General features: G+C 43.5%; 56 protein-coding genes, 1 tRNA gene and 1 riboswitch (2 of these 58 cut by a window edge). Of the genes, 21 read left to right on the forward strand and 36 right to left on the reverse strand.

The window, feature by feature from the left end:
- Positions 1 to 276, reverse strand: the 5' portion of a protein-coding gene (gene gbsB / locus NST22_RS16245) for a choline dehydrogenase (RefSeq protein WP_003243227.1). 933 nt of this gene lie to the left of the window's left edge; the window shows 276 of its 1,209 coding nt (coding positions 1–276); it begins with the start codon at positions 274 to 276; the stop codon falls past the left edge of the window.
- A 16-nt stretch (positions 277 to 292) separates the two neighbouring features.
- Positions 293 to 1,765 (reverse strand): betaine-aldehyde dehydrogenase, encoded by a 1,473-nt coding sequence (betB, locus tag NST22_RS16250; RefSeq protein ID WP_003243430.1) that lies wholly within the window; start codon positions 1,763 to 1,765, stop codon positions 293 to 295.
- A gap of 198 nt (positions 1,766 to 1,963) precedes the next feature.
- On the opposite strand from betB, the gene gbsR reads away from it, so the two are divergent.
- The 4 genes from gbsR to ktrB all read left to right on the forward strand — a co-directional run bounded on the left by gbsR (position 1,964) and on the right by ktrB (position 5,627).
- Positions 1,964 to 2,506: a transcriptional regulator GbsR gene (gene gbsR, locus NST22_RS16255; protein ID WP_003244320.1), complete on the forward strand. Its 543-nt coding sequence runs from the start codon at positions 1,964 to 1,966 to the stop codon at positions 2,504 to 2,506.
- Positions 2,507 to 2,703: 197 nt separating this feature from the next.
- Positions 2,704 to 3,249 carry a biofilm surface layer hydrophobin BslA gene (bslA, locus tag NST22_RS16260; RefSeq protein ID WP_003243556.1) on the forward strand — a complete coding sequence of 182 codons (546 nt, stop codon included), beginning with the start codon at positions 2,704 to 2,706 and terminating at the stop codon, positions 3,247 to 3,249.
- A gap of 144 nt (positions 3,250 to 3,393) precedes the next feature.
- Positions 3,394 to 3,542: riboswitch (cyclic di-AMP (ydaO/yuaA leader) on the forward strand.
- A 72-nt stretch (positions 3,543 to 3,614) separates the two neighbouring features.
- Complete coding sequence (gene ktrA, locus NST22_RS16265; RefSeq protein ID WP_003243377.1) at positions 3,615 to 4,283, forward strand: potassium uptake protein KtrA; 669 nt, start codon at positions 3,615 to 3,617, stop codon at positions 4,281 to 4,283.
- 6 nt (positions 4,284 to 4,289) lie between these two features.
- Positions 4,290 to 5,627, forward strand: coding sequence for a Ktr system potassium transporter KtrB (ktrB, locus tag NST22_RS16270; protein ID WP_003243582.1), 1,338 nt, complete (start codon positions 4,290 to 4,292; stop codon positions 5,625 to 5,627).
- 35 nt (positions 5,628 to 5,662) lie between these two features.
- Here ktrB and NST22_RS16275 read toward each other — a convergent pair whose 3' ends face one another.
- The 3 genes from NST22_RS16275 to NST22_RS16285 all read right to left on the reverse strand — a co-directional run bounded on the left by NST22_RS16275 (position 5,663) and on the right by NST22_RS16285 (position 8,579).
- Entirely contained in the window at positions 5,663 to 5,926 is a 264-nt protein-coding gene (locus tag NST22_RS16275) for a YiaA/YiaB family protein (RefSeq protein WP_003222348.1), read from the reverse strand.
- A gap of 108 nt (positions 5,927 to 6,034) precedes the next feature.
- Positions 6,035 to 6,883, reverse strand: coding sequence for an exo-glucosaminidase LytG (lytG, locus tag NST22_RS16280; protein WP_003228938.1), 849 nt, complete (start codon positions 6,881 to 6,883; stop codon positions 6,035 to 6,037).
- A 160-nt stretch (positions 6,884 to 7,043) separates the two neighbouring features.
- The gene (locus NST22_RS16285) at positions 7,044 to 8,579 is read right to left on the reverse strand and encodes an MFS transporter (RefSeq protein ID WP_003243120.1); all 1,536 of its coding nucleotides are present in this window, start codon (positions 8,577 to 8,579) and stop codon (positions 7,044 to 7,046) included.
- Positions 8,580 to 9,063: 484 nt separating this feature from the next.
- Here NST22_RS16285 and cdoA point away from each other — a divergent pair, with 484 nt between their 5' ends.
- Positions 9,064 to 9,549, forward strand: coding sequence for a cysteine dioxygenase (gene cdoA / locus NST22_RS16290; protein WP_003243534.1), 486 nt, complete (start codon positions 9,064 to 9,066; stop codon positions 9,547 to 9,549).
- A gap of 106 nt (positions 9,550 to 9,655) precedes the next feature.
- Here the strand turns inward: cdoA and NST22_RS16295 are convergent.
- From NST22_RS16295 to NST22_RS16305, 3 genes are all read right to left on the reverse strand, one after another.
- A tRNA-Ala gene (locus NST22_RS16295) sits at positions 9,656 to 9,728 on the reverse strand.
- 107 nt (positions 9,729 to 9,835) lie between these two features.
- The gene (locus NST22_RS16300) at positions 9,836 to 10,666 is read right to left on the reverse strand and encodes an undecaprenyl-diphosphate phosphatase (protein ID WP_003243397.1); all 831 of its coding nucleotides are present in this window, start codon (positions 10,664 to 10,666) and stop codon (positions 9,836 to 9,838) included.
- A gap of 92 nt (positions 10,667 to 10,758) precedes the next feature.
- Positions 10,759 to 11,925 (reverse strand): AI-2E family transporter, encoded by a 1,167-nt coding sequence (locus NST22_RS16305; RefSeq protein WP_003244365.1) that lies wholly within the window; start codon positions 11,923 to 11,925, stop codon positions 10,759 to 10,761.
- A 181-nt stretch (positions 11,926 to 12,106) separates the two neighbouring features.
- On the opposite strand from NST22_RS16305, the gene iolU reads away from it, so the two are divergent.
- A complete protein-coding gene (gene iolU, locus NST22_RS16310) occupies positions 12,107 to 13,093 on the forward strand; it encodes a scyllo-inositol 2-dehydrogenase (RefSeq protein ID WP_003228926.1) in 987 nt (328 codons plus the stop codon).
- A 40-nt stretch (positions 13,094 to 13,133) separates the two neighbouring features.
- Here the strand turns inward: iolU and rhaA are convergent, their stop codons facing one another.
- The 9 genes from rhaA to mcpB form a co-directional block, all read right to left on the reverse strand.
- Positions 13,134 to 14,408 (reverse strand): L-rhamnose isomerase, encoded by a 1,275-nt coding sequence (gene rhaA, locus NST22_RS16315; RefSeq protein ID WP_003244294.1) that lies wholly within the window; start codon positions 14,406 to 14,408, stop codon positions 13,134 to 13,136.
- A 25-nt stretch (positions 14,409 to 14,433) separates the two neighbouring features.
- Positions 14,434 to 14,748 carry an L-rhamnose mutarotase gene (gene rhaM, locus NST22_RS16320; RefSeq protein ID WP_003243762.1) on the reverse strand — a complete coding sequence of 105 codons (315 nt, stop codon included), beginning with the start codon at positions 14,746 to 14,748 and terminating at the stop codon, positions 14,434 to 14,436.
- A 17-nt stretch (positions 14,749 to 14,765) separates the two neighbouring features.
- Positions 14,766 to 16,223, reverse strand: coding sequence for a rhamnulokinase (gene rhaB, locus NST22_RS16325; RefSeq protein WP_003243094.1), 1,458 nt, complete (start codon positions 16,221 to 16,223; stop codon positions 14,766 to 14,768).
- Positions 16,224 to 16,227: 4 nt separating this feature from the next.
- Positions 16,228 to 17,004, reverse strand: a complete 777-nt coding sequence (gene rhaR / locus NST22_RS16330) for a rhamnose catabolism operon transcriptional regulator RhaR (RefSeq protein WP_009968057.1) — start codon at positions 17,002 to 17,004, stop codon at positions 16,228 to 16,230.
- A 56-nt stretch (positions 17,005 to 17,060) separates the two neighbouring features.
- Positions 17,061 to 19,130, reverse strand: a complete 2,070-nt coding sequence (locus tag NST22_RS16335; RefSeq protein ID WP_003244479.1) for a bifunctional aldolase/short-chain dehydrogenase — start codon at positions 19,128 to 19,130, stop codon at positions 17,061 to 17,063.
- A 137-nt stretch (positions 19,131 to 19,267) separates the two neighbouring features.
- Positions 19,268 to 21,256 carry a methyl-accepting chemotaxis protein TlpB gene (gene tlpB, locus NST22_RS16340; RefSeq protein WP_003243983.1) on the reverse strand — a complete coding sequence of 663 codons (1,989 nt, stop codon included), beginning with the start codon at positions 21,254 to 21,256 and terminating at the stop codon, positions 19,268 to 19,270.
- 113 nt (positions 21,257 to 21,369) lie between these two features.
- Positions 21,370 to 23,355 carry a methyl-accepting chemotaxis protein gene (gene mcpA / locus NST22_RS16345; RefSeq protein ID WP_003244077.1) on the reverse strand — a complete coding sequence of 662 codons (1,986 nt, stop codon included), beginning with the start codon at positions 23,353 to 23,355 and terminating at the stop codon, positions 21,370 to 21,372.
- Positions 23,356 to 23,480: 125 nt separating this feature from the next.
- Complete coding sequence (gene tlpA / locus NST22_RS16350; RefSeq protein WP_003243846.1) at positions 23,481 to 25,469, reverse strand: methyl-accepting chemotaxis protein TlpA; 1,989 nt, start codon at positions 25,467 to 25,469, stop codon at positions 23,481 to 23,483.
- A gap of 176 nt (positions 25,470 to 25,645) precedes the next feature.
- Complete coding sequence (mcpB, locus tag NST22_RS16355) at positions 25,646 to 27,634, reverse strand: methyl-accepting chemotaxis protein McpB (RefSeq protein WP_003243461.1); 1,989 nt, start codon at positions 27,632 to 27,634, stop codon at positions 25,646 to 25,648.
- Positions 27,635 to 27,791: 157 nt separating this feature from the next.
- Here mcpB and NST22_RS16360 point away from each other — a divergent pair, with 157 nt between their 5' ends.
- Positions 27,792 to 28,529, forward strand: coding sequence for a protein-glutamine gamma-glutamyltransferase (locus tag NST22_RS16360; RefSeq protein ID WP_003243977.1), 738 nt, complete (start codon positions 27,792 to 27,794; stop codon positions 28,527 to 28,529).
- 13 nt (positions 28,530 to 28,542) lie between these two features.
- On the opposite strand, the gene NST22_RS16365 is transcribed toward NST22_RS16360, so the two are convergent.
- The 7 genes from NST22_RS16365 to NST22_RS16395 all read right to left on the reverse strand — a co-directional run bounded on the left by NST22_RS16365 (position 28,543) and on the right by NST22_RS16395 (position 33,679).
- On the reverse strand, positions 28,543 to 28,797 hold the full coding sequence (locus NST22_RS16365) for a hypothetical protein (protein ID WP_003244393.1): 255 nt from the start codon (positions 28,795 to 28,797) through the stop codon (positions 28,543 to 28,545).
- A 257-nt stretch (positions 28,798 to 29,054) separates the two neighbouring features.
- Positions 29,055 to 29,453 carry a secondary thiamine-phosphate synthase enzyme YjbQ gene (locus NST22_RS16370; protein ID WP_003243483.1) on the reverse strand — a complete coding sequence of 133 codons (399 nt, stop codon included), beginning with the start codon at positions 29,451 to 29,453 and terminating at the stop codon, positions 29,055 to 29,057.
- Entirely contained in the window at positions 29,413 to 29,547 is a 135-nt protein-coding gene (locus NST22_RS16375; RefSeq protein WP_003243642.1) for a hypothetical protein, read from the reverse strand. Before NST22_RS16375 ends, NST22_RS16370 begins: the two co-directional genes overlap by 41 nt.
- A gap of 25 nt (positions 29,548 to 29,572) precedes the next feature.
- A complete protein-coding gene (locus NST22_RS16380) occupies positions 29,573 to 31,237 on the reverse strand; it encodes an alpha-glucosidase (RefSeq protein WP_003243842.1) in 1,665 nt (554 codons plus the stop codon).
- A gap of 126 nt (positions 31,238 to 31,363) precedes the next feature.
- Positions 31,364 to 32,653 (reverse strand): hemolysin family protein, encoded by a 1,290-nt coding sequence (locus NST22_RS16385; protein ID WP_009968059.1) that lies wholly within the window; start codon positions 32,651 to 32,653, stop codon positions 31,364 to 31,366.
- Between the two features lie 43 nt (positions 32,654 to 32,696).
- Positions 32,697 to 33,374, reverse strand: coding sequence for a zinc metallopeptidase (locus NST22_RS16390; protein ID WP_003228889.1), 678 nt, complete (start codon positions 33,372 to 33,374; stop codon positions 32,697 to 32,699).
- A gap of 41 nt (positions 33,375 to 33,415) precedes the next feature.
- Entirely contained in the window at positions 33,416 to 33,679 is a 264-nt protein-coding gene (locus tag NST22_RS16395; RefSeq protein ID WP_003243434.1) for a hypothetical protein, read from the reverse strand.
- 46 nt (positions 33,680 to 33,725) lie between these two features.
- Between NST22_RS16395 and mstX the strand changes: the two genes are divergently transcribed.
- Both mstX and kbfO read left to right on the forward strand, forming a co-directional pair.
- Positions 33,726 to 34,058, forward strand: a complete 333-nt coding sequence (gene mstX, locus NST22_RS16400) for a biofilm formation protein MstX (RefSeq protein ID WP_003228886.1) — start codon at positions 33,726 to 33,728, stop codon at positions 34,056 to 34,058.
- Positions 34,055 to 35,041 carry a potassium channel protein KbfO gene (gene kbfO / locus NST22_RS16405; protein ID WP_003242502.1) on the forward strand — a complete coding sequence of 329 codons (987 nt, stop codon included), beginning with the start codon at positions 34,055 to 34,057 and terminating at the stop codon, positions 35,039 to 35,041. Before mstX ends, kbfO begins: the two co-directional genes overlap by 4 nt.
- On the opposite strand, the gene NST22_RS16410 is transcribed toward kbfO, so the two are convergent.
- From NST22_RS16410 to NST22_RS16430, 5 genes are all read right to left on the reverse strand, one after another.
- On the reverse strand, positions 35,038 to 35,442 hold the full coding sequence (locus tag NST22_RS16410; protein ID WP_003228878.1) for a YugN-like family protein: 405 nt from the start codon (positions 35,440 to 35,442) through the stop codon (positions 35,038 to 35,040). The two genes, kbfO and NST22_RS16410, sit on opposite strands and share 4 nt — an antisense overlap.
- 59 nt (positions 35,443 to 35,501) lie before the next feature.
- Positions 35,502 to 35,873, reverse strand: a complete 372-nt coding sequence (locus NST22_RS16415; protein ID WP_010886601.1) for a hypothetical protein — start codon at positions 35,871 to 35,873, stop codon at positions 35,502 to 35,504.
- 58 nt (positions 35,874 to 35,931) lie between these two features.
- On the reverse strand, positions 35,932 to 37,284 hold the full coding sequence (locus NST22_RS16420) for a glucose-6-phosphate isomerase (RefSeq protein WP_003243401.1): 1,353 nt from the start codon (positions 37,282 to 37,284) through the stop codon (positions 35,932 to 35,934).
- Positions 37,285 to 37,395: 111 nt separating this feature from the next.
- The gene (locus tag NST22_RS16425) at positions 37,396 to 38,568 is read right to left on the reverse strand and encodes an iron-containing alcohol dehydrogenase (RefSeq protein WP_003228872.1); all 1,173 of its coding nucleotides are present in this window, start codon (positions 38,566 to 38,568) and stop codon (positions 37,396 to 37,398) included.
- 103 nt (positions 38,569 to 38,671) lie between these two features.
- A complete protein-coding gene (locus NST22_RS16430) occupies positions 38,672 to 39,835 on the reverse strand; it encodes an iron-containing alcohol dehydrogenase (protein ID WP_003228869.1) in 1,164 nt (387 codons plus the stop codon).
- A gap of 229 nt (positions 39,836 to 40,064) precedes the next feature.
- Between NST22_RS16430 and NST22_RS16435 the strand changes: the two genes are divergently transcribed.
- Positions 40,065 to 40,301 carry a DUF378 domain-containing protein gene (locus NST22_RS16435; RefSeq protein WP_003220771.1) on the forward strand — a complete coding sequence of 79 codons (237 nt, stop codon included), beginning with the start codon at positions 40,065 to 40,067 and terminating at the stop codon, positions 40,299 to 40,301.
- A gap of 77 nt (positions 40,302 to 40,378) precedes the next feature.
- On the opposite strand, the gene yugI is transcribed toward NST22_RS16435, so the two are convergent.
- From yugI to NST22_RS16450, 3 genes are all read right to left on the reverse strand, one after another.
- The gene (gene yugI / locus NST22_RS16440) at positions 40,379 to 40,771 is read right to left on the reverse strand and encodes a S1 domain-containing post-transcriptional regulator GSP13 (protein ID WP_003228864.1); all 393 of its coding nucleotides are present in this window, start codon (positions 40,769 to 40,771) and stop codon (positions 40,379 to 40,381) included.
- 201 nt (positions 40,772 to 40,972) lie between these two features.
- Positions 40,973 to 42,133: an aminotransferase gene (locus NST22_RS16445; protein ID WP_009968069.1), complete on the reverse strand. Its 1,161-nt coding sequence runs from the start codon at positions 42,131 to 42,133 to the stop codon at positions 40,973 to 40,975.
- The gene (locus NST22_RS16450; RefSeq protein WP_009968070.1) at positions 42,134 to 42,634 is read right to left on the reverse strand and encodes an Lrp/AsnC family transcriptional regulator; all 501 of its coding nucleotides are present in this window, start codon (positions 42,632 to 42,634) and stop codon (positions 42,134 to 42,136) included.
- 147 nt (positions 42,635 to 42,781) lie between these two features.
- Here NST22_RS16450 and NST22_RS16455 point away from each other — a divergent pair, with 147 nt between their 5' ends.
- The gene (locus NST22_RS16455; protein WP_003228858.1) at positions 42,782 to 43,603 is read left to right on the forward strand and encodes an alpha/beta hydrolase; all 822 of its coding nucleotides are present in this window, start codon (positions 42,782 to 42,784) and stop codon (positions 43,601 to 43,603) included.
- 28 nt (positions 43,604 to 43,631) lie between these two features.
- Here NST22_RS16455 and NST22_RS16460 read toward each other — a convergent pair whose 3' ends face one another.
- Positions 43,632 to 43,892, reverse strand: a complete 261-nt coding sequence (locus NST22_RS16460) for a YugE family protein (protein ID WP_003242594.1) — start codon at positions 43,890 to 43,892, stop codon at positions 43,632 to 43,634.
- Between the two features lie 86 nt (positions 43,893 to 43,978).
- Between NST22_RS16460 and patB the strand changes: the two genes are divergently transcribed.
- The 3 genes from patB to kapB all read left to right on the forward strand — a co-directional run bounded on the left by patB (position 43,979) and on the right by kapB (position 46,986).
- Positions 43,979 to 45,142 (forward strand): cystathionine beta-lyase PatB, encoded by a 1,164-nt coding sequence (gene patB / locus NST22_RS16465; protein WP_003228854.1) that lies wholly within the window; start codon positions 43,979 to 43,981, stop codon positions 45,140 to 45,142.
- 125 nt (positions 45,143 to 45,267) lie between these two features.
- Positions 45,268 to 46,554 (forward strand): sporulation sensor histidine kinase KinB, encoded by a 1,287-nt coding sequence (gene kinB / locus NST22_RS16470; RefSeq protein WP_003228853.1) that lies wholly within the window; start codon positions 45,268 to 45,270, stop codon positions 46,552 to 46,554.
- Between the two features lie 45 nt (positions 46,555 to 46,599).
- Positions 46,600 to 46,986 carry a kinase-associated lipoprotein KapB gene (kapB, locus tag NST22_RS16475; RefSeq protein ID WP_003228851.1) on the forward strand — a complete coding sequence of 129 codons (387 nt, stop codon included), beginning with the start codon at positions 46,600 to 46,602 and terminating at the stop codon, positions 46,984 to 46,986.
- Between the two features lie 26 nt (positions 46,987 to 47,012).
- Here the strand turns inward: kapB and kapD are convergent, their stop codons facing one another.
- Both kapD and NST22_RS16485 read right to left on the reverse strand, forming a co-directional pair.
- Positions 47,013 to 47,630 carry a 3'-5' exonuclease KapD gene (gene kapD / locus NST22_RS16480; protein WP_003228846.1) on the reverse strand — a complete coding sequence of 206 codons (618 nt, stop codon included), beginning with the start codon at positions 47,628 to 47,630 and terminating at the stop codon, positions 47,013 to 47,015.
- Positions 47,631 to 47,704: 74 nt separating this feature from the next.
- Positions 47,705 to 47,908, reverse strand: coding sequence for a hypothetical protein (locus NST22_RS16485; RefSeq protein ID WP_003243502.1), 204 nt, complete (start codon positions 47,906 to 47,908; stop codon positions 47,705 to 47,707).
- On the opposite strand from NST22_RS16485, the gene NST22_RS16490 reads away from it, so the two are divergent.
- The 3 genes from NST22_RS16490 (at position 47,841) to NST22_RS16500 (ending at position 51,420) form a co-directional block, all read left to right on the forward strand.
- On the forward strand, positions 47,841 to 49,019 hold the full coding sequence (locus tag NST22_RS16490; RefSeq protein ID WP_003228842.1) for a multidrug efflux MFS transporter: 1,179 nt from the start codon (positions 47,841 to 47,843) through the stop codon (positions 49,017 to 49,019). The two genes, NST22_RS16485 and NST22_RS16490, sit on opposite strands and share 68 nt — an antisense overlap.
- Before the next feature lie 92 nt (positions 49,020 to 49,111).
- Positions 49,112 to 50,986 carry a transglycosylase domain-containing protein gene (locus NST22_RS16495; RefSeq protein ID WP_010886602.1) on the forward strand — a complete coding sequence of 625 codons (1,875 nt, stop codon included), beginning with the start codon at positions 49,112 to 49,114 and terminating at the stop codon, positions 50,984 to 50,986.
- A 20-nt stretch (positions 50,987 to 51,006) separates the two neighbouring features.
- Complete coding sequence (locus NST22_RS16500; RefSeq protein WP_003228839.1) at positions 51,007 to 51,420, forward strand: thiol-disulfide oxidoreductase DCC family protein; 414 nt, start codon at positions 51,007 to 51,009, stop codon at positions 51,418 to 51,420.
- A gap of 202 nt (positions 51,421 to 51,622) precedes the next feature.
- Here NST22_RS16500 and NST22_RS16505 read toward each other — a convergent pair whose 3' ends face one another.
- Positions 51,623 to 52,180, reverse strand: coding sequence for a YufK family protein (locus tag NST22_RS16505; RefSeq protein ID WP_003228837.1), 558 nt, complete (start codon positions 52,178 to 52,180; stop codon positions 51,623 to 51,625).
- A gap of 177 nt (positions 52,181 to 52,357) precedes the next feature.
- On the opposite strand from NST22_RS16505, the gene maeL reads away from it, so the two are divergent.
- The 4 genes from maeL to nupO all read left to right on the forward strand — a co-directional run.
- Positions 52,358 to 53,959, forward strand: coding sequence for a two-component system sensor histidine kinase MaeL (gene maeL / locus NST22_RS16510; RefSeq protein WP_003228835.1), 1,602 nt, complete (start codon positions 52,358 to 52,360; stop codon positions 53,957 to 53,959).
- Positions 53,952 to 54,659 (forward strand): two-component system response regulator MaeM, encoded by a 708-nt coding sequence (gene maeM, locus NST22_RS16515; RefSeq protein ID WP_009968074.1) that lies wholly within the window; start codon positions 53,952 to 53,954, stop codon positions 54,657 to 54,659. The genes maeL and maeM overlap by 8 nt, the downstream gene beginning before the upstream one ends.
- Before the next feature lie 471 nt (positions 54,660 to 55,130).
- Entirely contained in the window at positions 55,131 to 56,210 is a 1,080-nt protein-coding gene (gene nupN / locus NST22_RS16520) for a guanosine ABC transporter substrate-binding protein NupN (protein ID WP_003228831.1), read from the forward strand.
- A gap of 75 nt (positions 56,211 to 56,285) precedes the next feature.
- On the forward strand, positions 56,286 to 57,671 hold the 5' portion of the coding sequence (gene nupO, locus NST22_RS16525; protein WP_003228830.1) for a guanosine ABC transporter ATP-binding protein NupO. The gene runs 147 nt beyond the window's last position; 1,386 of the gene's 1,533 nt are visible here — the first part of the coding sequence; it begins with the start codon at positions 56,286 to 56,288; its stop codon lies beyond the right edge, outside the window.

The raw sequence follows: 57,671 nt of genomic DNA on the forward strand, positions 1-57,671 counted from the left end.
CTCAGATCCTTCATTCACCAGACGGACAGGCGGGTTTGGCTCAACTTTATTAAAGAGTACCACTTCAATGCCTGCTTCTTTAAGTGATTCGATTACGGGATCAGCAACACCGGCTTTATAAATCCCAGGGTCTGTGACAAGGAGCGCTTTTGAAACGCCCAGTGCAGCTACTTCCTCACCCGTATGCTTGATGGCTCCGATTCCATGCTTAATCACAGTCGGAATTTCAAATGTGTGGAATTTCTGCATGCTTTCTACCTTCATATTTAATGTCATCATCAATCTCCCCCTCTTATGAATTAAACCAGTTAACCGCTGCCGGTTTTGTATTGCGGTATACATGTTTGACTTCTGTGTATTCTTCAAGGCCTATTTTTCCAAGCTCGCGTCCGAACCCGGATTGCTTATATCCGCCCCATGGCGCTTGTGCAAAGTACGGATGAAAATCGTTGATCCAAACGGTTCCCATTCTCAAGCGGGCTGCTACCCGTTCGCACTTTTCAATGTCTTTTGACCATACCGCTCCAGCCAAGCCATAGATGGTATCATTCGCAAGCTCGATTACCTCTTCTTCAGAGCTGAAGGTTTCGACTGTCAATACAGGACCGAAAACCTCTTCCTGAACGATTCTCATGTCAGAATTACAGTTTGAGAAAATAGTAGGTTCATAGAAAAAGCCGTTTTGAAGCTCAGGATCTTCCGGGCGTTTGCCTCCTGTCTCCAGCTTCGCGCCTTCCTCTATTCCGATCTCTACATATTTTTCTACCTTTGCCCTGTGCTCCGCCGAAATAAGCGGACCGCTTTCTGTCTCAGCATGAAAACCGTTTCCGAGTTTTATGCGTTTTGCCCGTTTGACCAGCTCCGCCAAAAATTGATCATGAATGGCATCCTCAACAAGCAAGCGGGAACCTGCAGAGCATACTTGGCCGGCGTGGAAAAATACAGCGTTTAAGGCCTGATCAACCGCAACTTCTAAATCCGCGTCCTTGAAAACAATATTTGGGTTTTTCCCGCCAAGTTCAAGGGCGATTTTTTTGACGTTTCCGCTTGCCGCCCGCATGATTTTTTTGCCTGTTTCAATTCCGCCCGTAAATGAAATCAAATCGACGTCTTTGTTTACGGCAAGCTCGTCGCCCACTGTGGCTCCCGGTCCAAGAACAAGATTTGCGACACCTTTTGGAACACCGGCTTCTTCCATCAGCTTAAAGACTTTGATTGTCGTCAGCGGCGTAATCTCACTCGGCTTCATGACGATTGTGTTTCCTGCGGCCAGTGCAGGGGCGATTTTCCAGCTCGCTTGAAGGAGCGGATAATTCCATGGAGTGATCTGGCCGCAAACCCCGATTGGCTCCCTAATAATTTTGCTTTCTGAATCAGGAATCGGAGATGAAATGATCTCTCCGCCATCTTTGTCTGCCAAGCCGGCGTAATATTGAAAAACATTGGCGATATCGTCCATATCGGCCTTGCTTTCTTCGAGTGTTTTTCCTGTATCAAGAGATTCAAGCTCAGCCAGCTCCTCAAGATCGCGTCTGATTAATTCCGCAATTTTCAGAACAATTTTTCCGCGTTCAAGCCCGGATAGCGATGACCATTCTCCTTTGTCAAATGCTCTACGTGCGGCTGCGATTGCTTTGATGGCGTCCTCTCGCCCTCCCTCGCTTACAGTTGCAATTTCTTCTTGATTAAATGGGTTGATAATACTGCGGATCTGTTCTTTTTCGGCACTGATCCATTCTCCGTCAATGAATAATGTTTGACTCATATAAGCCTCCTTGACGTAAATAAAGTTTGTTAAATAAAAATTTAATGTTTTTAACAACCTTAATCTAACATATGGTTTTTAAACTGTCAAAGTCCCATTTTGATTTTTCTTTTTGACTTTTCCTCATGTTTCGTTAAGATAAAGAACATAAAGAAATAACTTAACGAATTTAATTTTCTAAAGGAAAAGAGGGTCAGTATGGATGAAAATCCAGAATTTGCAGCTATAGAACAGGCTCGGGATCTTGTTATTGACTCCATTGCTGAAACGATGGATCTTTACGGAATTACCCGCAGTGTCGGGATTTTATATGGGACGATGTATATGAGGGATGAGATGACGCTTGACGAAATGCGTGAGGAGTTGCAAATGAGCAAACCAAGCATGAGCACTGGCGTCAAAAAGCTTCAAGACTTAAATGTAGTGAAAAAAACATTTCACCGGGGCATCCGCAAGCATACATTTGTGGCTGAGAAGGATTTCTTTAAATTTTTCACAAATTTCTTTCCACCTAAATGGGAGCGGGAGGTTCAAGTGAATGTAACAGCGATCGAGGAAGCTCAAGCTGATTTACAAAAGGTTTTATGCAAGGAAGATCTCGATGAGGATATCAAAAATGAAGCACTGCAGTTATATGATCAGCTGGAAAGCTCTAAAGCTTACTATGACTGGCTGAAACGGCTTGCTGAATCGGTGCAGACCGGAGAAATTTTTAAATTTATACCGGTCGAAACAAAGTAAAGCAGAAAACGCCTGGGAAACTAGGCGTTTTTTTGATGTAACTACTACAAATTTGAAAAATACGGGAAAAACACCCCATTTACTTCCAAAATATTTGATGGTAATTTTATGTAGGTAAAATTTGTATTTGGCCTTTCAGAGGAGGTGAAAAGCGGGCAGGCCTGTTTAATTTATCATTTTTTAGGGGGAATTTTGTTATGAAACGCAAATTATTATCTTCTTTGGCAATTAGTGCATTAAGTCTCGGGTTACTCGTTTCTGCACCTACAGCTTCTTTCGCGGCTGAATCTACATCAACTAAAGCTCATACTGAATCCACTATGAGAACACAGTCTACAGCTTCATTGTTCGCAACAATCACTGGCGCCAGCAAAACGGAATGGTCTTTCTCAGATATCGAATTGACTTACCGTCCAAACACGCTTCTCAGCCTTGGCGTTATGGAGTTTACATTGCCAAGCGGATTTACTGCAAACACGAAAGACACATTGAACGGAAATGCCTTGCGTACAACACAGATCCTCAATAACGGGAAAACAGTAAGAGTTCCTTTGGCACTTGATTTGTTAGGAGCTGGCGAATTCAAATTAAAACTGAATAACAAAACACTTCCTGCCGCTGGTACATATACTTTCCGTGCGGAGAATAAATCATTAAGCATCGGAAATAAATTTTACGCAGAAGCCAGCATTGACGTGGCTAAGCGCAGCACTCCTCCGACTCAGCCTTGCGGTTGCAACTAATGTAAAAGACCGGTTAACGCCGGTCTTTTTTGCGTTTTACCCTCCCCTTTTTCTCTAATCCCCGTTATCTTTTTTCTGGTTTAAAATTTAAATTGACAAACACTAGAAACAGGAGTAAATTCTTGAGTGTTCAATTTCATACAGTCTCTTTTACCGCTTAATCAAACACGAACGGGGGAACCAACGATTGGCTGTTTTATTAACAGCCTTGGGGTGAATCTTACTAAGTAAGAGGGGGTACTCTGAATCCCTAATCCGACAGCTAACCTCGTAGGCGTATACAGAGAGGAGGTCTATTATCGGCCATTCTTTGCAATGGTCTTTTTTGTTTCAAAAACGTTAATTCACTAAGGGAGATATGAACATTGGGAAGAATTAAAAATAAGCAATTTGCCGTGATCGGGCTGGGCCGGTTTGGCGGCAGCATTTGTAAAGAACTTCATAGAATGGGGCATGAGGTCCTTGCGGTTGATATCAACGAAGAAAAGGTCAATGCATATGCTTCTTACGCCACTCATGCGGTAATTGCCAACGCCACCGAAGAAAACGAATTGCTTTCATTAGGAATACGCAATTTTGAATATGTGATTGTTGCCATCGGAGCAAATATTCAAGCGAGTACGCTGACCACCCTATTATTAAAGGAGCTTGATATTCCAAATATTTGGGTGAAGGCTCAAAACTATTATCATCACAAGGTGCTTGAAAAAATAGGCGCTGACCGCATTATTCATCCTGAAAAAGATATGGGGGTTAAAATCGCACAAAGCCTTTCAGACGAAAATGTTTTGAATTACATTGATCTATCTGATGAATACAGTATTGTCGAGCTGCTGGCTACGCGCAAGCTTGATTCAAAATCGATTATTGACCTGAATGTAAGAGCAAAGTACGGCTGCACGATCCTGGCCATTAAACATCATGGAGATATCTGTCTTTCCCCCGCGCCTGAAGACATCATTCGCGAGCAAGATTGCCTGGTGATCATGGGCCACAAAAAGGATATTAAACGTTTTGAAAACGAAGGGATGTAGACAAAGGTGACACTTCAAAAGGATAAAGTGATCAAATGGGTTCGGTTTACACCGCCTCAAGTGCTTGCCATTGGTTTTTTCCTTACCATTATCATCGGGGCTGTCCTATTAATGCTTCCGATTTCCACTACGAAGCCATTGTCATGGATAGATGCCCTTTTTACTGCGGCTTCCGCTACAACTGTTACAGGGCTTGCTGTTGTCGATACCGGCACTCAATTTACGGTATTCGGGCAAACAGTAATTATGGGGCTGATTCAGATTGGCGGGCTTGGATTTATGACATTTGCGGTCTTGATCGTCATGATATTAGGAAAAAAAATCGGCTTAAAAGAACGAATGCTCGTCCAGGAAGCCTTAAACCAGCCGACAATCGGCGGTGTCATTGGCCTTGTCAAAGTCCTGTTTCTGTTTTCGATCAGTATTGAATTGATAGCAGCACTCATTTTATCCATCCGGCTTGTACCTCAATACGGCTGGTCATCCGGCTTGTTTGCAAGTTTGTTTCACGCAATATCTGCTTTTAACAATGCCGGGTTTTCGTTGTGGCCTGATAATTTGATGAGCTACGTTGGCGATCCTACAGTGAACCTCGTGATTACTTTCTTATTTATTACAGGAGGGATCGGATTTACGGTTCTGTTTGATGTGATGAAAAATCGGCGTTTTAAAACTTTTTCTTTACATACAAAGCTCATGCTTACAGGAACGCTGATGTTGAATGCGATCGCTATGCTTACGGTCTTTATTTTAGAATACAGCAACCCCGGCACGCTCGGCCACCTGCATATAGTGGATAAACTGTGGGCCTCCTATTTTCAGGCAGTGACGCCGAGAACCGCAGGGTTCAATTCTCTAGATTTTGGAAGCATGAGAGAAGGAACAATTGTATTTACTTTATTATTGATGTTTATCGGAGCAGGAAGCGCATCAACGGCGAGCGGCATTAAGCTGACTACGTTCATCGTGATTTTAACATCTGTTATTGCTTACTTGAGAGGTAAAAAAGAAACGGTTATTTTCCGCCGTTCCATCAAATATCCGATTATCATTAAAGCTTTAGCTGTGAGCGTCACCAGTTTGTTCATCGTGTTTTTAGGGATTTTCGCCCTGACGATCACAGAACAAGCGCCATTTCTTCAAATTGTGTTTGAAACCTTTTCCGCATTCGGAACTGTCGGCCTTACGATGGGGCTTACTCCTGAACTGACAACAGCTGGCAAGTGTATCATCATTGTCATCATGTTTATCGGAAGAATTGGTCCTTTAACGTTCGTGTTTTCATTCGCAAAAACAGAGCAATCAAATATCCGTTATCCTGATGGCGAAGTGTTTACAGGGTGATATCAAAAAAATCCGGCGTGCAGTCGCCGGATTTTTTATGATTCGATATGAGATTGATTTTGTCTTTTTTCCTGTTCCGCGATGATTTCGTTATCCTCCGCGTTATCACGGGTCACTTTTTGCGTAAGAATCGCACCAACTGCTACAAGTATCATAACAGCGATGTAATAACCTTTTTCATTGAGTTCCAGATTATCAGCATTATAGAGTCCGATACTAAACAAAAATACTCCCGCAAAAAAAGTAAAATAAGCTAGTACTGTAAAGGCAACCGTGTTTCTGCGTCTATATTTCTGCACCTTTGTTCCCTCCCGAAAGCATAGTTAAAAAGTGATAACTTCCGTGGAATATTATACCTCAAATTCCCCGGAATGGAACAAAGAATTAAAAATACCAGTAAAAAGGGCTTAGGTTGCCTCCTTTATTTCAACAGCTGAATCATCAATCCAGCCGATAAGTTTATCATTGATTTGGAATTGGTACCATACAGACTGGCCTTTCTGTTTTTTAGACACAACCTTTATGTCTTTGCCGACGTAAGATTGGGCAGAGGTAAGCCTTATGGACCGATCATCAGTAGAAGGCTTGGACCATACGTCTTGAACGGCACTGTCTTTAATAGAGGCGTTTAAATCCACAGATTTGAGGGATGGATTTACCTCATCGTACTCATCTAAATCGTATTTTTCCACAATAGCGCTGATTTTGTCAGCGTAGTCAGGGTCTGTAGCATATCCTGATGTTTGCAGGGCGGTTGCCGCTTCCTTATAATTCCCTGCCTCAAGCACCGGTTTATACTTCTTTTTATTCCACGATGTGCCACGGACGAACAATTGGGCGTGATCATCCATAGATTCAAAAAACGTGCTGTATTTTCGAAACTTCGCGCGAATGGTTTTTCTTTTCCCTTTTTCAACTTCGTCCGTTTCCATCGTGACATGATGGCCTTTATAATTCCCTTTTACGCCAAAAAGGTTGTTGGCCTTAGCAGCCAGTTCACTGTTCCCCCAGTCCGATTCGAGAATGGCCTGAGCAATTGTGATGCTGGGGAGAACATGGTATTTTTCATACAAAATTTGGGCATGTCCGGACAGACTGTCTATAAATACTTGCTGTTCATCGATTTCTTCAGTTTCTTTGGATATTTCAATCGGTTTTGATAAAGTTGTCGCTAAAACAAACAGAGCTAGCGGAATCGATACAAGGAAAAATAGTGAAATCAAGAGTTTACGTTTTTTAAGTTTTTTACGGGCCATGAAAACCTTCCTTCGAATTAAAAGATTACGAATGTAAAAGAATCTACCTTTTAGAATTTTACTTGCACTTCTAATATTTTTCAATTCTTTAGGGATAAAGTTGGGAAAAGATTGCAAAATAAAAACCTTTTCGCTCAATGAAAAGGTTTTTACCATGTTTCTATTTTTGTAAATTTCTGAGTGCATTCCGATATTCCGTATCATTTATTACTTTATATGATTTGACAGTTGCCTTCGACAAACCTTGTGCTGAGACGGCCGGTTTTTCCGGAGCTGTTTTCGCTTTATCATGTGGTTTATGTGCCAGCTTGTGCCCCATTCCAGTGGCATTCATACAAAATGACAGGCAGACGAGCAGCACGCTAAGGATAAAAGAAATGAAGAAGAGATCATGATAAGCAGTCATCATAGAATCCTGTACCGAACCGCTTTGTCTGGCAGCATCTTTTTTCGTGAAAAAGCCGATGAGAATGGGAACTCCCATATAGACAAACAATCTTAAAAACTGAACAGCTGTCATTCTCTTGACCAAATCAGGCAGCGGGCCTCCCATGGCAGCTCCCATCAGCCCTGCGGCGACTGTCAGGCCTGTTCCCGCTGCAAGCATGATAAACAGTGCCGCGAACATATAAAGAGATGATCGATCCTGTATATGCAGCCATTGAAAATTCACAAAAACGAGAATGAGTCCGCCGATAATACCGAGCATCCCTGGTCCGACTTTATCGTATAACAGAGCGCTCAAAATGGCCGCGATCGCCACTCCGATTAAAAGAGTCAAGCTTAAAAGAATGAGATGCTCCTGAGAAATATCATACATTTGACGGAGCAAGCCTTGAAAAGCAGAAAGGCTGACAGCTACCGTTATCGTCCCTGCAGCTATGATCAATAAGCCGAGCACCGGTTTTGGCAGCAGCATCAGTTTAATAGATATGAAGGGGTTTTTCACTTTATATTCCACAATCAATAGACCAATGAGCAAACATAACGTCACCCCGAAACCAATCCATACATAACCCGATGACAGCCCCCATTTTTGCAGAAAAATGAATGAAACCGCTGAGGCTGCGGCAAGGAAGACAGATAAAAGAATTCCCGCACGATCAAGCGGCTGTTCTTGATCCGCCGCTCCGTGATGCTCATCATGAAGAAAGAAATAGCTCACCGCGACACCGATCAGGGACAAGGTGCCAAAGATGAAAAACAGCCATCTCCAATGCCCGCAGCTTGTTGCAATGGTTCCCAGGATTGTACCGATGATAACAGAACCATAGAATCCCCCGATCAGCACAAGCAGTGCATAGTTCCTGCGTTCAATCGGGAATGACAGTACAAGCATTGGAATCATAATCATCAGCATGACGCCTGTTGCCGCCCCTTGTAAAAAGCGCCCTGCCGCCATCAATGCAATATCGCCTGAACATGCGATGAGCAGTGAGCCTAGTATAAAGACAGGTAATGAAGCCAGATAGACGGGACGAGCACCGAATTTTTTCCTCAGCAGCGGTCCTGCCGGAACTAACAAGGCAAAGGCCATATTGCCGATCAATATCGGATTTACTGATGTAAAGACACTTGTTCCAACCGTTTTCTGAACAAGGCCTTGAACTGACGACAATGCCGTGTTAGACATCAATCCCGGCCCGACCGCTAAGACGGCGAGCAAAGAAATCACCCAATAGTGTTTTGTCTTCATGTTGTCATCCCTTCCTATATGAATACATGCGAAACACATCATTTTTTGAAAACAAAAGAAGCTAATAGATTTTGCATACCATTAGCTTTCATTCTAATATTCTCCCTTTCAGGGGAAATGATATTATTTTATTATAATTATGTGAATGAATGAGCATATAATCAAATATTATTTCAAATCGATTGTGTTTTGTCAATGGAGTAAATTTCAAGCACAACATAGAAAGCTTGAAAGCTTTTCCCCGATATTGTGTCTAGAACTGCACTTATGAATCCCTGCTCGTTCCCTCAAGCGAATTAAAGCAGGCCGTTTTAATCCTTTCAATCCACTATTCCAACTAATAAACTCAAATAAGTTGGTGATAAGACAACATTTTACCCCCACATTTTTTTGTGTTCACTGGGCGTTTGCCGCCTCTAAATTGTATATGGGTAAATACCATGAATTAACCTATGAAATACCAATGTAAGGGAGGCAAAAACGAATGGAACTGTATGAGTGTATCCAAGACATTTTTGGCGGCTTGAAAAATCCATCGGTTAAAGATTTAGCAACGTCTTTAAAACAAATTCCAAACGCAGCAAAATTGAGTCAACCGTATATTAAGGAACCAGACCAGTACGCTTACGGCCGAAATGCCATCTATCGAAATAATGAATTGGAAATTATCGTGATTAACATTCCGCCAAACAAGGAGACAACAGTACACGATCATGGTCAATCCATTGGTTGTGCAATGGTGTTAGAAGGAAAGCTTCTTAATTCTATTTATCGTTCAACCGGCGAACACGCAGAACTCTCCAATTCATACTTTGTCCACGAAGGAGAATGCCTTATTTCAACCAAAGGTTTAATTCACAAAATGTCCAATCCAACATCTGAACGAATGGTGTCTCTTCATGTCTACTCCCCTCCTTTGGAAGACATGACGGTCTTTGAGGAACAAAAGGAGGTATTGGAAAATTCATGATTGACAGATAAACTGCTCACTTTGACTTCACTCAACTGGAGGATTCAGAGAATGAAACCTTTTCCTCAAAACAAAAAAACCCTTATCGAATAAGGGTTTAAAGGTATGGAGCCAAGGGGGCTCGAACCCCTGACCTCTACGCTGCCAGCGTAGCGCTCTCCCAGCTGAGCTATGGCCCCGTATGTAACGTCATGTTTATTATAGATGATTTTATTTTGAAAAACAAGCTGTTTCCTCTTGAATTGACAGAAAAAATAAGGCTCGGAAAAGAGCCTTATTTTTCGACTTACATCATGATCAAAAGTAAAATCACACCGAGAATAATTCGATAGATTGCAAATGGGACAAGTTTGATTTTGTTAATCAGCCTTAAGAAGAAACGGACGACAAACAGTGCGACCACAAAGGCACAGATAAAGCCGACGATGAAAAACGGCATCAGATCCGAACTTAAGCTGTCCCAATGCTTCACGAGGCTTAGAAAGCTGGCTCCCATCATGATCGGCATCGCCATAATAAACGTAAAGTCGGCTGCAGCTCGGTGGTTTAATCCGAGAATAACACCGCCGGAAATGGTTGAACCCGAACGCGAGAAACCAGGCCAAAGGGAAAGACATTGGAATAAGCCGACGGCTATCGCCTGTTTATAGGAAATGCGGTCGAGTGTGTCTGTCGCTGTTTTCCGTTTATTGACCCAGTCAGCAAAAAGCATGAGGATTGCCCCGGCAATTAAACCGATGGCCACAGTTTTAACGGAAAATAAATATTCATCAATGTAATCTTCAAACAAAAAGCCGAGAACAGCTGCAGGCACGAGTCCGACGGCAATTTGGGCAATGCTTAATTTATGTCCCTGCTCCTGGTCGCTTGTAATATTTTTTTTCAAGCCCAGTAAATTTAAAATTCGGTCTTTAAACACGATAGCTACTGCTAAAATGGAGCCTAGCTGAATAACCACCTTGAATGAGTTAGCAGCTTCTTCTGACATCAGATTACTTGATTTTAGCCAGATGTCGTCTACTATGATCATATGTCCTGTCGAAGAAACCGGCGCGTACTCTGTTAATCCTTCTACGATTCCTAAAATGGCGGCTACAAACAATTCCCATAGAGTCATGATTTTGATTCTCCCCATTAGACATTTATTTTTTTACATAACGGGAGCTTCCCATAAATGGAAAGCCCGTCTTATATAACTATAAACGAAAATCACACTTTATGCCCCGGCGTATTTTCATTTTTTTCTTCATCGTATAAATGTGACTGCATTTTAAACCAGTCAAATAAATGTGTCGTAATGACTTTGGCAACCGCATAGCCGGGAATCGCAAGAATGATTCCAACAACGCCAAACAGCTTGCCGGCTGTTAACAGCAGAAAAATAATCGTAATCGGATGGATGTGAAGGTTTTTTCCCATAATTTGCGGAGAGATCAGCTTCCCTTCAATCAGCTGAACAATCGTCCAAACGATCACCAGCTTAAGCAGCATGAGCGGCGATGTCACTATGGCAATGATAATCGCAGGCGTAATGGCAATCGTTGGCCCTAAATATGGAACGATGCTTGTGCAAGCCGCAATGACTGCAAGCAATGAAGCATAATCCAGCCCGATAATCAAATAACCGATAAACAGCAAAAACCCGATACAGAAGCTGACAATGATCTGGCCTCTGATATAAGAGCTTAACCGATGATTCATTTCGCTTAAGACTGTATATGTCTGTTCTTTCAATCGAGTCGGCACAAACTTCAGTATGTAGACCGGTAATTTTCTTCCGTCTTTTAGCAAATAAAATAGAATAAACGGAACCGTGACGATCGAAATGATAATCTCAGTCAGTGCGCCGATAAAATTCCCAACACCGGTAAAGGTGCTGTTCACGATCGTCGCTGCCTGATCCGAAACCTTTGTAGCAAGATCAGATATATTAATGTTCATCGTTTGCTGGGCCTGATTGACGAAGTTGCTGCCAATCAGCTGTTTCGTCTGATTTTCTACGACGTCCACATATCTCGGGATATTGTCAATCAAACTCATAATTTGTTCTTTTAAGAAGGGAATGATCGACACGATCGTGATCGTGATCAGCCCGATAACCAATAGGTATAGCAGCAATATAGAATAGATTCTTCTTATTCTTCTTCTCTCCAGAAAATCGACGACTGGGTTTAACAGATAAAAAACAATGCCTGTCAAAATAATCGGAAGTGATATCGTTTTGAGCAGAACAATAATCGGGGTGAAAATAAATGATGTTTTTGTAAATACTAGAATATTTAAACCAATCAGCAGCAGCACAAGCAAAAATAAAACAAACTTATTATCCAAGAAGAATCGCTTGAATCTGCCGCTCCATGTTTGCAACGTCTCCACTATCGTTCCTCCGTCATACATAGTTTAATTAAATTGTACACTATCGTCCCTATAATGAAAAATAAAAACCGTTAATTGCTGGAAAAGCTTTCTCGGTTTTAACATTCTATTTATATCTATCATGTGATTTTGTTCTTTTTAAGCTATAATTTAGCTATATCATGCAAAAGGAGCGATACGAGTGATACGTTTTGCAATAATAGGAACCAACTGGATTACAGACCGCTTTCTTGAGTCAGCAGCGGATATCGAAGATTTTCAGCTGACTGCTGTTTATTCAAGATCGGCTGAACGCGCTGGCGAGTTTGCTGCTAAACACAACGCTGCGCATGCCTTCTCAGACCTTCAGGAAATGGCGGCGAGCGATTGCTTTGATGCCGTATACATAGCGAGCCCGAACGCTCTTCACAAGGAACAAGCCGTTCTCTTTATGAACCATGGCAAGCATGTGCTTTGTGAGAAGCCGTTTGCTTCGAATACAAAAGAAACAGAAGAGATGATCTCAGCGGCTAAGGCAAACGGCGTTGTTCTCATGGAAGCAATGAAGACCACTTTCCTGCCGAATTTCAAAGAACTGAAAAAACACCTGCATAAAATCGGCACTGTCCGCAGATTTACCGCAAGCTACTGCCAGTATTCCTCACGATATGACGCGTTCAGAAGCGGAACTGTTTTGAATGCGTTTCAGCCTGAGCTTTCCAATGGGTCATTAATGGATATTGGCGTCTATTGTATTTATCCGGCTGTTGTGTTGTTTGGCGCGCCGAAGGATGTAAAAGCAAACGGATATGCTTTATCCTCCGGAGTGGACGGAGAAGGAACTGTCATTCTGTCTTACGACGGGTTCGAAGCTGTTCTGATGCATTCCAAAATCTCTACTTCCTATGCCCCGGCTGAAATCCAGGGTGAAGACGGGACGATTGTAATCGATACGATTCACCGGCCTGAACGTGTTGAAATCCGCTACCGGGACGGCCGCCTTGAAAACATCGCGATCCCTGATCCTAAACCGGCGATGTTCTATGAAGCAGAAGAATTTGTCACGCTTATAAAAGAGAATAAGCTGGAATCTGAAGAAAATACATTTGAACGGTCTTTGACCACCGCAAAAATTATGGAAGAAGCAAGAAAGCAAATGGGGATTGTATACCCTGCTGATCAAGCTTAAAAAAATCCGCCCGCGTGCAAATGCCGCGGCGGATTTTTTATTAGACAATCGGAGAAGATGCCTTCCTTTTTAAAAGCACCTGTTGCTCATATTCTTTGATGTCATAAAGCCATGCCTCTTTTACCGGAACGCCCATTTGCTCACAGTAGGAATCCCAGATGGCTCCGAAAGGATATGTTTTGAATTCCTCCATCAGGGCCAGCCTTTCTGTATAGCGGCCCTCTTCCTGCAATTGTTTTAAATATCCGTTCGGGAGAAGCAGGGCATACAATAAAGCTTTGATCATATTTCTCGTTCCGATGGTCCAGGCGGCTACACGGTTAATGCTGGCATCGAAAAAATCCAGACCGATGGCTACCTTCTCAAGAGCATGATTTCGTACAATTTCAAGAGCGATTTCTCTCAATTCATCATCCAAAACCACTACATGGTCGCTATCCCAACGAACAGGCCGCGATACGTGCAAGGCAAGCTTGTCTGTGTAAAGCAGCATGGACGAGATCTTGTTTGATACCGTCTCAGTCGGATGGAAATGGCCTGTATCAAGTAAACAAAGCTTATGATTCGTCAAAGCATAAGCTAAATAAAATTCATGAGATCCGACAACATATGATTCGGAGCCAAGCCCGAACAGCTTGCTCTCGATTGAATCAAGATTATGTTGTTCACTGATCTCCTCTGAGAAGATCCGATCCAGTGATTCTTTTAGTCTTTTACGCGGTGTCAGCCTATCACTCGGGATATCCTTATAGCCGTCGGGAATCCAAATATTCGTCAAGCAAGGTGTTCCTAATTCTTTCCCGAAGTATTCCCCGATACGGCGGCAAGCGATGCAATGCCTGATCCAAAATTCTCTGATGTCCGGATCAGGGTGTGAAAGGGTGAGTCCGTCAGCCGCTTTCTCATGCGAAAACAAGGTTGGATTAAAATCTAAACCGAGACCAAGGTTTTTTGCCCATTTCACCCAGTTTTCAAAATGCTGCGGCTTCAATTCGTCACGTTCTACCGCTTCCCTGTTTGTTTCTGCGTATATCGCATGCAGGTTTACGCGGTGCTTTCCAGGAATGAGAGAAAGAGCCTTCTCCAAATCTCTTCTTAATTCTTCAGGAGTTTGCGCTTTTCCGGGATAATTGCCGGTCACGTCAATTCCGCCTGAAAGCTCGCCCTTATTTACTTCAAAGCCTTCAATGTCGTCACCCTGCCAGCAGTGGATCGAAATGGGCACTTGCTCTAATTGCCGAAGCGCCTCTTCAACATCAATTCCCCATTTTTCATATGCCTGTTTTGCACTGTCATAATTGGCTTTTATGGTCATACGGCTCTCTCCCTTTATCAGTTTTTCAATCCAAATAAAAAACTTCCTTTAGATCTATCGCAACAGGACTGAAATCCGAATTTGTTTTCATTAATGGCGCCATCGATTTCCACCATCTTTGGCAAACTTCCGTGTCCGCCATCTTTCTCCATTTCTCTTCATCCTCTATTTCTAAATATGCAAAAAGCCTGCCTGTTTCCTCGTCTAGAAAAATGGAATAATGGTGTGCTCCATGAGCTTTGAGTGCTTCTGCCATCTCAGGCCAAATGTCATCATGCCGCTGTTTGTATTCTTCGTACTTGTCTTGATGGACAAACATGATACTGGCTTTTCTTTTCAAACCTTTTCACCTCTTCATCATTTAGATAGCGCTTTCAAAACAGTTTGCTGAAATGACTGAATGATCGTGCTTCTATCAATGTCTTTAGGTGTAAACACTTTGATCGGAAAGGAATTTCTGACGACTTGCCGGGCTTCTTTTATGTCTTTGACTTCTTTGGCAGCAATCATTTGCATCAAAAGATTTCCGGTGGCAGTTGCCTCTATCGGCCCTGCATATACCGCTTTTCCACTCATGTCTGCCGTTAATTGATTTAAGAAATCATTCCGGGCTCCGCCGCCGATGATATGAAATTGCTCGATCGGTTTTTCTGTGATTGTTTCGAGCTCTTTGATGGCTATCGCATAGATGATGGCTAAATTGCTGTAGATGCAGCAGGCAAGTTCGCCTGCAGTACGGGGAATCTTTTGGCGGGTTTGTCTGCAATAATGTTGTATTTCCTTTATCATGTTTTCTGGATTCAGGAAACGTTTATCATTTAAGTTTATAAATTGCTGGAATGGTTCTGTTTTTTTGGCTTCTTCTGCAAGCTGCTGAAAAGAATAATCTGCTTGTAGCTGCTGTTTGACTTCTTGTATCACCCACATGCCGATAATGTTTTTGAGAAAGCGAATGGTGTTGTTTGCGCCGCGTTCATTTGTATAGTTGTTTTCTAAAGCAAGATCAGTTATTATCGGTGTTTTGTTTTCAACCCCGATTAACGACCATGTTCCGCTGCTGATATACGCCCAGCCATCATTTACGCCTGGCGCCGCAATGACGGCCGAGGCCGTATCATGTGTTGCGACTGTCATCACCTTGCACGCCGGGAGATCATAATCCGGGAACCACTCATTTCTTAGCTTCCCGAGTTCACACCCCGGTTCAGTGAGCGGCGCAAATTGCTGTTCCAGAACAGACACGGCTTCAAGCAATTCAGGATCAAGATTTCCCGTTGAGACGTTTAAAAGCTGTGTTGTGGACACGTTTGTGATTTCCGTTACAGCTTTTCCGGTTAAACAATAGCCTAAATAATCAGGAATCATCATAATTTTGTCTGTCTTTTTCAGCAGCTCACGGTCTTCTTCAAACAATTGATAGATCGTGTTGAAAGGCTGAAATTGTATTCCTGTTTTTTGATAAATTGCGGCTTTTGAGAGGGTATGTTCCAGTTTGTCTATTGTGTGATCTGTTCTTCTATCACGGTAGGAGATTGCTTCCCGCAACCGATCGCCTTTTTCGTCCAGTAAGACATAATCGACTGCCCATGTATCAATGCCTACGGTGCAGTGTTCATACCCAAGCGTCTTTACTTTTTGCAGTCCTTGCAGGATTTGTTTTAGCAAATGATCAATATCCCATAAGCAATGCCCGTCTCTTTGACTGAAACCGTTAGCGAACCTGTGAATCTCTTGTATGTCAAGCTTCCCTTCATTCAGTTCACCTACCATGATTCTCCCGCTTGATGCGCCTACATCAATGGCAGTATAAATCATCCTTTCACCCTCTCTTCGAAAGAGGAACAGCTGTCACCTTCACCTTTTTGTCCTCAAGAGCTTTTACCGATGCCGGATCAAGTCCAGAATCCGTAATAAGGCGGCTGACATCTTGCAGCGAGGCGATATGTGAAAACTCGCGGTTCCCCCATTTGCTTGAATCGGCCATCAAAATGGTCTGGTCCGACCTTTCGATCATCCGTTTTTTGAGCAGCGCCTGCCACTCATTTGAATCACTCATCCCGTTGTGTACGTCAAATCCCTTACATGACAGAAAGGTTTTATTGACATGATAGGTCTCAAGTGAACGCTCTGCTAACGGGCCGGCAAATGATAATGATTTTTCCAGCAAAATGCCGCCTGTTGAAATGACTGATATGTTTTCTTTATTGCTGAGTTCAATAGCTGCTTTCATTGAGTTTGTAATCACGGTGAGCTCAATGTCAGGGAGTATTTTTGCCATGTACCAAGCGGTTGTGCTTGCATCGAGAATGATTCGGTCTCCGCTTTTTACATATTTGGCCGCTTCGTGAGCGATGGCTTTTTTTTCGATGACATTCGTGATTTCCCGTTCAGAAAAATGAATTTCTGATTCCTTCTGCTGAATACTGACCGCTCCTCCGTGGCTCCGGCTCAGTTTATGTTCTTTTTCAAGCTTTTCAAGATCACGCCGAATGGTTTCCTCTGTGACTGAAAAAATGTCACTTAATTCGGAAACGCGGATGCTTGAACGCATATTTACTATTTCCACTATTTTTTGCTGCCGTTCTGCTACTAGCATCGGTAACGCCCTTCCTCATATCGTAGTCCGTCTTATATTTTTATCATAGCATATATCTAACGCGTAAAAGCAGCAGGGACGCCGCCGTCTACCGTGATCATGCAGCCCGTTGTTTTTTCGGCTTTGGAAGAAGCGAAGAATGCAATGGCTTCGGCAATATCCTCCGGGTAAATATTGACGAGCAATGCTGTCCGTTTCCGGTAATGTTCCTCCAGCTGATCCGGTTCAATCCCGTACGCCGCGGCTCGTTCCTCACGCCAGCTTGAACCCCAGATTGCCGATCCTTGAAGAACTGCATCAGGCAAAACGGAGTTGACCCTAATGCCGAATTCTCCGCCTTCTGCTGCGATGCATCTTGCTAAATGGGTTTCAAGCGCCTTAACAGAGCTGTAGGCAGAGGCGTTTTTTCCCGCATAAACTGAATTTTTCGATCCGACAAATACCATGCTTCCGCCTCTATTTTGATGTTTCATCTGTTTAAACGCTTCACGGGCTACAAGGAAATAGCCTGTTCCTAAAACATTCATATTAAGATTCCATTCTTTTAGACTTGTTTCGTCAAATGGGCTTGATGTGGCCAGCCCGGCATTATTGACGACGATATCAATGCCGCCGTAAGCAAGCGCCGCTCGTTCAAAAGCTGACTGTACGTCTTCCTCCTTTGTCACATCCATTTTGACAGCCATTGCCCGTCCTTTTCCGTATGCATCGTTTATTTCCCCGGCAATTTTCTGTGCGCCTTCTATATTCAGATCAGCTACGATCACGTGCCCTCCCTCAGCTGCAAATCGGCGGCATGCCGCACTGCCGATTCCGCCGGCTCCTCCAGTTATCAGCGCTACTTTTCGGGAAAATTCTGCTTCCGGCGGGGCCAGCGTGAGTTTATATAGTTCGAGCGGCCAATATTCGACATGGTAGGACTCATTTTCATGTAAAGAAACAAATTGCCCCAGAGCGGTTGCTCCTTTCATTACGGCGATGGCCCTCCGATATAAAGCCCCGCTTACTTTAGACATCGCATAACTTTTTCCTGTATTCACCATTCCGATTCCAGGAATCAATATCACCCGCGGGGCGGATTCAAAGATTTGATCCCCATCCTGCTGATTGCGTGTAAAGTAAGCCTGATACTCTGATGTAAAGGTCTCGACTCCTGACTTGATCAGATCTGCAAGCTTGTGCACATCTTGAGTTTCCGGATTCCAATCAATGTACAGCGGAACCCGTTTTGTGTGAACAAGGTGATCCGGGCATGCCGCACCGATTTGCGAAAGTGCTGGCGCTTGGACACTGTTTACAAATTCCAAGACATCGTCATGATCATCATAGGAAAGGATCATTTTCTTTTCTTCACTTACTGCTCCTCTGATCACAGGCATGATGCCTGCCAAGATTTGTTTTCTTTTATCCTCCGGCAGCGGCTGATACCTTTTGCCTCCGAATACCTCATGCTGATTGATACGATCGTTAATATACTGCTCGGCTTCTTGAATGATGGATATCGTTTTTTGATAACATGTTTCAGACGTCTCTCCCCAAGTGACTAAGCCGTGTTTCTCCATTAATACAAGCTCGGCGTGGGGGTTGTTTGCTACGCCTTCAGCGATCATTTTAGACAAAGTAAATCCAGGACGGACGTATGGCACCCATACAAACCGATTTCCGTAAATGTCTTCAGCGATTTGTTTTCCATTATCCGCACAGCATATGCTGATAATCGCATCTGGATGGGTATGGTCAACATGTTTGTATGGCAGAAAAGCGTGTAATAGCGTTTCAATTGAAGGGCGGGGATGTTTGCTGTCTATCATACAATGAGACAGGTAGTCTACCATTTCTTCATCGGGCATTTGGTCCCTTTTAATCAGCGGGCGGATATCATCTAATTTCAAACCGGAAAAGTTATGCGCTTTCATTGTTGCCAAATCCGATCCGCTTCCTTTTACCCACATGACTTCTATTTCACGGCCTCTAAAATCCTTTTCCGTTGTTTTCATAGATGTATTCCCCCCGCCCCAGTTGCAGACAGTGCGGTCTGACCCGATCAGATTGGACCTGTACACCAATTCCTCTACACCTTTAGGTAGCTGTGCAGCTCGCTCTGAATCCCATATATGTTTCACCATATTTGATATTCCTCCATACCCTTTTATTTGTATCCGTTTTCATTATATATGATTTCTGTTTGTTTTTGAATCGTTTTTGTTTATTTTTGCTTTTTAACAAAAAAAGAAAGCAGCAGATATGCCGCTTTCTCGTTTCATTATGATTCTATTTTAAATTTCTTCGTAATGTCCTGAAGTTCTTCCGCCATGTTTGCCAACGTTTCCGCTGAAGAGCTGATTTCTTCCATGGACGCAAGCTGTTCTTCCGCCGAAGCTGCGATATCCTGAATGCCTGCTGAGCTTTCTTTCGCCACTGCAGAAATATCTTCAACAGCACTTGACACTTCCTGTGATCCGGCTGACAGTTGTTCAACCGTCGCGTTCAAGTTTTGCAATTCGCCGGAAATTTGGGTTGTCATCTCATAGATTTGTTTAAAGCTTTCCGCTGTTTGATCCGTAATCTGCAAGCCTTCTTTCACTTCATGATTCACGGATTGGAACATTGAAAGTGAGGTGCTGATTTCCCTGACAATCTCTTGAATTAATCCTTCAATTTCCTTGGCGGAGTCTGCTGATTGTACAGCAAGTTTTCTAACCTCTTCCGCAACTACTGAGAAACCTCTTCCGTATTCTCCCGCTCTTGCCGCCTCAATCGCAGCATTTAATGCAAGCAGGTTGGTTTGATCAGCAATGCCGTTAATCACATTCAAGATGCTTGTGATGTCTTGCGATTTTGTTTCAAGGCCCTTCACAACCGCTTCCGCTTTTTGAACGGATTGGTCAATTGTTTTCATCTGGCCGACTGTATGCTCCACCAGCTTTTCTCCGCTGCCCGCTGCCTCAGAGGACTGAATCGATGATTTCGTAATGGTTGAAGAGGCTTGAGCCACTTTTGAAATCCCCTCGTTCATTTGAGAAAGATGATTTGAGCTTGTTTCCAGTTTCTCGCTTTGTGCCTCGTTGCCATCTGAGAACTGTTCGATGGCAAGTGTAATATGTTCAGTTGCCTTGCTTGTTTGGGCTGCGCTTGCTGTCAGCTCCTCAGAAGATGAAGCGACGTTTTCTACAGACGTTTGAATAACGCCTATTACAGAACGCAATGATGCAGACATTTCATTAAAGCTTTCGCCAAGCTGGCCAAACTCGTTTTTCGAGTGAATGTCAATGACTTCTGTGAGATCTCCGCTGCTGATTTTTGCAGACGTTGAGACAAGTTTTCTTAACGGCTTGGTGATGGCACGGATAATATAGAGTATGAGTATGCCGCCGATTACTATTGACACGCATAGAATGATAACCGCAGTGTTCAGCACCGGGCTTGAAGCATCTTGCAATTCACTGACAAAATATGTGCCCGCGATTTTCCAGCCAGTCAGTTTATTTGTCGTAAAGGCCATTTTCTTTTCTTTGCCTTCGAATGTATATTCAAATGAGCCTTCTTTTTTGGAATATACTTGGTTTGTCCAATCGCCGGAACCGGTTGTCCCCGGCTTAATGGTCGGATGGGCGATATATTTTTTGTTGCCTGTCGTAATAAATGCAAAGCCTTCTTTTCCGATTTTGATTCTTTTTGATGCAGTAAGCACTTCATCCAGGTTTAAATCTAGCGCTATAACCCCTGAACCGTCTTTTAATTGTTTTGAAATTGTGACAACGATATCTCCTGTCGCTTCATCGGTATACGGTTCTGAGAAAACAGCTTGTCCTTTTTCCGCAACCGCCTGTTTGTACCAGTCACGTCCTGTCGGATCGAAACCTTTCGGAACACCGCTATCCGGATATTTATAAAGCTTCTTATCTTCTGAGGCAGCATAGATTGCGCCTACATCGTCGTTAAGTGTCGTGTACTGCTTAAATTTCTCTTTCAGTAATGTTTTGTTTTTGCCTAACAATATGTCTTTATCGACTGTCTCACTATAATAATCTATTGCTTTTACTTTATCTTCTAATTTATTTTGCAGCGTACTGTTTAGTTCTTCAACATTTCCCTTCGCACTGCTTATGAGCTCTCTGTCTAACGCGTTCCAAGCTGATTGATAACTGAAATATGCTAAAACCCCAACCGGCAAAATAAGCACTGCCAGAAACGCAGCGATTAGCGGTTTGCTGATCGATGGCTGTTTGATCCATTGTATGAATTTTCCCATTCTCGTTGACTCCTCCTTTAAGATAAATCTAATATCGTCAAACTAGGATAAAAGGTTTAATAAAAAAACTAAAAAAAACACCCAAGCGCAACAAGCTTGGGTGTTAAGGCTTATTATTCAATTTTAAATCGTTTGGTCATATCCCGAAGCTCTTCCGCCATAGAGGAAAGGGTCTCTGCAGACGAGCTGATTTCTTCCATGGAAGCTAGCTGCTCTTCAGCTGACGCCGCGATATCTTGTATATGCGCTGAGCTTTCTTTTGAAATCGATGCAATGTGCTCAGACGCTCCCGAAACTTCTTCGGAGCTGGCAGAAAGCTGCTGAACCGTCGCACTCATATTTTGCAGTTCGCCGGCGATTTGGTTCGTCATTTCAGAAATGCGTTTGAAGCTCATTTCTGTTTTATCTGTGATGTCAAGTCCTGTCTGCACCTCTTGATTGACAGATTGGAACATGCCGAGTGATGTATTGATTTCCTTCACAATTTCGATGATTAATCCTTCAATCTCTTTTGCTGAATCTGCTGACTGTACTGCCAGTTTTCTTACTTCTTCCGCTACAACGGAGAAGCCGCGGCCGTACTCGCCTGCGCGCGCTGCTTCAATTGCTGCGTTTAAGGCAAGCAGGTTCGTCTGGTCTGCGATGCCGTTGATCACACGCAAAATGTTTGTAATATCTTTCGATTTCGTTTCCAATCCGCGTACGACTTGCTCCGCTTCTTTAACGGACTTGTCAATGACATTCATTTGGCCGACGGTTTGATGAACAAGCTTGCCGCCTTCACTTGCAATTTCTGTCGATTGAACAGATGAATCAGTGATCACTTCAGAAGCTTGAGCCATATTCGTCAACCCGTCATTCATTTGATAAATGTGCTCTGCTGCCGTTTCAATGTTTTCGTTTTGTTTTTCATTGCCGTTAGAAAATTGTTCAATCGCCAATGTAATGTGCTCTGTTGCCTTGCTCGTTTGCGCAGCTGATGCAGTCAGCTCCTCAGAGGAAGCGGCAACATTGTCTACCGAATCCTGGATGGCGTGTATGAGAGAACGAAGTGACGACGCCATATTGTTAAAGCTTTTGCCGAGCTCGCCCAATTCATCTTTTGAACGGATATCAATGGTTTCCGTCAAATCTCCCTCGCTGATCCGCTTAGAGGAACCGACAAGCTGTTTCAGCGGTGTTGTAATCGACCGAATGATCAATGTCATGACGATAATCCCTATGATAATAGCTGCGGCCAAGACAATTAAAGCAAGGTGAAGGACAGGCTGGGCTGCCTCATGGATTTCATCCAAATACATGGTGCCGCCGATCTTCCATCCCGTCAACTTGTTTGTGTCAAAGGCCATTTTTTTCTTATCGCCATCCATGGTGTATTGAAAATCGCCTTTATCAGCACTCAACATCTTATCGAGCCAGTCGCCTTTTAATTCAGTTCCTGATTGTTCATTAGGGTGTGCGACAACTTTTTTGTCCTTCGTCATGATAAATGCGTAGCCTTGTGTGCCGATGTTGACTTTTTTGGTTGTTTTCAGCAGATTTTCAATCGTCATGTTGATTGCGATAACGCCTGAACCATCTTTTGTCTGCTGGGCGATTGTCACAACCATCGTATTTGTCGACGCGGTTTTATAAGGGTCTGTGATCACGACTTTCCCTTTATTTGCAACCGCTTTTTTGTACCAGTCGCGTTCAACCGGATTATAGCCGCTTGGCATCGGAAGATCCGGATAGCGGGTAAAGTGCCCTTTTGTGTCACTTGTATAAATGGATTCTACATCCTTGTTAATGCTGATATATTGTGAGAATTTCTCTGCAATGCTTGCATTGCTTTTTGCATTGTATTTCTCTTTTGTCAGCCATTCGCTGAAATAATCAGCACTGTTTTCTTTTTCGCCGATGCTGGTGTTAATGATTTCGTTTAATTGCTGTACATTTTCCAATGCGCTCCCCATCATCTGTCTGTCGAGTGAGCTGCTAGCCGATTGATACGCAAAGATCGCCAATATGACAACCGGTATGATGAGGATCGACAGAAAGGAAACGAGAAGCTTCCGTGTAATTGATCTTTGTTTTATGAGTTGGAGTATTTTTTTCATCATTCATTTCTCCTTTTTTATGCTACCCTTCATATCGGCTGGAAATGGGTAAATATATACAGCAAAAAAGAAGAAATTTAACAAAAGTAACTAATTTCCCATAAATAAATAGTATTTTAGACCTATTATTTGTCTACTTTAAATTGTTTTGTCAGATCACGGAGTTCTTCAGACATTCTTTCAAGCGTCAGTGCAGATGAACTAATCTCCTCCATGGATGCCAGCTGTTCCTCAGCTGAAGCGGCGATATCTTGGATGCCATCCGAGCTTTCCTTAGAAATGGCAGTGATATCATTTGAAGCTGCGGAAATTTCTTGAGCTCCCGCTGACAGCTCCTCAACCGTCGCATTCATGTTTTGCAGCTCGGAAGCAATTTGATTGGTCATTTGCGATATATGTTTGAAGCTCTGTTTAGTTTCATCCGTCATGACAAGCCCTGTTTCAACTTCTTTGTTTACGGACTGAAGCACGTTCAGTGATGTGTGAATTTCTTTTACTATTTCACTGATCAGCGATTCAATTTCTTTTGCTGAGTCAGCCGACTGTACCGCGAGCTTTCTCACTTCCTCAGCGACGACTGAGAAGCCCCGGCCGTATTCACCCGCTCTGGCAGCTTCAATGGCGGCATTTAAAGCCAAAAGATTGGTTTGATCCGCAATGCCGTTGATGACACGCAAAATATTCGTGATATCCTTTGATTTGATCTCCAGCCCTTTCACCACTTGTTCCGCTGCTTTTACGGAATGGTCAATTGTGTTCATTTGGCCGGCTGTTTTCTGGACGAGTGTCTCCCCTTTGCTTGACACTTCGGTTGAATCTGCGGATGTTTCTGTAATCACTGCTGCAGCCCGCGCCAGCTCTGCCAATCCGTCATTCATTTCATTAATTTGTTCGGTTGTCGTTTCTATTTTCTCGCTTTGGCTTTCACTGCCGTTTGAAAATTGCTCGATAGCCATCGTAATGTGCTCAGTGGCTCTGCTTGTCTGGTCTGCCGATGCAGTCAGCTCTTCAGACGAGGAGGCAACGTGTTCTACTGAGTCTTTGATCCCGTGAATGAGCGAGCGAAGCGAGTGTGCCATATGATTGAAGCTCTCACTCAGAACGCCGAGTTCATCTTTTGAATTGATTTCAATCGTTTCGGTTAGATCGCCTTCACTAATTTTTTCAGCGGATGCGACAATGCGTCTCAATGGCTTTGTGATGGATCGAATCACAAAATAAATCGCCGTCATTCCAGCTCCGATGGCAATCGCCAGAACGATTGAAGCCATGATCAGAACCCTGCTTGCAGCATCGTGAATCTCGTTTGCATACATCGTGCCGCTGATTTTCCAGCCTGTTGTTTGGCTTGTTGCAAATGCCATTTTTTTCTTTTTGCCTTTGTACGTATATTCAAAGTCCCCGCTTTTATCCTTGTAGAGCTTATCAACCCAGTCCCCTTTTAGCTCTGTTCCCGCTTTTTCTCCGGAGTAGGCGATGACTTTCTTGTTTTGGCTCAAAATAAAAGCATAGCCTTCTTTTCCGATATTGATTCCTTTCGCGGTAGTGACTAAGTCATCAATTTTCATATCAATGGCGACAACGCCTGACCCATCCACCGTTTGACGGGCGATGGTGACGACCATTTTTCCTGATGAAATCGATTCATAAGGCTCAGTGACAATTGTTTTGCCTTTATTGGCCATTGCTTCTTTGTACCAATCTCGTTCCAAAGCATTAAAGTCGCTTGGCATGTCAGCGTACGGATAACGTGTGAAGTCCCCGTCTTTGCCGCTTGAAAATACCGCAGCGACATTATCATTCATTTGGATAAATTGTTTAAATTCCTGTTTCAGCTCTGTTTTCTTTTTATCCTGAAATTTTTCTGCTGTAGCCCAATCGCTGAAATATGCGAGGCTTTTTTCAGTAGTGCTGATTTTATCATCAATGATGTGATCTAATATCTGAACATTTTCCTTTGCGCTTTGCGTCATCTGTACATCAAGTGAGGCAACTGCTGATTGATAAGCGCTAACCGAAAGGGCGGTTATCGGAACAATTAAGATCAGCAGGAAAGAAATAATAAGTCTCCTTGCAATTGATGATCTGCGAATAGTGGTGAGTGTTTTTTTCATTTCCTTTTGAACCTTCTTTCAATAATTTACAAATTATATCGGCGGATCTTCCTTTAAATTACATTGAAAATGGAGGAAAAAATGAAAAATAGTTCTAAATTCACCTGTTAAACTAGGACTTTATTATTGTTTACCATATAAAAAAACAGCGCTTTGATAGCGCTGTTTTTCGGTTTTTACTCGATTTTAAATTGTTTCGTCAGATCGCGAAGCTCTTCTGCCATCTGCGCAAGAGTCGTCGCTGAGGAACTGATTTCTTCCATGGAAGCAAGCTGTTCTTCAGCTGATGCGGCAATGTCCTGGATGCTTGCCGAGCTTTCTTTCGACACGTCTGCAATGCCGCTGACTGCTGCTGAAACATGCTGTGAACGGTCTGACAGCTGCTCGACGGTGGAATTCATCGTCTGCAGCTTGCCCGCGATTTCGTTTGTCATGCTGAAAATGCTCTGGAAGCTTTCTTTTGTATTGTCTGTGACAACAAGTCCGGACTGTACTTCCTGATTGACCTCTTTAAACATGTGAAGAGAGGTGTCGATTTCTGCGACGATTTCTTGGATCAGCTTTTCGATTTCTTTCGCTGAATCGGCTGATTGGACAGCCAGCTTGCGCACCTCCTCCGCTACGACAGAGAAGCCGCGTCCTGACTCTCCGGCACGCGCCGCTTCAATGGCTGCATTTAGTGCAAGCAGATTTGTTTGGTCAGCGATTCCGTTGATGACTCTCAAAATGCTTGTGATGTCTTTTGATTTTCCTTCTAAGCCTTTGACAACAGCTTCAGCCTGCTGAACAGATTGATTAATCGAGTTCATTTGTCCGACTGTCTGCTGCACAAACTTCTCACCCGTTCCGGCGATTTCCGTTGATTGGATAGATGCCTTTGTAATATCTGACGATGTTTGTGAGACTTGCTGGAGTCCTTCATTCATTAAGTTCAGCTGATGAGAGCTGGATTCAACCTTTTCGCTTTGCTCCTCGTTTCCGTTTGAGAACTGCTCAATCGCCATCGTAATATGCTCGGTGGCTTTACTCGTCTGCCCGGCAGATGCGGTAAGCTGTTCGGAAGATGCGGCCACATTGTTCACCGAGTCCTGAATAGCGCTGATCAGAGAGCGGAGAGATTGTCCCATTTCATTGAAGCTTTCCCCAAGCTCTCCAAGCTCATCCTTTGAATGGATTTCGATCGTTTCGGTCAGATCCCCCCTGCTGATCGTTTTCGATGATTGAACAAGACGTTTTAACGGTTTTGTAATCGAACGAACGATAAACAGAATTAAAATTCCGCCTGCCACAATGGAAGCAATCAGCACAATCATTCCTGTTGTCAGCACAGACTTTGAGGCATCCTTAATTTCATCCATATACATTGTGCCGGCTATTTTCCAACCAGTCAGTTCGTTTGTAGTATAGGTCATCTTTTTATCTTCGTTATTAAGAGTATACTGGAGTTCACCGCTGTCATTCGCATACATTTTGGCTACCCAGTCGCCTGAAAGCTTTTCTCCAGCCTTATGGTTCTTGTGGGCGACATAGGTTTTGTTTTTTGTTGCAATGAAAGCATAACCTTCTTTTCCGACCTTGATTTGTTTCATTTGTTCTAACAATTTATCAATGGTAATATCCATGGCGACAACGCCAGATCCGTCCTTCAGCTCCTGTGCAATGGTAATGACCATGCTTCCGTCACTCGCAGCCACGTAAGGATCTGTCACGACAATTTCACCGCCGGCCTTCATCGCATCCTGGTACCAAGGCCGTTGTCTCGGGTCGTATCCTTCCGGCAATTTTTCTTTTGGCGCTTGTACATAAGTGCCGTTATCTGCGCCCCCATAAATTCTGGCTACTCCTTGATTAATAGATACATATTGTGAAAATTTAGCTTTGATCTCTTCTTGATTTGATTTCCCTTTGAATGCGGATCTTTTAAGAGATTCACTGAAAAAGGTGACTGCTTTCGCTTTTTCTCCCAGATCATTTGTAACAGTTGTATTAAATGTATCGACACTGTTTTTCGCATTTCCCATAATTTCCTGATCCAGCTTTCCGCTGGCGCTTCGGTAAGAGCTAAATTCTAATATAAGAATAGGGATAATGAGAATCGCAATAAATGAGACGATTAATTTCTTTGAAATAGACGGTTTCTTCAGCCAATTGATAAAAGTCTTCATGTCACTTGCTCCTTCAGGTTTGATACAGTATATATCGGCTGCTTAAAAAAGTTTTAAAATAAAAAATGGAAGAAGTTCTTTTTGGCTGTCTTCTGCCTTTTTAACTTTCATTGCCCAAGCTCTTTGCATATCTTATAAAAAACAAGGGGGGCTAAACATGATTATTGTATCAGGACAATTGCTCCGTCCCCAGGATATTGAAAATTGGCAGATTGATCAAGATCTGAATCCGCTCTTAAAAGAGATGATTGAGACGCCTGTTCAGTTTGATTATCATTCAATTGCTGAACTGATGTTTGAGCTTAAACTGCGGATGAATATTGTAGCAGCGGCAAAGACGCTGCACAAAAGCGGGGCGAAGTTTGCCACTTTTTTAAAAACATACGGGAATACAACGTATTGGAGGGTTTCACCGGAGGGCGCCTTGGAGCTGAAATACAGAATGCCGCCTTCAAAAGCGATTCGGGACATTGCAGAGAACGGCCCGTTTTATGCGTTTGAATGCGCAACCGCAATCGTTATCATTTATTACTTGGCCTTAATCGATACAATCGGAGAAGATAAATTCAATGCCAGCTTTGACAGAATTATTTTATATGACTGGCATTATGAGAAATTGCCGATATATACGGAAACAGGACACCACTTTTTCCTTGGAGATTGTTTGTATTTTAAGAATCCTGAATTTGATCCGCAAAAGGCGCAATGGAGAGGCGAAAATGTGATACTACTGGGGGAAGATAAATATTTTGCCCATGGTCTTGGAATCTTAAACGGAAAGCAAATTATTGATAAGCTGAATTCTTTTAGGAAAAAAGGAGCCTTACAGTCAGCCTACCTTCTGTCTCAGGCGACCAGACTGGATGTTCCGTCTCTTTTCCGCATCGTCCGCTAAAAAGCCCCATCGCCTATTTTCCGGACGATGGGGTTTCAAATGCCTTTCGTTTTCGATAGAAGGGGGCTGTGCCAAAATATTGGTTCGCAGCCCACTCCATTTTTTCAAGGTCATTTCTTGTCACGATTGGATCCTGGCTGCTCCATTTGATAAAGCGGACAAAATAGTAGCCTTTGATAGGAACCATTGTAACTTTTGAGTGAGGCCAGCCTTCAAATACAAACTCAATTTTCCCTCTTTTTTTATAAGAATATTGAAGAATGTTCATATCTGTCACCTCAGTTTATCAAGTTACGTTCGGCAAAGCTCGGTACGTTTACATCCATTGATTAACTATCCCTCATGCAGGCTTTCCGGAAAACAAAGGGTGAGGCGCGTGTCTCTTTCCCTCGCTTTTTATTTCGCATATGGACGAATGCCAAGCACGCCTTCATTCGATAAAGCCGCAGCGTGGGCGGGTGTGACAAGCCCTCCGGCTATCGGCGCTTGTTCAGCGATCATGCTTTTGTCATAAAAAACAGCCTATTATCCCATCATTTTGATATAGCATGTCCGGGTGCGAGGCCCGTCAAATTCGCAGAAATAAATGCCCTGCCACGTTCCAAGAATAAGCCGGCCGTTTTCCACAATGACATGCTGTGAAGCTCCGACCGTACTCGACTTCATGTGTGCAGCTGTATTGCCCTCCATATGGCGGTCCAGCTCATGTTCCCACGGATATACCTCATCAAACCTTCTGAGCATATCTTTTTTGACGTCCGGATCGGCATTTTCATTAATTGTAATGCCCGCAGTCGTATGCGGACAGTAAATCAGCGCTGCGCCGCTCGTTATACCTGTTTCTTGAAGAAACGCTTCCACCTCCCGGGTGATATCTATCATTTCATCTCGTTTGGTTGTTTTGATTTGCAGTGTTTTCAGCATTTGTTTCTCCTTTCGTTTGTCCGCTCTCATCGCTTAATTCGTTCTGTGTTCTTTTTTTTCCTGTTAAACCGCTCTCATAAACCCGATAAAACAAAAAAACTCCAGTCTAAGGCTGGAGTTTAGCACCATAGATATATTCTTGCTTCATACGGCTTTAAGAGTACTGATGTCATATGCTTGTGCGGCTCTGTTTCAATATTTGACAAGACGAGTGCATCTGATGACAATGGCAATCCAGAGTGCCTGAACAACGCCGGTGTTCCTGTCAGATTGGCCGCAATCAGTGCAGTATGGCTCTCGTTTTTCCGAAGATATGCAAAGATTTGCTGATCTTCCGGTAAAATGAGCTCGTATGTCCCGTTAATAAAAACATCATATGTTTGGCGCAGCTTGATCAAGCTTTTGTAAAAATGGTAAACGGATGTTTTATCGTTTTTTTGCGCCTCGGCATTCAGCCATTTGTAATTCTCATTGATTCCGATCCACGGTTTGGCCTCAGAAAATCCGGCGTATGGACCAGCATTCCATTGCATCGGCGTTCGCGAATTGTCTCTTCCCTTTTTCCAGACAATCTTCATCACATCCTCGTGTGATGTGCCTTTCGCTGTTTTTGTTTCATACAGGCGTTTCAATGCGACATCATCATAGTCCTCAATAGATGGAAAAGCCACGTTCGTCATCCCGAGTTCCTGTCCCTGATAAATAAACGGTGTGCCTTTCATGAGAAAATAAACAGCGGAAAGCGCTTTTGCACTTTCTTTCAGGTACACTCCGTCGTCTCCCCACACAGAAACTGAACGGGGCTGGTCGTGATTCTCCATAAACAAAGCATTCCAGCCGATCCCTTCCAGACTGTCCTGCCAGTCAGTTAAAATTCGTTTAAATGCAACGATATCAATACTTTCATTGATCTCTACATCCCACAGGCCGAGATGCTCAAATTGAAAAATCATGCTGAATATGCCGTTTTTTTCTCCAGCCCAATCAGCTGCTTCTTTTGCAGCGACGCCGTTTGCTTCACCAACTGTCATAATCGGATAGCGGGAAAATGTGTTTTCCTTCAGCTCTGTTAACAAATCCATAATGCCGTCAGCATTCATATGATAAGGAAAGGAAGGGACATAGTCCAGTCCCTTTGGATTCGGCATGTCAGGAAACCCTTCTTTTTTCTTAATATGCGTAATGGCATCCACCCGAAATCCGTCAATTCCTTTATCAAGCCACCAATTGATCATGTCATAAACGGCATTCCTCACCTTTTCATTTTCCCAATTCAAATCAGGCTGTTTTTTATCAAAAAGGTGCAGATAATACTGGCTTGTCTTTTGATCATACTCCCAAGCCGGCCCGCCGAAAATGCTTTCCCAATTGTTGGGCGTTTTTCCGTTTTTGCCGTCTTTCCAAATATACCAGTCGCGCTTTTCCGAGTGTATGGATGAACGGGATTCTATGAACCATGGATGTTCGTCGCTTGTGTGGTTCACAACGAGATCCATAATCAGCTTCATATCCAGATCATGAATGTCACCAAGCAGCTCATCAAAATCTTCCATCGTGCCAAACTCGCTTAATATGTTTTGATAATCCCTGATATCATAGCCATTATCGGCATTCGGTGAATCATACAGCGGGCAAATCCATATGACGTCAGCGCCCAGCTCTTTTATGTAAGAAAGCTTGGTTCTGATTCCTTGAATATCCCCGATTCCGTCGCCATTTGAATCTTTAAAACTGCGGGGGTAAATTTGGTAAACTACGGCTTCCTTCCACCAAGCCTTTTTCATACAGCCACTCCTTCCCAGTGTACCGTTCTTATATATCCTATGTAGAAAAAGGTCTTTACAGCATTGCTTTTTAAGAAATGACTTGATGACACAAAAAACAGCCGTTTGTTCCCCGGCTGTTTTTTATCAAAAATCAGTTTTTTTTATTTCTACAAAACGGATGTGGTGATCTTCGGCGTCGAGGATTTTAAATTCACAGCCCTCCGCGTGTATCACATCCCCTGCTTTCAGCTCCATTTTTTGCGTTAGAAGCCAGCCTGCAATCGTATCAATTTCTTCATTTTCAATCGCAATGTCGAGAAGGTCATTCACTTCGTCTATTAGCGCTTTTCCATCCATCACATAATGGTGCTCGCCCTTTTTCAGGATGTGCGGTGTTTCATCCTGATCATACTCATCGCGGATTTCCCCGACGATTTCCTCGATAATATCCTCTACAGTGACAAGCCCCGCCGTTCCCCCGTATTCATCGACAAGAATCGCCATGTGAATCCGCTCCTTCTGCATGCGGATTAAAAGCTGCTGAACAGGAATGCTTTCAATGACTCTGATAACGGGCCTCATGATTTGATTCAGCTTTATCGGCTGGCCGAGAAAATAAGCTTTAAACATATCTTTGCTGTTGATGATCCCTAAAATATGATCCTTGTCATCTTTGATGACAGGGTAGCGTGTATACCGTTCATTAATGATGTGATGAATTGCCTCTTCAAGCGACTGCTCCAGAGAGATAACCGCAATTTCTGTCCGCGGAATCATAATCTCTCTCGCTACCCGGTTGTCAAATTCAAAAATCTTATTTACATAGCGGAATTCAGACTGATTGATTTCTCCCTTTTCATAGCTTTCAGAAAGGATCAGCCTTAGTTCCTCTTCGCTGATGACAACCTGATGCTCCTTTACCGAATGAAAGCCAAACAATTTCACAAGAAAACTTGCAGAGCCGTTTAATGCTTTAATAAACGGGTACGTGATTTTATAAAACCAGATCAGCGGCTTTGCAATCCATAAGCTTACAGCTTCAGCTTTTTGAATAGAAACCGTTTTCGGGGCAAGCTCCCCCATCACCACATGCAAAAAAGTGACGATGATAAATGCAACTACAAATGTGACAATGTGGTTAAACGGTTCCGGTATGCCTGTCATTGTAAATAAGGGATGAAGAAAACGTTCAAATGTAGGTTCACCAAGCCACCCAAGGCCGAGGGCTGTAATCGTAATCCCGAGCTGGCAGGCTGATAAATACTCGTCAAGATTGGAGATGATTTTATGTGCGGCTAGTGCTCGGCTGTCACCGCTTTCGATGAGCTGATTGATTTTTGAACCTCTGATTTTGACGATCGCAAATTCCGCTGCAACGAAAACAGCCGTAATGCCAATCAAAACAAAAATGGCGATCAATTGTAAAATAAGCAAAAAAAGCCCTTACCATAAATGGTAAGGGGCCACCTCCTTAACGTTAATTCTCATCACGACCGTTTAAGAAAATCATCACAAAACGAAGTAGTTCAAACAGGGAAACCAGGGCGGCGGCCACATACGTTAAGGCAGCAGCACTCAGCACTTTATTTACCCCATTTTCTTCATTGTTTCGGATGAATCCTTCTGACACAATAATCTGCTTCGCACGTGAACTTGCATTGAATTCGACAGGCAATGTAATCAGCTGGAAAAAGACAGCCGCTGAAAACAGTATGATGCCAAGCCCGATCAAATTCAGGCTGCCGAGAAGCATGCCTCCTAAGAAAAGCAAAGGAGCTACACCGGATGCAAAATTCACGACTGGGAAGATTTTATGTCTCAGCACAAGCGCACCATATGACTCCTGATGCTGCAAGGCATGTCCGACTTCATGGGAAGCTACGGATATGGCGGAAATTGAGCGGCCGTAATAGACCGGCTCAGATAAACGCACCACCCGTCTTGTCGGGTCGTAATGGTCTGTTAAAGTGCCTCTTACCGGTTCGACCGGCACGTCGTAAAGACCGTTTATATCTAAAATCCGTCTTGCCGTTTCTGCCCCTGTACGTCCGCTTGAGGCTTCCACTTTTGAATATTTTTCAAAGTTGCTCTTTACTTTAAATTGTGCCCAAAACGACAATCCCAATGCGGCTATTGTTAAAAATATAAACAGCATTTTTTCATCATCCTTTGTTCATGATCATTTCTCTATTACGATTATTTTAATGAGTTTTCTTTCTCGTGTACAGAAATGCGCTTTTTCTTCCGGCTTGGAGCACACAATCCAATCAGCAAAAAGAACAGGCCTGCTGAAAACAAATAAAAGGCGAAACTGCCGGCCAGTTCTTTCAGAAAATGAAGCCAGGAGAAGCTTCCGGAAAAGTGATTATATGAATTCAAATCGAAAATAAACAAAATCACCGCGGATGCCGCCAGCTGCGTACCGATTAAAACCACGATCGTTCTTTGAAAGATCGTCATCTTTTTCATCCTTTTTGTTTTAGTTTATGGAGAAATCCGGTTTTATATGTTTTGTACATTTTTTGAAAAACATCACCGGAAGTGGGACATACTGTTAGAAAAAAGCACGGGTGTGATGGAAGCTATGAAAGTGACGAGTGAGGAAAAGGAACAGCTGAGCACAGCAATCGACCGAATGAATGAAGGACTGGACGCGTTTATCCAGCTGTATAATGAATCGGAAATTGATGAACCGCTTATTCAGCTTGATGATGATACAGCCGAGTTAATGAAGCAGGCCCGAGATATGTACGGCCAGGAAAAGCTAAATGAGAAATTAAATACAATTATTAAACAGATTTTATCCATCTCAGTATCTGAAGAAGGAGAAAAAGAATGAAATCAAATCGGATATTTATTTCATGGCTCAGGTGGCCGTTATTTATCCGAATCGGGGTTATTATTTTATGTCTGATTCTTTTGTTCGGCCAAATCATTTATATACTTGAGCCTAAGCAGTTCACTTCGGTATTCGAAGGTATTTGGTGGGCTGTCGTTACGGTTTCTACAGTCGGTTATGGAGACTATGTGCCGCACACTCCGCTGGGACAGGCAGCCGGAATACTGCTGATTTTGAGCGGAGCAAGCTTTGTCACAGCGTATTTCGCTACGTTATCAGCGGCCGCATTCAGCAGACAGCATCGCTACATTGAAGGAAAAGTTGCTTACAAAGGCCGGGACCACATCATTCTGATCGGGTGGAATGAAAAAACAAACCGGCTTTTGAAGGACCTTCAGCTTGCCGCCCCTTCCAAAACAGTCGTACTAATCGATGAATCCTTAACAGAAGGCCCGCTTATTGAAAACGTTCATTTCATACGCGGGCACGCTGCCGATGATGGGACACTGAAACGGGCCAATATTACTGAAGCGGAATCAGTGATGATTACTGCCGATCAGTATAAAAGTGAAACTGATGCTGATATGCTGTCAGTGCTGACTCTTTTATCTGTTAAAGGTCTTAATCCCCTTGCTTACTGCATCGTCGAGATTTTAACTGACCGTTTTGTCACCAATGCGGAACGGGCAGGCGCAAACCAAATCATCGGAACTTCAGAATTTATCAGCCGGGCGATGCTGCAGCATTACCAAGTCAAGTTACGGCCGTCTAAACAGCAGAACGGAATCAAGCTGACACTTGATCAGCATGTGGAGCTTCTTGCTGTTCCTGACGAACTAAAGGGAGCGGCTTACAAAACCTGTGTTCTCTATTTCCTTGATCACAACACAACAATTATAGGCATACAAAAAAAGGAGGGGCCGATGCTTTCCCCTCCTCTTACATACAAGGTGCTCGAAACAGATCAATTCCTTGCCATCTAGTGTAACAGAACATCCTCCAATTCTTTCACGAGAGAGGCGCCGATATCCAAAAATGCCGGATCAATTTCCGCGTCCCGCCTTTCCGGTTCGGAAAATTGATTAAACAGTGATTGGAAAGGCCCTCCCTCGGCGTGATCGTCAACATCCGCCTGAAACACCTGTCTCAGCATAAATGGCGTTCCGATCCGGACGGCCGCCCCTCGTTCATCGAGACTGCCCTGTACCGCATTGACGGGAATTCTTAAAAATAAATAGCCGTCTCTATCATCAATTTTATAATCAAAGTAGCCATGATCGTATTCCCAGCCGCCGTTTATCACATAACCGAGCGGCTTCATCACTTGTTCCAGTTCTTGAAGCAGAAAAGACTGCCCATCTATCGCGGAAGGTATTGGTATCATCAGAATGCCCCTTTTTTCACTTATCCTGTCCCGCCGAACAAGACTTCATTCAGAGGCGCCTACATGGAAATCGTTGTTTCTTTCGCGCGGCCAACAGGAAAGAAAGCGCATTCAATTAAGAAGTAAACAGCCATTGCCGCTGCAAGCCATACAGCTGAATCCCAAGACACATAAACAACCGTTGCATAGAGTCCTAATTTAGTGAAAAGAGTATGGGTTCGTTTTAAATGCAAAATCCGATGTACCGCATCGGTAAAAAGGGCAAGCGGCAAACCAATGAGAAGAAAGGAGTGGATGAAAAAATGTGACAGCGTGCCGCCAAAGCTTGAAGAAAACCCTGTATACACGGCATCAAAGGAGATAAGGAAACTTAAAATAGCTGCAGAAAAACCGGCAATGATGAGATGTTTAACCAATTGTTTCATGAACATCAGCACCTTTCTGATTTTATAAAAAGCCGACCGGCAAATGCCAGTCAGCTTTCTCACATTAATCTTCCAGACGTTTTTCAAGCTCTGCTTTTTTCTCTTCAAAGCCAGGTTTGCCGAGTAACGCAAACATATTGACTTTATACGCTTCTACACCAGGCTGGTCAAACGGATTGACGCCAAGGAGGTAACCGCTCATCGCGCAGGCTTTTTCGAAGAAATATACAAGGTATCCAAAAGTATATGCATTCAGCTCAGGAATGTTAACGATTAAGTTCGGAACATTTCCGTCTGTATGGGCAAGCATTGTACCTTGGAATGCTTTTTTGTTAACGAAATCAACAGTTTTACCGGCTAAATAGTTCAAGCCGTCAAGATCGTTATCCGCTTCCTCAATTGTCAGTTCATGTTTAGGCTTCTCTACGTTCAGGACCGTTTCGAATAAATCTCTGCGGCCTTCTTGTACATACTGGCCTAAAGAATGAAGGTCTGTTGAATAGTTCGCTGAAGAAGGATAAATGCCCTTCTCATCTTTCCCTTCGCTTTCTCCGAACAGCTGCTTCCACCATTCCGCAAAGTATTGAAGCGCCGGTTCGTAGTTGATGAGCATTTCAATTGTTTTGCCCTTATTATAAAGGACATTGCGAACAACCGCATATTGGTATGCTGGGTTATCTTCCAGTTCAGATGTTGCAAAATCTTTGCTCGCATCCAGGGCGCCTTTCATCATGTCGTCAATGTTGACGCCGCTGACAGCAATCGGCAAGAGACCTACAGCTGTTAAAACTGAATAACGGCCGCCGACATCGTCAGGAATTACGAATGATTCAAAGCCTTCTTCGTTAGAAAGCGTTTTTAATGCGCCGCGCTCTTTATCAGTTGTTGCATAAATCCGCGCTTTCGCTTCTTCTTTACCGTATTTCTCTTCAAGAAGCTTGCGGAAAATACGGAAAGCGATTGCAGGTTCAGTTGTCGTACCTGATTTAGAAATCACATTAATAGAGAAGTCAACATCTTCAAGAAGATCCATGACGTCTCTCATATAAGATGAACTGATGTTGTTCCCGATAAAAATGACTTGCGGATTGCCGCGTTTTGCTTTTGGCAAAGTGTTATAAAACGCGTGATTCAGCGCTTCAATCGCTGCCCGCGCTCCAAGATAAGAACCGCCGATGCCGACAACAAGCAAGACATCAGAGTCAGATTTGATTTTTTCCGCGCTTTTTTTGATGCGCGCGAATTCTTCTTTATCATAATGTTCAGGGAGGTCCACCCAGCCTAGAAAATCGCTGCCCGCGCCTGTTTTCTCATGGATATTATGGTGTGCTGTTTTTACAAAGTCCCGCAGGTATGTAAGTTCATGTTCGTTGAAGAAAGTCAACGCTTTTGAGTAGTCAAAGCGTACATGCGTCATTGCTTGTCCCTCCATAACGGTATAATGTTTTCATCTTTCACTTTATATGAACTTATCTGTGAAATCAAGTCAAGAAGAAAGGGCGGAATGACTGGATTCCGCCCTTTGGGTTTATAGAGACGCGCGAAGGATGGCAAGCACGTCATCTTTGTTCAGTTTTTGGAAGTTGCCGAAGCCGCCGTGTTCCATTTCCTTGGCTGCGATATCAGCAATCAGCTCAAGCTTTTCTTCTCCAATATTGTAATCAGCAAGACGAGAAGGTGCACCGAGGCTTGTCCAGAACGCAGACAGTTTATCGATTCCTTCAAGCGCAATTTCTTTATCTGTTTTGCCTTCAGTATCAATGTCAAACATGTTGAGCATAAGGTTTTTAAAACGGCCTACATTTGTATCAAGCGTGTATCTCATCCAATTTGGGAACAGTATTGCCAAACCGCCCGCGTGCGGAATATCATATACAGCTGAAACAGCGTGTTCCATTGTATGAGAAGCCCAGTCACCGAAGTATCCCATTTGGAGCGTGCCGTTTAAAGCAATAGTACCAGCATACAAAATCGTTTCACGAAGTTCGTAGTTTTCCAGATCTTCAAGAAGCTTAGGAGCTGTTTCGATGACCGTCTGCAAAACAGCAAAGCACATTCTATCCTGAAGCGGCGTGTTTTCAACATTATGGAAGTATTGTTCGAATACGTGGCTCATCATGTCAACCATGCCGTATACTGTTTGATTTTCTGGAACGGTGAACGTATTTTCAGGGTCTAAAATAGAGAAACGCGGATGAGTGACATTGCTGCCCCATACAAATTTCTCGTTTGTTTCCCAGTTTGTAATCACGGAATCAGGGTTCATTTCAGACCCTGTTGCAGCAAGAGTTAAAACAGTGCCAAACGGCAGCGCATCCTCCGCTGTTACTTTTTTGCTGAAAATATCCCAAGCGTCACCGTCATATTTGACGCCAGCTGCGATTGCCTTTGTACAGTCAATCACACTGCCTCCGCCGACAGCAAGCAGAAAATCAATGTCATGCTCTCTGCAAAGTCCTATGCCTTTTTCCACTGTCGCAAGACGCGGGTTTGGCTCTACACCTGACAGCTCATGAACAACAGCGCCCTCTTCTTTTAAAATGCCTGTGACTTGATCATAAAGGCCGTTGCGTTTAATGCTGCCGCCCCCGTAAACAAGCAGTACATTCTTGCCGTATCGTTTGAATTCTTTTCTTAATTGTTCAAGCTGACCTTTTCCAAAAATCAGCTTTGTCGGATTATAATAAGTGAAATTTTCCATAGTAAAACCTCCAAATGATGCTGGTAAAAAACAGATTTTCCATTGTAACATAAGTTGACAAAAAAGAAAAAGGGAAGCAGCCAAACGGCTATTTCCCCTTTTTTTATAGTGATGCTTTCAAAATTGACAGCACATCTTCTTTGTTGAGTGATTTAAATTGGCCGAATGTACCGTTAGCCATTGCCTTGTCAGCGATTGTGTCAAGCTGCTCATCATTAATATCATAATCAGCAAGACGGTTCGGAGCGCCAAGACTTGTCCAGAATGCGGACAGCTTATCGATACCTTCAAGGGCAATTTCTTCATCCGTTTTACCTGCTTCTTCAACATCAAACACGCGAACTGCAAGCTGTTTCATGCGGGCAGGGTTTTCAGACAATGTGTGTCTCATCCAATTCGGGAACAGAATCGCCAGTCCGCCGGCATGCGGAATATCATAAACGGCTGATACTGCATGTTCAATATTATGAGTAGCCCAATCCCCTCTTGCCCCCATAGAAAGCATGCCGTTTAATGCGATTGTTCCTGTGTACAGGATCGTCTCACGCAATTCGTAATTTTCGAGATCATTGATCAGCTTAGGCGCTGTTTCAATGACTGTACGCAAAAGTGATTCACACATGCGGTCCTGATACGGCGTGTTTGATACATGATGGAAGTATTGTTCGAATACGTGGCTCATCATGTCAACCATCCCGTAGATCGTGTGGTTTTTAGGTACGGTGAATGTATTCACCGGATCAAGAATCGAGAATTTAGGGAATACGAGCGGGCTGCCCCAGCCGTATTTTTCTTTTGTTTCCCAGTTTGTAATAACAGATCCTGAGTTCATTTCTGAACCAGTTGCAGCGAGAGTCAATACCGTTCCGAATGGCAAAGCATCTTTTGGCTGATGCTTTTTCGTAACGATATCCCACGCATCACCATCATACTTCGCTCCTGCGGCAATCGCTTTTGTACAGTCGATTACGCTTCCGCCTCCGACAGCCAGCAAGAAATCAATGTTTTGTTCTTTACAGATGGCAACACCTTTATTAACAGTCGACACACGAGGATTCGGTTCCACACCTGCTAATTCATGCACGGTCGCTCCGGCTTTATTCAGCTGTTCAATCACTTGATCATACAGGCCGCTGCGTTTAATGCTGCCGCCTCCGTACACAAGCAATACGTTTTTTCCGTAAGGTTTGAGTTCCTCCGGAAGTCTTTCCACTTCGCCGCGCCCGAAAATTAATTTGGTCGGATTCCAGTATGTAAAGTTTTGCATGACATCTCCTCCTTAGATTTTTTATTATGCAGAATGTCCTCACCACATGTAAAGCAATCAGCTCTCACCGATCAGCATACCAGATGGTTTTATTTTGCAAGGTGCTGGGAAAGAAGCTGATATAAGCGAGGGCAGGCCAGCTTCCCTCATATGGAGAATGCATGTATAGATTCTCCAATATGTCACAATCTATAACTGTTTTAATAATTCATGGAGGAGGTTGCAAAACATGAGTACCATTCAAAGAATTTGTCTTGTATTAACCATCATTGGCGCCATTAACTGGGGACTGATCGGATTTTTCCAATTTGACTTAGTAGCGGCTATCTTCGGCGGCCAAGGGTCAGCTCTTTCCCGAATCATTTACGGACTTGTCGGAATCGCCGGCTTAATCAACCTCGGTCTGCTATTTAAGCCAAACGAGGAAAGATCACGTGAAGAAGCAGCAAATCCTGAAATGCGATAGGATATCAATCACGCTGAAATAGGATTTTGCATGAAATCAAAAGCACCGAACATTCCTGTCCGGTGCTTTTTTCATGCTTATTTTTTGATAAGGTCTTTGCGGTTGGACATTTCGATCCACTCTTCAAGCTTATCTTTTAATGTGTTGAAACCTTGTGGTGTAGAAGCTTCTTCGCTTACTTGAGCAGCTTTAGGTTTTCTTGGTTTGCTTTCTTTTTTCTCAGGCGCAGCTTGTGTCGCACGAATTGAAAGGCTGATTTTGCCTTTTTCTTCATCAACAGCAAGTACTTTTACTTGTACTTCGTCGCCAACTGAAAGGTGCTCGTTGATATCTTTTACGAAACCGTGAGTCACTTCAGAAATGTGTACTAAACCTTGAGTTTCTTCATCTAATGCAACAAACGCACCATACGCTTGTAATCCTGTAACTTTACCAGTGTAAACACTGCCCACTTCAAATTTTGCTGCCATTCATAACAACTCCTAAGTTAAATTAAATATCTGTTTATACGCAATTTAAAATTATATCACACATGTCTTATTTCCGCAAAGAAAACTTTTTTATAAAAAATCAGGTTTATGCACAGCAAAAAGGGGGTAAACTGAAAATACCAAAGGCTTTCTAGTATTCCCCCCTTTTATTGGATGCGAACAAAAGGTTCGTATCTTTTTTTATGTTGTTTTGTGCAGGAAGCGTTTCATTCTGACTAACGCTTCTTGAAGCTGTTCAATCGAGGTTGCGTATGAACAACGGATATATCCCTCACCGCTCGGACCAAACACACTTCCAGGAACAACTGCCACTTTTTCCTGCGTCAGTAGCTCCTCGGCAAACTGTTCTGAACTCATTCCCATGCTTTTGATAGATGGAAAAGCATAGAAAGCGCCGCCCGGATGATGACAGCTGAGACCGATTTCATTGAGCGATTCTACAAACAGATTCCGTCTTCTTCGATAGCTTTTTTTCATTTTTTCTACGTCTTCCATGCCGTTCTTCAGGCCTTCAAGGGCGGCAAACTGCGCCATTGCGGGCGCGCACATCATCGCATACTGATGAATTTTAAGCATGGCATCCCGAAGCAAGGATGGTGCCGCGGCAAAACCGAGCCTCCAGCCCGTCATTGCAAATGCTTTTGAAAAGCCTGAGATGACTACCGTCCGTTCCTTCATTCCCGGTAATGCCGCTATACTTGTAAATTCCTCATCATATGTCAGCTCCGCGTAGATCTCGTCGGCTAAGACGATGACATCATGTTTTTTGGCAAACTCAGCAATCTCATTCAGCTCTTCCTTCGAATAAACCGAACCTGTCGGATTCGATGGTGAGCAGATGAGAATGGCCTTTGTTTTTTCAGTGACTGCCGCTTCAAAATCAGCAGCCGTTGCTTTAAATCCTTTGTCTGCCGTTGTATGAACGTGAACCGGGATACCGCCTGCCAAAGAAACAAGCGCATCGTACGCAACAAAACACGGCTCAGGAATGATGACTTCCTCACCTGGATTCACAATGGCGCGGATCGCAATATCCAAAGCCTGACTTGCCCCCACTGTCACAATCAGCTCATTATCTGGCGAGTAGCTAAGGTCAAACCTGTTGCTCAAATAACGGCTGATTTCCTCCCGCAATGAGTATAAACCCGCATTGGCCGTGTATGACGTATATCCTTGTTCAAGAGAGAGAATGCTTGCTTCGCGGACATTCCATGCGGTAACAAAATCAGGCTCGCCGACGCCTAAAGAAATGACGCCTTCCATCGTTGCCGCCAAATCAAAGAATTTGCGGATGCCGGATGGTTTTATTTGTTGTACATAGTCTGATAAATACGAAGTCATTTACGGTGACACCACGATTCTTTTGTCGTCGTCTCCTGTTTCAAACACTTTGCCGTCATGCTTGTATTTTTTCAGGATAAAATGGGTTGTCGTAGATACAACTGAATCAAGCGTTGAGAGTTTATCCGAAACAAAACGCGCTACGTCAGACATCGAATTGCCGCGAATCACGACAGACAAATCGTATACGCCTGACATCAGGTAAACTGATTCAACCTCTTGGAATCGGTAAATCCGTTCCGCCACTTCATCAAAACCGACGCCCCGCTTCGGCGTTACTTTGACGTCAATCATGGCCGTAACGCCCTCATGTCCGTCGACTTTTCGCCAGTCAATCATAGCGGAATAATCGATAATAACCTTTTCTTTCTCCAGTTTGTCAATAATTGTTTTCACTTCATTTACAGGGATGCCCGCCATCTTTGCGATTGTTTCTAAATCGGCGCGGCTGTTTTCGTCTAAAATTTCTAATATTTCTGTTTCTTTTTCTGTCAATTTCATTTGATTCACACCTTTGCAATGTCAAGAAATCTCATGACATTATATCACGTTTTTTGACGAATGCTAAGAAAAAACGAGGAGAAACTTCCGCTAGAATTGACAATTTCAGGGCATAATACAACCATCAAAAAAAGGGAGTGACACAGAATGGAGGCGGTTTCACCAATAAGGCGGTTTACGGTCGATGGAGTCAATGTATACTACGAACATTATCAAAATCCCGGCAGGCAAACGCTGGTCTGCGTACACGGTTTTTTATCATCTGCATTCAGCTTCAGAAAAGTAATTCCTCTCCTTCGGGACAAGTACGACATCATCGCGCTTGATTTGCCTCCTTTCGGCCAATCTGAAAAATCAAGAACGTTTATCTATACCTATCAAAACCTTGCTAAGCTTGTCATTGGGATTTTGGAGCACTTGCAAGTGAAACAGGCTGTGCTTGTCGGGCATTCTATGGGCGGGCAGATATCGCTGTCTGCTGCTCTCCAAAAACCTGAGCTTTTTTCAAAGGTTGTGCTGCTTTGCAGTTCAGGGTATTTAAAACGTTCACACCCGACGATTATTTTCGGGACCCATATCCCGTATTTTCATCTTTACATCAAACGCTGGCTCTCGAAAGAAGGCGTGATGAAAAATTTATTAAATGTGGTGCATGACAAATCGCTGATTGATGAGGAGATGATTGACGGCTATGGCAGACCGTTTCAGGACGAGCAGATTTTCAAAGCCATGACAAGGTTTATCCGCCACAGAGAAGGAGATTTAGAACCCGAGCAATTGAAGAAAATGAACAAGCCTGCTCTATTGATTTGGGGCGAGGAGGATCGAATTGTCCCAATGGAGATCGGTAAACGGCTGCACGCAGATTTGCCTAATTCCGTGCTGTACTCACTTGGCCAGACCGGACATCTGGTGCCTGAAGAACGGCCTGAACTTATTTCTGAACACATTGCTGATTTTATCAAATAACAAAAAAACCGGTGCTGAACCGGTTTTTTTAAGGCGTGCAGGAGCTGCTGTTTTTAATGAATAAAAGCTGGCCAGCCACTTCCCGGCAGCTGGCGATCGGCAGCGTTTGTTCAAAAGAAGTTTCAAATATTTGCTGAATGCTTTTCGCCAGCAAGTCGGGATCGTTTTCATCATAGACTGCCTGCACGACATCAACAGCCTCCGTTTCGTAAAACTCTTCTCCATATTTAAACGGGTCCCATTTGGCAATGATCTTAATCATTTCCCTGACCGCATGACTTTCTTCCATATTCATCACCGCTTATAATAAAATTTGCAGTTCTATCTTATCATAGTGAAGCTTAGAAGAATAAACATACATGAGGGGGTAACAGAATGAACTTTGATAAACGAGAAGAACGCCTTGGCACCCAATCGGTCAAATGGGATAAAACAGGCGAATTATTTGGCGTGACAGACGCCCTCCCGATGTGGGTGGCAGATATGGATTTTCGCGCCCCGGAAGCGATAACTGAAGCGTTAAAAGAGCGTCTTGACCACGGTATTTTTGGTTATACAACTCCAGATCAAAAAACGAAGGATGCTGTGTGCGGATGGATGCAAAACAGGCACGGCTGGAAGGTAAATCCGGAAAGCATCACATTCAGCCCCGGCGTTGTAACAGCTTTGAGCATGGCGGTACAAGCTTTTACGGAGCCGGGCGATCAAGTAGTTGTTCAGCCTCCAGTTTATACGCCTTTTTACCATATGGTGGAGAAAAACGGCCGGCACATTTTACATAATCCGCTGCTAGAAAAAGACGGCGCATATGCAATCGATTTTGAAGATTTGGAGACAAAGCTTAGTGACCCAAGCGTTACATTGTTTATTTTATGCAATCCTCATAACCCTTCTGGGCGTTCATGGAGCCGGGAAGATTTACTGAAGCTAGGCGAATTGTGCCTTGAGCATGGCGTCACAGTTGTATCGGATGAAATCCATTCCGATTTAATGCTGTACGGACATAAACACACGCCGTTCGCTTCGCTCTCTGACGATTTCGCTGATATTTCCGTGACATGTGCTGCTCCAAGCAAAACATTTAATATCGCCGGATTGCAGGCTTCAGCGATCATTATTCCGGATCGCCTGAAGCGCGCCAAGTTTTCCGCAAGCCTTCAGCGAAATGGTTTAGGCGGACTGAACGCGTTTGCCGTCACTGCAATCGAAGCCGCGTATTCAAAAGGCGGACCGTGGCTTGATGAATTGATCACTTACATTGAGAAAAACATGAACGAAGCGGAAGCCTTTTTGAGCACCGAGCTGCCAAAGGTCAAAATGATGAAGCCGGATGCATCATACTTGATTTGGCTCGACTTCAGCGCTTACGGCTTGTCCGATGCAGAGCTTCAGCAAAGAATGCTAAAAAAAGGAAAAGTTATTTTAGAGCCCGGGACGAAATACGGGCCTGGCGGAGAAGGATTTATGCGCCTGAACGCCGGATGCTCTCTTGCAACCCTGCAGGACGGCCTGCGCCGCATCAAAGCCGCATTATCGTAAATATAGCTGTAAACGCCTTTACGTCTTCATTTGTAAAGGCGTTCTTAATAAAGGAATTTTATATTTTACTTCTAATATTTAGTGTTATAATAGATTCATATTTTATACGAAAGGATTTCACACGAATGGAAATTCTAAAAGACTATCTTCTGCACATCTGCTTTATTTTGTTTCCTATTCTTCTTTACCAAGTGTTTTGGCTTGGAAAACCTGCGATTCTTGTGCCAAAAATAAACAGCGGTTTGGTCACGCTCTTCGCCTGCGGCGCCTCCGTTTTATGCATTATTTTCCCGATTCATGAAATGGACTACATACAATACGGCCTTCAGATGATTCCCGTTATCATTTGTTTATTTTACATTAGTACCGCTTCCGGACTTACAGTCGCCGCATCTGTCCTATGTTTTGAACTGCTTTTTTACGAACCTTCCGCAATGTTTGTTTTCACTTTGCTGCCTTTTCTTATCATTATCCCAATCTTATTTCAGAAAAAATGGCCATTCATGTCCAAAGCGAAAAAACTGCTGCTGTCTTTATTGATCAGCTGCGTGGAGATTTTCCTATTTTTCGCCTCAAGCTGGATTCTTTCCGCCTTGAATATTTTAAATTTTCAAAAATCAGGAATTTTCGTTTACGAGGCGGCAGTCTCAGGGCTTTTCCGCTCCAGTGTTCTTCTATTAAGCATCTATATTATCGAAAGCATCGCCGAAAATATCGCCCTGCGTTCACAGCTTATCCATTCTGAAAAAATGACGATTGTGAGTGAACTGGCAGCGAGCGTCGCCCATGAGGTCAGGAATCCGCTGACAGTTGTCCGCGGGTTTGTCCAGCTGCTTTTTAATGACGAAACCCTACAAAACAAGTCGAGTGCGGATTACAAAAAGCTTGTACTGTCAGAGCTTGACCGGGCGCAAGGCATTATCACAAACTATCTCGATATGGCCAAACAGCAATTATACGAAAAAGAGGTTTTTGACCTATCTGCCCTTATCAAAGAGACAAGCTCCCTTATGGTGTCGTACGCCAATTACAAGTCAGTAACCGTCGAGGCTGAAACAGAACCGGACCTTTTGATATACGGAGACGCAACAAAGCTGAAGCAGGCTGTCATCAACCTGATGAAAAACAGTATTGAAGCGGTTCCTCACGGGAAGGGGATGATCCACATATCAGCCAAAAGAAACGGCCATACGATCATGATTAACATCACAGACAATGGGGTCGGGATGACAGACCATCAAATGCAAAAACTCGGCGAACCTTATTATTCCTTAAAAACGAACGGAACGGGACTCGGCCTCACCGTAACCTTTTCCATTATTGAACATCATCACGGGACCATTTCATTTAACAGCAGCTTCCAAAAAGGCACTACGGTGACCATTAAGCTTCCCGCTGATCTTCCTCACTAGCAAATCGATTGGAACTTTAATAGAATAAATGCGAGGTGATGACAGATGAGCACGTTTGAGACAGGCTCTATCGTTAAAGGATTTTACAAAACAGGTGTATACATAGGAGAAATCACGGCTTGCAGGCCGCAGCATTATTTAGTGAAAGTGAAAGCGGTTCTTACCCATCCCGCTCAGGGAGACCTTCATCATCCAAAACAGGCGGATGTGCCATTTTTTCATGAGAGAAAAGCGCTCGCATATGGTGAACAGACCAATATCCCCCACCATATGGTGAAGCCTTATGACGGTGAAGTGCCGGATTATACCGAATCTCTGCGGGAGGCGACAGCACAGATGAGAGCCAAATTGAATGAGGATGGTTCGGAGTGGGCAAAGCGCTCCCTTCATAATCTGGACATTTTAGAAAAAGAATATTTTAACCGGCCATAACCCAGTCTGACAAAAGATTGGGTTTTTTACGTCGCGCGCTTCAACAGTTCGGTTAAATCGATTCTCTCGCCGATTGTGGGCGGTTTTGGCTTTTCGAGATACTGCTTATCCTGCTCAACAAGCTTAAAAAGTTTATATGCTGTGAGAGCATCATCAAGCGCTTTATGATGGGTGCCGGTTCCGGAATCTCCATACTCTTCGGCAGCTTTCCATAAACCCGTCAATGTCCGGTCTCCAAAAAAGTTTTTGTATTCAAGCGATAAATCTCTCATTTCTCCCTTAAACGGGAAAGGGATATGGTTAAACATACAGTTTTGCTTCAGCACTTTCATATCCATGTTTCCCCACGTAATAATTGTGCTGTTTTTCTCAGGATCCAGCTCGTTTAGTTTACGGATGAAATCCTCGAATCTCATTCCTTCGTCTACCTGTTTTTGGGTTATTTTTAAAAATGATTTGCAGCGTTTCGTAAGCTTCGGGAACTTTTTCGGTCTAACATAGCTAGAAAACGTCTCAACCACTTCATCATCAATCGACTTTACAATTCCGGCTTCAATGATTTCCGGGAAGAAGTTTTGAGGACTGTACTTTCCATCAGGCATTGTAAATTCGAAATCAATAATGAGTAAGCTGTTTGTCGTCACCTTTTACACCTGCCTTTCCTCCGATCAGAAAATGCTATCTTTATAGTATATCAATTCCCCTTCTCGACATTTCTTCATTTTCTAAAAATAATGAATTTTCCCAGCCGCTTCGTTTCTTTTAAATTGTGAATCGTTTCTTTATAATTAGTAAGGAACCCGAAATAATAAGAAGGTGATGTTATTTCTATCCGTAAGAAAAACTTTGTCATTGTGTGGCTGGCGAACTTTTTTGTCTCCGCTAGCACAACGATGATCGTTCCTTTTCTCTCCTTATACATTGAGACGCTCAGCTCTTTTTCAAACGGCTTTGTGCAAAGGTGGAGCGGCTATGTGTTCGGCATTACATTTCTCATGGCGTTTTTGGTATCCCCGTTTTGGGGACGGTTCGGAGACAAACGCGGATACAAGAAAATCCTTATGGCAACCGGAACAGGCATTGCCCTCAGCATTTTCTTCATGGGCTTTGTTACATCGGTGTACCAATTGTTTTTTCTGCGTATGGCAATGGGTCTTGTAACCGGATTCATCCCGACATCTCTTGCGATGATTTCGGCACAGACTCCGAAGAGCTCAGCTGGCAAAACACTCGGCACGCTGCAAATGGGGCAAGTGTCCGGAAGCTTGTTCGGCCCGCTTTTGGGAGGCATGCTTGCTGATCGTTTCGGCTTTACGTATACCTTTTTTATCACATCCTTTGTGATTTTCTCGTCTGTTCTTCTCGTGTTATTTGGTGTCAAAGAAAAGCATCTTGCAGAGAAAACAGCCAAACGTACGTCTTACTCGAGAAAAGAAGTGCTCTCCTATATTTTTCACCATCCGGCGCTGTGGGTCATGATGCTGTTAACCATGCTGATTCAAACAGGCAATTTCAGTATCCAGCCCCTGCTCGCTTTATATGTAAATGAGCTGCACGGACCTGTCAATCTTGCCTTTTTCTCCGGCATGGCATTTTCAGCAACGGGGCTCGGAAGTTTGCTGCTGGCTAGAAAATGGGGTGATCTGGGCGACCGCTACGGCCACCGCCGCATTTTAATCGGACTTTTGCTCGCCGCCTCTTTCTTTTTTATTCCGCAGGCGCTCGCGTCCTCACTCAGCGTGCTCCTTGTTTTCAGATTTTTATTCGGAATGGCGATGGGCGGTTTGCTGCCATGCATTACGGCAGCGATCCGCGTTCAGGCTCCCGGCAGCATTCAAGGTGAAGTTCTCGGCTACAATGTCAGCTTTCGCTTTTTAGGAAACGTGCTCGGGCCTCTGCTCGGCGGAATCATATCGAGCCATTTTACCATTTCGGCCACCTTTTACGTCACGGCGTTTCTCTTTTTCGCCGGCGCCTGCATGCTTTGGATCATGCAGAAACTTCGGAAAGATTCTTATGCCAAAGCAAGCTGATTCCGAGAAAAAACTAAGGAATCTTCTAAATTTAACCTTCTCGTAATCTCAAAAGAATGGTACGATATGGCTAGAATTTAGGAGAAAAGAGAGTGACCATGTTACGAAAAATAATCGGATGGATTTTGCTCCTTTGCATAATCCCATTGTTTGCATTTACAGTTATCGCTTCCGGAAAAGAAGTAAAACAAATGAAGTCCCTGGATCAGGTGCTTGATAAAAATATTGATCTGAAAGATATCAGCCTTGTTCAGAACAGCTACATGTATGACAGGGACGGCTCCCTTGTCTCGGAAATCGTCAGCGACCACGAAAACCGTGTGCTCGTTCCATTTAACAAGATTCCCGAGGAAGTCAAACAGATTTTCTTAACATCTGAGGACCGCCATTTTTACGAGCATAAAGGCTTTGACTTTATGGGAATGGTGCGGGCTACTGCTTCTAACGTAAAAGACAAGAAAATTGACCAGGGTGCCAGCACCATCACACAGCAGCTTTCAAGAAACTTGTATTTGAGCCACGAACGCTCCTTCAGCCGCAAGCTGACAGAGCTCGCGTATTCCTATCAGCTGGAGAAAAAATATACGAAAAATGAAATTCTTGAAGCTTACTTAAATACCATTTATTTCAACAACGGTGTTTACGGCGTCGGTTCAGCAGCTCAATTCTATTTCAGCAAACCGCTGAAATCTCTCACAGTGGGAGAAATGGCTTTTATCTGTGCTATACCTAATAACCCTACATTATATGATCCTCTCAAGCATTTTGACTACACGAAAAGCCGTCAAGAACGTTTACTTAAAGGGCTAAAAGATGCCGGGGTCATTACGGACAAAGAGCTGAAAAAAGCCGTAAAACAAAAAATCAAACTGGATGTTGAAAAAAGAGAAGACAAATATCCTGACTACGTTTCCTACGTCAATGATGAATTCACTCAGCTGGTGTCTGAATCAGAAGGCTTTGATAAACGCCTTCAAAAAGCATCAGGAAAACAAAAAGAAAAGATCGAGAACGAGCTGTCCGCAAGAGTCAGCACGCTGATGAAAGACGGAGTGAAAATTTATACTGCACTTGATCCGTACATGCAAAATCAAGTTGTGGCACAAATGAATTCCAAGCTCCCGTATGCGGACGTACAGGGCGGAGCGGCTGTGATTAATCACCAGACGCATCAAATCATTGCTCTATCCGGCGGGAAAAACTATCAAAAATATGACTTTAACCGCGCCTACCAGGCGTACAGGCAGCCGGGTTCATCCATTAAGCCGCTTCTTGATTACGGCCCTTATATTGAACAGACCGGCGCGACAACAAGCAGCACCATTGATGCCAGCAAGTTTTGCAGCAAAGACTACTGTCCGCAAAACTACAATAACCGCACTTACGGCACAGTGACGCTTGATACGGCGTTTAAAAATTCATATAATACCCCGGCTATTAGAATGCTCGACCGCGTCGGCATCCAAAAGGCATTCAGTTATATTGAGCCGTATCATTTTGCCAAACTTGTCGACAGTGACTATCTTCTTCCGGCGGCGCTTGGCGGATTTACAAACGGCATGACGCCTCTTGAGATGACAAAGGCTTATACGACATTCGGAAACAGCGGAAGCTATACGCCGAGCCATGCGATTACAAAGGTGACAGACCTTAAAGGAAAAACACTTTATAAATGGAATGATAAAGCGACTCAAATATTCAGCGTCCGCACGAACATGCAGCTGAAAAAACTGATGTCTTCCGTTGTGAAAAGCGGAACAGGGAAAAAAGCATATTTCAATGCGCCTTACATCGGCGGTAAAACCGGAACATCAAATGATTATCACGATATGTGGTTTGTCGGCCTGACTGATACGTATACAATGGGTGTCTGGGTCGGAAAGGATACACCGACCAGCGTTGAATATCTTCACAGCATCAGCCCTCAGCTTTCCATCTGGAAAGGAACGCTGCAAGCGGCTTATTAAAGGATCGGAGGGGATATGGAGTGACTTCAGAACAAATTCCAAATCGCGTTTTGCTGTTTGACGGTGTCTGCAATTTATGCAATGGCGCCGTGCAGTTTATCATTAAACGTGATCCGGACGGATTGATTTCTTTCACATCGCTGCAGTCGGAAACAGGACAGAGCCTGCTGAAAAAAAGCGGGCTTCCGACTGATCGGTTTGACAGCTTTGTCTTTATTGAAGACGGCCAAGTGTACACAAAGTCAACTGCAGCCATTAAGGTTTTCAGGCATCTGCGAGGCCCATGGCGGCTCTTCGTCCTTTTTTTCGCAGTGCCGAAGCCTGTCAGAGATATGGTCTATTCTTTCATTGCCAAAAACCGCTATAAGTGGTTTGGCAAAAAAAATGAATGTATGCTCCCCTCCCCTTCCATTAAAAAAAGATTTTTACCGTAAATAAAAAATGGCTAGGAAGCTAGCCATCACAGATTGTTGACAAAATCCTAAAACGGCTTCGTTTTAGGATTTTGTCATCTATTCAGCGTGATTGAAAACTTTTGAAGTTGTGAAACGGCGGAAACCTGAGAATCTAGCCGCCGTTTCATTGCGTACAGAGCACGAAGCGCAAATCTGACCACCAAACGCTGAAATGGCTAGCTTACACAGGTAAGCTAGCCATTATGCTATTATAAAGCTTGATAAATATGAACAGAATACCGATAACAAAGGTAAACCAAAACAGCAGTTCCAATAGAATGAATCCAACTAATGACATGAGAGAAAGCGTCGAATAAATCCGGTATACGGTAAACACAAAGTAAGCGAGCGTGACGACCGCAAACCAGATCACAATCCAAATGACATTTTGCAAGAGCACAAAGGATAAAATCCCGCCGCCCAAATAAATCATGGAACCCATTCTGAGTTTTTTCAGGTTGTTCCCTTCCGGATCATTAGCAAAAAACAGCAATGACAGCTCGGTCACGGTATTTGCAATTAATTTCAGAGCGGACAGAACCATAAAATATAAAAGTGCAAAGGCAGCAAATAACGCAAGCCTGATTCCTTTCTCTGAAAAATAATCGAGCATTCCATCATACATTCCAAATGAAGACAGCATCTTCAACGCATAAAGTGAAGTTGAGATGGATAAGGACGAACTAAAAAGCAGGATCGCAATCAGCGGAAAATATCCTGTCAAATAAGTATTTTTCATATAAAAAAGTCCCTTTCTATAATCTACCTCATTTATTATGGAGGACTTAAAACACATTGACAAGATAAATTATTCCATTTTTTCTCCTTTTTACGAATTACGGGCCCAAATCTTCACAAAGCAGCATTTTGAGAGTAAAGTAGTACGCAGGAATCATAAAACGTAAGGAAGTTTTATATGAAAAAAACATTAAAACTGCAAACCAGACTCACCATATTTGTTTGTATCGTTGTATTAATCGCATTGCTCATTACGTTTTTTACAGTCGGTGCCCAAACCACCAAACGAATTAGAGATCAGGAAAAGGCCACTGCGCTGCAGACTGCTGAAATGGTAGCTGAAGCGCCGATGACAGCCGCTGCTTTAGAAAGCGGAAAAAAACAAAAGGAACTGCAGAGCTACACAAAGCGGGTTCAGAAAATTACCGGCACGGAATTTGTTGTCGTCATGGATATGAACGGTATCCGCAAAACTCATCCTGACCCGAGCAAAATCGGAAAAAAATTCAGAGGCGGTGATGAGTCCGAGGTATTAAAAGGGCATGTCCATATCAGCACAGCCTCTGGCACGCTCGGGAAATCGCAGAGAGCGTTCGTCCCTGTCTACGCGGAGAATGGAAAACAGGTCGGTGCAGTCGCGGTCGGCATCACCGTAAATGAAATTGATGAAGTGATCAGCCATAGCTTACGGCCGCTTTACTTTATTATTTGCGTCAGCATCTTCGTCGGTGTGATCGGAGCCGTTATCGTCGCCCGTACAGTGAAAAATATCATGTACGGACTTGAACCTTATGAAATTGCGACTCTGCTTGAAGAACGGAGCGCGATGCTGGAATCGACGAAGGAAGGAATACTCGCTGTCGATGAACATGGCAAAATTAAACTTGCCAACGCGGAAGCAAAACGCCTATTCGTCAAAATGGGCATCAACACAAATCCCATTGATCAGGATGTAGATGACATCTTGCCGAAAAGCCGCTTGAAAAAGGTCATTGAGACAAAAAAACCTCTTCAAGACAGAGACGTCCGCATTAACGGGCTGGAGCTTGTGTTTAATGAAGTTCCTATCCAGCTGAAAGGACAAACTGTCGGAGCGATTGCAACATTCCGCGACAAGACCGAGGTAAAACATTTAGCTGAACAGCTTTCCGGTGTTAAAATGTATGCAAACGCACTGAGAGCGCAGTCTCATGAATTTATGAACAAACTGCATGTGATATTAGGTCTCGTCCAGCTGAAAGAGTATGATGATCTTGGAGATTATATTAAAGATATAGCCATACAGCAAAAATCAGAAACAAGTGAAATTATAAATGATGTCAAAAGCTCCGTACTGGCCGGTTTTCTGCTTGGAAAGCAAAGCTTTATACGTGAGCAGGGCGCAAATCTTGATATTGAATGCAACGGTGTCATCCCGAACGCGGCAGACCCTTCTGTCATCCATGAACTTATTACAATCATCGGAAATCTCATCAACAATGGCTTAGATGCCGTTGCCGATATGCCGAAAAAACAAATCACCATGTCCATGCGCTTCCATAACAGCATACTTGATATTGAAATTACCGATACTGGAGCAGGCATGTCTGAAGAAGACCAAGCCAAAGTATTTGAACAAGGCTATTCAACAAAGGGCAAAAACCGGGGATTCGGCCTTTATTTCACACAGCAAAGCATCGAAAATTTAAAAGGCCAAATGATCCTCACAAGCGAAAAGAATGAAGGAACGACATTCAGTATTCGCATCCCGTACGAACCGAAGGAGGAAAATCATGATTAATGTACTAATAGTTGAAGATGACCCCATGGTGGGTGAATTAAATAAACGATACTTAAGCCAAATAGATGGCTTTCAGCTGAAAGGCATCGCTTCTTCCTTTCAAAGCGCTCTGCATATTTTAGGGGAGCACCATATTGACCTCATTTTGCTTGATATTTATATGCCGGGAAAAAACGGGCTGGAACTGCTGACGGAATTGAGAGCCCAAAATGAAGCGGTTGACGTGATTGTCATCTCAGCGGCCAGCGAGCTTGACGTGATCAAGAAAACACTTCGGTACGGAGCTGTTGATTATTTAATCAAACCGTTTGAATTTGAACGATTCCAAACGGCTCTGTCTGATTACAGACGAAAACAAAAGGTGTATTCAACCCATCGCAACATGAGCCAAAAAGAACTGGACGCCGAGCTTTTTCAAAAGAAAGAAGCAACAGAAAAAGTGCAGCTTCCTAAAGGCCTGACAAAAAGCACGCTGAAGCTGATCTGGTCCAGTATCCAGTCATTTGAAAATGAATCTTTTACGACAGAAGACTTGGCAAAGCACACAGAAATCTCTCAAGTATCCATACGAAAATACTTAAAGTTTCTTGAAGATATACAGGTTCTGAATGTAGAAATGGCGTACGGAACGATCGGAAGACCTGTGTTTCAGTACAACGTCAACAACAGTAACATTAACGGAATAAAGCAATATCTATAAGAAAACGCACTGCTTGCTTTGAGCAGTGCGTTTTTCTGTCATATCTCTTGCCAAGATGCTTGATTCTATTGTTGATAAGTTATACAAGAATAACAAAGGGCTTTCACATTTTTAAGCAAATAATTCTAAAAATAGATAATTTTTAAAAAATTATGCGAAATTCTATTTATTTCTTATTAGTTAAATGATAAATTATGATTGGTTAGTTGATCCCGAAAAACTAAGTCATAAGTCTTACTTCAGAAAACGATGTCACGGTTTTCCGCCCGGAACGCCTTCCGCATCCTTCTCTTCCCCGCCTTTCGAAGGAAATACTCACACCACGCTTATTCAGGGAAGAATAGAACTGTCTCAGCGCATTCCATTTGTTATTATCAGAAAATTTTATCGATTCTAAGAAATTGTTCAGGACAGCCCATCACATGACTGGCCGGATCAGCTTTGAACCAAATTTTTCTGGGGGGTTATATCTTGAATAAACGAAAAATCGGATTGGCGATGTCACTTGTGATCGCAGCAGGCACCATATTAGGAGCATGCGGAAACAGCGAAAAAAGCAGCGGCTCAGGCGAAGGCAAAAACAAATTCAGTGTGGCGATGGTTACTGACGTAGGCGGAGTGGATGACAAATCCTTCAACCAATCAGCCTGGGAAGGCATCCAAGCCTTTGGGAAAGAGAATGGGCTGAAAAAAGGCAAAAACGGTTACGACTATCTTCAATCCAAATCTGATGCAGACTATACAACGAACTTAAATAAATTGGCGCGTGAGAATTTTGACTTAATTTACGGCGTCGGCTACTTAATGGAGGATTCAATCAGCGAAATTGCTGACCAGCGTAAAAATACAAACTTTGCGATTATAGATGCTGTTGTCGATAAAGACAACGTCGCAAGTATTACGTTTAAAGAGCAGGAAGGCTCATTTCTCGTCGGAGTGGCCGCAGCCCTATCAAGCAAATCAGGAAAAATCGGCTTTGTAGGCGGCATGGAATCAGAGTTGATCAAAAAATTCGAGGTCGGCTTCCGTGCCGGCGTGCAAGCAGTTAACCCTAAAGCCGTTGTAGAAGTGAAATACGCAGGGGGTTTCGATAAAGCCGATGTCGGTAAAGCAACCGCCGAAAGCATGTATAAATCAGGCGTAGATGTTATTTATCACTCTGCGGGCGCCACTGGCACAGGCGTCTTTACTGAAGCGAAAAACCTGAAAAAAGAAGATCCAAAACGCGATGTCTGGGTCATCGGTGTCGATAAAGACCAATACGCAGAAGGCCAGGTAGAAGGAACAGATGATAACGTCACCCTCACTTCCATGGTGAAAAAAGTAGATACAGTCGTTGAAGATGTAACGAAAAAAGCGAGTGACGGAAAGTTCCCGGGCGGCGAAACACTTACCTACGGGCTTGATCAAGACGGAGTCGGCATTTCTCCATCTAAACAAAATCTATCGGATGATGTGATCAAAGCGGTCGATAAATGGAAGAAAAAAATCATCGACGGATTGGAAATCCCGGCAACTGAGAAAGAGCTGAAAACCTTCAAAGCTGAATAAGAATCGCAGGGATAAGGAGGTCGAGCCCTTATCCCTTGTTTTTCTTTTATTTTGAAATAAAGGAGCGGTCAATCAATGGAATATGTCATTGAAATGCTCAATATCCGCAAGGCGTTTCCAGGTATCGTCGCCAATGACAATATCAATCTTCAAGTCAAAAAAGGCGAAATACACGCGTTGCTCGGTGAAAACGGAGCGGGGAAATCAACATTGATGAATGTCCTTTTCGGGCTGTATCAGCCGGAGCGGGGTGAAATTCGGGTGCGCGGCGAGAAGGTGCACATCAACAGCCCGAACAAAGCGAATGACCTTGGAATTGGAATGGTGCACCAGCACTTTATGCTTGTTGACACCTTTACAGTTGCTGAAAATATTATTCTCGGGAAGGAGCCAAAGAAGTTTGGCAGAATTGACCGGAAGCGTGCTGGCCAAGAGGTGCAGGACATTTCCGATCGATACGGCCTGCAGATCCATCCTGAAGCAAAAGCAGCTGACATATCAGTCGGTATGCAGCAGCGCGCAGAAATATTAAAAACCCTCTACCGCGGTGCCGACATTCTGATTTTTGATGAACCGACGGCTGTTTTGACGCCTCATGAAATTAAGGAACTGATGCAAATTATGAAGAACCTGGTCAAAGAAGGGAAGTCCATCATCTTAATCACCCATAAGCTGAAAGAGATTATGGAGATTTGTGACCGCGTTACGGTTATCCGTAAAGGAAAAGGCATCAAAACCCTTGATGTCCGTGATACAAACCAAGACGAACTCGCCAGTCTAATGGTCGGCCGTGAGGTATCGTTCAAAACTGAAAAGAGAGCTGCTCAGCCGGGAGCGGAAGTGCTTGCGATTGACGGCATAACTGTAAAGGATACCCGCGGAATAGAGACAGTCAGAGATTTGTCTCTTTCTGTCAAAGCGGGAGAAATAGTCGGCATAGCAGGCGTCGACGGAAACGGGCAATCTGAGCTGATCGAAGCGGTGACAGGACTCCGCAAAACAGATTCAGGAACAATCACCTTAAACGGAAAACAGATCCAAAACCTGACGCCAAGAAAAATCACTGAATCCGGGATCGGGCATATTCCTCAGGATCGCCATAAACACGGTCTCGTCCTTGATTTTCCAATCGGAGAGAATATCCTGCTGCAAAGCTATTACAAAAAGCCGTATTCAGCATTGGGCGTTTTACATAAAGGCGAAATGTACAAAAAAGCACGCAGCCTGATCACTGAGTACGATGTCAGAACGCCGGATGAATATACACACGCTCGGGCATTGTCAGGCGGAAACCAGCAAAAAGCGATTATCGGGCGGGAAATAGACCGAAATCCTGATTTATTAATTGCCGCCCAGCCGACTCGCGGCCTTGATGTCGGAGCGATTGAATTTGTCCATAAAAAGCTCATTGAGCAGCGTGATGCCGGGAAAGCCGTTCTTCTCCTCTCGTTTGAGCTTGAA

The sequence above is a fragment of the Bacillus sp. PS237 genome (genome assembly GCF_037963345.1).
In the GTDB taxonomy this organism is placed as follows: Bacteria; Bacillota; Bacilli; order Bacillales; family Bacillaceae; genus Bacillus; species Bacillus subtilis.

What these genes read in the sequence shown, in the direction of transcription:
- mcpA (WP_003244077.1), bottom strand. Translation starts at nt 23,355, where the DNA reads ATGAAAAAAATACTCCAACTCATAAAACAAAGATCAATTACACGGAAG.
- NST22_RS16360 (WP_003243977.1), top strand. Translation starts at nt 27,792, where the DNA reads ATGATTATTGTATCAGGACAATTGCTCCGTCCCCAGGATATTGAAAAT.
- NST22_RS16380 (WP_003243842.1), bottom strand. Translation starts at nt 31,237, where the DNA reads ATGAAAAAGGCTTGGTGGAAGGAAGCCGTAGTTTACCAAATTTACCCC.
- rhaR (WP_009968057.1), bottom strand. Translation starts at nt 17,004, where the DNA reads ATGCTAGTAGCAGAACGGCAGCAAAAAATAGTGGAAATAGTAAATATG.
- mcpB (WP_003243461.1), bottom strand. Translation starts at nt 27,634, where the DNA reads ATGAAGACTTTTATCAATTGGCTGAAGAAACCGTCTATTTCAAAGAAA.
- patB (WP_003228854.1), top strand. Translation starts at nt 43,979, where the DNA reads ATGAACTTTGATAAACGAGAAGAACGCCTTGGCACCCAATCGGTCAAA.
- kbfO (WP_003242502.1), top strand. Translation starts at nt 34,055, where the DNA reads ATGAAATCAAATCGGATATTTATTTCATGGCTCAGGTGGCCGTTATTT.
- rhaB (WP_003243094.1), bottom strand. Translation starts at nt 16,223, where the DNA reads ATGATTTATACTGCCATTGATGTAGGCGCATCAAGCGGGAGAATCATG.
- lytG (WP_003228938.1), bottom strand. Translation starts at nt 6,883, where the DNA reads ATGGCCCGTAAAAAACTTAAAAAACGTAAACTCTTGATTTCACTATTT.
- kapB (WP_003228851.1), top strand. Translation starts at nt 46,600, where the DNA reads ATGAGCACGTTTGAGACAGGCTCTATCGTTAAAGGATTTTACAAAACA.
- cdoA (WP_003243534.1), top strand. Translation starts at nt 9,064, where the DNA reads ATGGAACTGTATGAGTGTATCCAAGACATTTTTGGCGGCTTGAAAAAT.
- NST22_RS16335 (WP_003244479.1), bottom strand. Translation starts at nt 19,130, where the DNA reads ATGGTGAAACATATATGGGATTCAGAGCGAGCTGCACAGCTACCTAAA.
- tlpB (WP_003243983.1), bottom strand. Translation starts at nt 21,256, where the DNA reads ATGGGAAAATTCATACAATGGATCAAACAGCCATCGATCAGCAAACCG.
- NST22_RS16505 (WP_003228837.1), bottom strand. Translation starts at nt 52,180, where the DNA reads ATGAAAAATACTTATTTGACAGGATATTTTCCGCTGATTGCGATCCTG.
- yugI (WP_003228864.1), bottom strand. Translation starts at nt 40,771, where the DNA reads ATGGCAGCAAAATTTGAAGTGGGCAGTGTTTACACTGGTAAAGTTACA.
- NST22_RS16370 (WP_003243483.1), bottom strand. Translation starts at nt 29,453, where the DNA reads ATGCTGAAAACACTGCAAATCAAAACAACCAAACGAGATGAAATGATA.
- rhaA (WP_003244294.1), bottom strand. Translation starts at nt 14,408, where the DNA reads ATGACCATAAAAGCCAATTATGACAGTGCAAAACAGGCATATGAAAAA.
- NST22_RS16460 (WP_003242594.1), bottom strand. Translation starts at nt 43,892, where the DNA reads ATGGAAGAAAGTCATGCGGTCAGGGAAATGATTAAGATCATTGCCAAA.
- betB (WP_003243430.1), bottom strand. Translation starts at nt 1,765, where the DNA reads ATGAGTCAAACATTATTCATTGACGGAGAATGGATCAGTGCCGAAAAA.
- NST22_RS16425 (WP_003228872.1), bottom strand. Translation starts at nt 38,568, where the DNA reads ATGGAAAATTTCACTTATTATAATCCGACAAAGCTGATTTTTGGAAAA.
- NST22_RS16395 (WP_003243434.1), bottom strand. Translation starts at nt 33,679, where the DNA reads ATGACGATCTTTCAAAGAACGATCGTGGTTTTAATCGGTACGCAGCTG.
- maeL (WP_003228835.1), top strand. Translation starts at nt 52,358, where the DNA reads ATGAAAAAAACATTAAAACTGCAAACCAGACTCACCATATTTGTTTGT.
- NST22_RS16435 (WP_003220771.1), top strand. Translation starts at nt 40,065, where the DNA reads ATGAGTACCATTCAAAGAATTTGTCTTGTATTAACCATCATTGGCGCC.
- kinB (WP_003228853.1), top strand. Translation starts at nt 45,268, where the DNA reads ATGGAAATTCTAAAAGACTATCTTCTGCACATCTGCTTTATTTTGTTT.
- NST22_RS16420 (WP_003243401.1), bottom strand. Translation starts at nt 37,284, where the DNA reads ATGACGCATGTACGCTTTGACTACTCAAAAGCGTTGACTTTCTTCAAC.
- NST22_RS16285 (WP_003243120.1), bottom strand. Translation starts at nt 8,579, where the DNA reads ATGAAGACAAAACACTATTGGGTGATTTCTTTGCTCGCCGTCTTAGCG.
- gbsR (WP_003244320.1), top strand. Translation starts at nt 1,964, where the DNA reads ATGGATGAAAATCCAGAATTTGCAGCTATAGAACAGGCTCGGGATCTT.
- NST22_RS16365 (WP_003244393.1), bottom strand. Translation starts at nt 28,797, where the DNA reads ATGAACATTCTTCAATATTCTTATAAAAAAAGAGGGAAAATTGAGTTT.
- maeM (WP_009968074.1), top strand. Translation starts at nt 53,952, where the DNA reads ATGATTAATGTACTAATAGTTGAAGATGACCCCATGGTGGGTGAATTA.
- NST22_RS16455 (WP_003228858.1), top strand. Translation starts at nt 42,782, where the DNA reads ATGGAGGCGGTTTCACCAATAAGGCGGTTTACGGTCGATGGAGTCAAT.
- mstX (WP_003228886.1), top strand. Translation starts at nt 33,726, where the DNA reads ATGTTTTGTACATTTTTTGAAAAACATCACCGGAAGTGGGACATACTG.
- tlpA (WP_003243846.1), bottom strand. Translation starts at nt 25,469, where the DNA reads ATGAAAAAAACACTCACCACTATTCGCAGATCATCAATTGCAAGGAGA.
- NST22_RS16430 (WP_003228869.1), bottom strand. Translation starts at nt 39,835, where the DNA reads ATGCAAAACTTTACATACTGGAATCCGACCAAATTAATTTTCGGGCGC.
- bslA (WP_003243556.1), top strand. Translation starts at nt 2,704, where the DNA reads ATGAAACGCAAATTATTATCTTCTTTGGCAATTAGTGCATTAAGTCTC.
- NST22_RS16300 (WP_003243397.1), bottom strand. Translation starts at nt 10,666, where the DNA reads ATGACTCTATGGGAATTGTTTGTAGCCGCCATTTTAGGAATCGTAGAA.
- NST22_RS16410 (WP_003228878.1), bottom strand. Translation starts at nt 35,442, where the DNA reads ATGATACCAATACCTTCCGCGATAGATGGGCAGTCTTTTCTGCTTCAA.
- NST22_RS16445 (WP_009968069.1), bottom strand. Translation starts at nt 42,133, where the DNA reads ATGACTTCGTATTTATCAGACTATGTACAACAAATAAAACCATCCGGC.
- NST22_RS16390 (WP_003228889.1), bottom strand. Translation starts at nt 33,374, where the DNA reads ATGCTGTTTATATTTTTAACAATAGCCGCATTGGGATTGTCGTTTTGG.
- NST22_RS16415 (WP_010886601.1), bottom strand. Translation starts at nt 35,873, where the DNA reads ATGTTCATGAAACAATTGGTTAAACATCTCATCATTGCCGGTTTTTCT.
- NST22_RS16450 (WP_009968070.1), bottom strand. Translation starts at nt 42,634, where the DNA reads ATGAAATTGACAGAAAAAGAAACAGAAATATTAGAAATTTTAGACGAA.
- NST22_RS16485 (WP_003243502.1), bottom strand. Translation starts at nt 47,908, where the DNA reads ATGTATAAGGAGAGAAAAGGAACGATCATCGTTGTGCTAGCGGAGACA.